Annotated in this window: 55 protein-coding genes (1 of these 55 cut by a window edge); 33 read left to right on the forward strand and 22 right to left on the reverse strand. The window is 71.9% G+C overall.

The window, feature by feature from the left end:
• The 5 genes from ACYVMZ_RS17255 to ACYVMZ_RS17275 form a co-directional block, all read right to left on the reverse strand.
• A protein-coding gene (locus ACYVMZ_RS17255) for a DUF4235 domain-containing protein (protein WP_461080444.1) crosses the window boundary here: on the reverse strand, positions 1 to 89 show its 5' portion. 178 nt of this gene lie to the left of the window's left edge; only the first 89 of its 267 coding nucleotides appear in the window; the start codon lies at positions 87 to 89; its stop codon lies off the left edge, out of view.
• The gene (locus ACYVMZ_RS17260) at positions 86 to 556 is read right to left on the reverse strand and encodes a DUF3618 domain-containing protein (RefSeq protein WP_461080446.1); all 471 of its coding nucleotides are present in this window, start codon (positions 554 to 556) and stop codon (positions 86 to 88) included. The genes ACYVMZ_RS17255 and ACYVMZ_RS17260 overlap by 4 nt, the downstream gene beginning before the upstream one ends.
• Positions 553 to 972, reverse strand: a complete 420-nt coding sequence (locus ACYVMZ_RS17265) for a phage holin family protein (protein WP_461080448.1) — start codon at positions 970 to 972, stop codon at positions 553 to 555. The genes ACYVMZ_RS17260 and ACYVMZ_RS17265 overlap by 4 nt, the downstream gene beginning before the upstream one ends.
• A gap of 101 nt (positions 973 to 1,073) precedes the next feature.
• A complete protein-coding gene (locus ACYVMZ_RS17270; protein ID WP_461080450.1) occupies positions 1,074 to 1,622 on the reverse strand; it encodes a phosphatase PAP2 family protein in 549 nt (182 codons plus the stop codon).
• A gap of 62 nt (positions 1,623 to 1,684) precedes the next feature.
• Positions 1,685 to 2,767: a YihY/virulence factor BrkB family protein gene (locus ACYVMZ_RS17275; protein ID WP_461080452.1), complete on the reverse strand. Its 1,083-nt coding sequence runs from the start codon at positions 2,765 to 2,767 to the stop codon at positions 1,685 to 1,687.
• A gap of 95 nt (positions 2,768 to 2,862) precedes the next feature.
• On the opposite strand from ACYVMZ_RS17275, the gene ACYVMZ_RS17280 reads away from it, so the two are divergent.
• On the forward strand, positions 2,863 to 4,578 hold the full coding sequence (locus tag ACYVMZ_RS17280) for a SpoIIE family protein phosphatase (RefSeq protein WP_461080454.1): 1,716 nt from the start codon (positions 2,863 to 2,865) through the stop codon (positions 4,576 to 4,578).
• A gap of 15 nt (positions 4,579 to 4,593) precedes the next feature.
• Here ACYVMZ_RS17280 and ACYVMZ_RS17285 read toward each other — a convergent pair whose 3' ends face one another.
• A complete protein-coding gene (locus ACYVMZ_RS17285) occupies positions 4,594 to 5,346 on the reverse strand; it encodes a hypothetical protein (RefSeq protein ID WP_461080456.1) in 753 nt (250 codons plus the stop codon).
• Positions 5,347 to 5,569: 223 nt separating this feature from the next.
• On the opposite strand from ACYVMZ_RS17285, the gene ACYVMZ_RS17290 reads away from it, so the two are divergent.
• The 7 genes from ACYVMZ_RS17290 to ACYVMZ_RS17320 all read left to right on the forward strand — a co-directional run bounded on the left by ACYVMZ_RS17290 (position 5,570) and on the right by ACYVMZ_RS17320 (position 10,883).
• Positions 5,570 to 5,920, forward strand: a complete 351-nt coding sequence (locus tag ACYVMZ_RS17290) for a hypothetical protein (RefSeq protein WP_461080458.1) — start codon at positions 5,570 to 5,572, stop codon at positions 5,918 to 5,920.
• Positions 5,921 to 6,292: 372 nt separating this feature from the next.
• Complete coding sequence (locus tag ACYVMZ_RS17295) at positions 6,293 to 7,303, forward strand: acyl-CoA desaturase (protein WP_461080460.1); 1,011 nt, start codon at positions 6,293 to 6,295, stop codon at positions 7,301 to 7,303.
• A 43-nt stretch (positions 7,304 to 7,346) separates the two neighbouring features.
• On the forward strand, positions 7,347 to 7,745 hold the full coding sequence (locus ACYVMZ_RS17300) for a DUF5994 family protein (RefSeq protein WP_461080462.1): 399 nt from the start codon (positions 7,347 to 7,349) through the stop codon (positions 7,743 to 7,745).
• Between the two features lie 84 nt (positions 7,746 to 7,829).
• Entirely contained in the window at positions 7,830 to 8,315 is a 486-nt protein-coding gene (locus ACYVMZ_RS17305) for a DUF5994 family protein (protein WP_461080464.1), read from the forward strand.
• A 206-nt stretch (positions 8,316 to 8,521) separates the two neighbouring features.
• Positions 8,522 to 8,725 carry a cold-shock protein gene (locus tag ACYVMZ_RS17310; protein ID WP_461080466.1) on the forward strand — a complete coding sequence of 68 codons (204 nt, stop codon included), beginning with the start codon at positions 8,522 to 8,524 and terminating at the stop codon, positions 8,723 to 8,725.
• A gap of 256 nt (positions 8,726 to 8,981) precedes the next feature.
• A complete protein-coding gene (locus ACYVMZ_RS17315) occupies positions 8,982 to 10,496 on the forward strand; it encodes a DEAD/DEAH box helicase (RefSeq protein WP_461080468.1) in 1,515 nt (504 codons plus the stop codon).
• A gap of 69 nt (positions 10,497 to 10,565) precedes the next feature.
• Positions 10,566 to 10,883 (forward strand): SCO5918 family protein, encoded by a 318-nt coding sequence (locus ACYVMZ_RS17320; protein WP_461080470.1) that lies wholly within the window; start codon positions 10,566 to 10,568, stop codon positions 10,881 to 10,883.
• A gap of 207 nt (positions 10,884 to 11,090) precedes the next feature.
• On the opposite strand, the gene ACYVMZ_RS17325 is transcribed toward ACYVMZ_RS17320, so the two are convergent.
• Complete coding sequence (locus tag ACYVMZ_RS17325; RefSeq protein ID WP_461080472.1) at positions 11,091 to 13,169, reverse strand: glycoside hydrolase; 2,079 nt, start codon at positions 13,167 to 13,169, stop codon at positions 11,091 to 11,093.
• A 344-nt stretch (positions 13,170 to 13,513) separates the two neighbouring features.
• On the opposite strand from ACYVMZ_RS17325, the gene ACYVMZ_RS17330 reads away from it, so the two are divergent.
• From ACYVMZ_RS17330 to ACYVMZ_RS17345, 4 genes are all read left to right on the forward strand, one after another.
• Complete coding sequence (locus tag ACYVMZ_RS17330; RefSeq protein WP_461080474.1) at positions 13,514 to 14,539, forward strand: LacI family DNA-binding transcriptional regulator; 1,026 nt, start codon at positions 13,514 to 13,516, stop codon at positions 14,537 to 14,539.
• 184 nt (positions 14,540 to 14,723) lie between these two features.
• Complete coding sequence (locus ACYVMZ_RS17335) at positions 14,724 to 14,927, forward strand: cold-shock protein (RefSeq protein ID WP_007383480.1); 204 nt, start codon at positions 14,724 to 14,726, stop codon at positions 14,925 to 14,927.
• A 283-nt stretch (positions 14,928 to 15,210) separates the two neighbouring features.
• Positions 15,211 to 15,546, forward strand: a complete 336-nt coding sequence (locus ACYVMZ_RS17340; protein ID WP_461080556.1) for a CBS domain-containing protein — start codon at positions 15,211 to 15,213, stop codon at positions 15,544 to 15,546.
• Positions 15,547 to 15,605: 59 nt separating this feature from the next.
• Entirely contained in the window at positions 15,606 to 15,983 is a 378-nt protein-coding gene (locus tag ACYVMZ_RS17345) for a hypothetical protein (RefSeq protein ID WP_461080476.1), read from the forward strand.
• A gap of 148 nt (positions 15,984 to 16,131) precedes the next feature.
• Here ACYVMZ_RS17345 and ACYVMZ_RS17350 read toward each other — a convergent pair whose 3' ends face one another.
• Positions 16,132 to 17,811: a lysyl oxidase family protein gene (locus ACYVMZ_RS17350; RefSeq protein ID WP_461080478.1), complete on the reverse strand. Its 1,680-nt coding sequence runs from the start codon at positions 17,809 to 17,811 to the stop codon at positions 16,132 to 16,134.
• 433 nt (positions 17,812 to 18,244) lie between these two features.
• Here ACYVMZ_RS17350 and ACYVMZ_RS17355 point away from each other — a divergent pair, with 433 nt between their 5' ends.
• The 4 genes from ACYVMZ_RS17355 to ACYVMZ_RS17370 all read left to right on the forward strand — a co-directional run bounded on the left by ACYVMZ_RS17355 (position 18,245) and on the right by ACYVMZ_RS17370 (position 21,937).
• Entirely contained in the window at positions 18,245 to 18,733 is a 489-nt protein-coding gene (locus tag ACYVMZ_RS17355) for a DUF4396 domain-containing protein (RefSeq protein ID WP_461080558.1), read from the forward strand.
• Positions 18,734 to 18,791: 58 nt separating this feature from the next.
• Entirely contained in the window at positions 18,792 to 19,058 is a 267-nt protein-coding gene (locus ACYVMZ_RS17360) for a DUF1326 domain-containing protein (protein WP_461080480.1), read from the forward strand.
• 251 nt (positions 19,059 to 19,309) lie between these two features.
• Positions 19,310 to 20,800, forward strand: a complete 1,491-nt coding sequence (locus ACYVMZ_RS17365) for an FG-GAP and VCBS repeat-containing protein (RefSeq protein ID WP_461080482.1) — start codon at positions 19,310 to 19,312, stop codon at positions 20,798 to 20,800.
• A 261-nt stretch (positions 20,801 to 21,061) separates the two neighbouring features.
• Positions 21,062 to 21,937, forward strand: coding sequence for an SCO2400 family protein (locus ACYVMZ_RS17370; RefSeq protein WP_461080484.1), 876 nt, complete (start codon positions 21,062 to 21,064; stop codon positions 21,935 to 21,937).
• Positions 21,938 to 21,974: 37 nt separating this feature from the next.
• Here the strand turns inward: ACYVMZ_RS17370 and ACYVMZ_RS17375 are convergent, their stop codons facing one another.
• The 3 genes from ACYVMZ_RS17375 to ACYVMZ_RS17385 form a co-directional block, all read right to left on the reverse strand.
• Positions 21,975 to 22,604 (reverse strand): hypothetical protein, encoded by a 630-nt coding sequence (locus ACYVMZ_RS17375; protein WP_461080486.1) that lies wholly within the window; start codon positions 22,602 to 22,604, stop codon positions 21,975 to 21,977.
• Positions 22,605 to 22,623: 19 nt separating this feature from the next.
• Positions 22,624 to 23,622 carry an inorganic phosphate transporter gene (locus tag ACYVMZ_RS17380; protein ID WP_461080488.1) on the reverse strand — a complete coding sequence of 333 codons (999 nt, stop codon included), beginning with the start codon at positions 23,620 to 23,622 and terminating at the stop codon, positions 22,624 to 22,626.
• 251 nt (positions 23,623 to 23,873) lie between these two features.
• Positions 23,874 to 25,535 carry an FAD-dependent oxidoreductase gene (locus ACYVMZ_RS17385; RefSeq protein ID WP_461080490.1) on the reverse strand — a complete coding sequence of 554 codons (1,662 nt, stop codon included), beginning with the start codon at positions 25,533 to 25,535 and terminating at the stop codon, positions 23,874 to 23,876.
• A 234-nt stretch (positions 25,536 to 25,769) separates the two neighbouring features.
• Between ACYVMZ_RS17385 and ACYVMZ_RS17390 the strand changes: the two genes are divergently transcribed.
• From ACYVMZ_RS17390 to ACYVMZ_RS17420, 7 genes are all read left to right on the forward strand, one after another.
• Positions 25,770 to 26,933, forward strand: a complete 1,164-nt coding sequence (locus ACYVMZ_RS17390; protein WP_461080492.1) for a SchA/CurD-like domain-containing protein — start codon at positions 25,770 to 25,772, stop codon at positions 26,931 to 26,933.
• A 48-nt stretch (positions 26,934 to 26,981) separates the two neighbouring features.
• Positions 26,982 to 27,407 (forward strand): cupin domain-containing protein, encoded by a 426-nt coding sequence (locus ACYVMZ_RS17395; RefSeq protein WP_461080494.1) that lies wholly within the window; start codon positions 26,982 to 26,984, stop codon positions 27,405 to 27,407.
• Positions 27,404 to 28,672, forward strand: coding sequence for a beta-ketoacyl-[acyl-carrier-protein] synthase family protein (locus ACYVMZ_RS17400; RefSeq protein WP_461080496.1), 1,269 nt, complete (start codon positions 27,404 to 27,406; stop codon positions 28,670 to 28,672). Before ACYVMZ_RS17395 ends, ACYVMZ_RS17400 begins: the two co-directional genes overlap by 4 nt.
• Complete coding sequence (locus ACYVMZ_RS17405; RefSeq protein WP_461080498.1) at positions 28,669 to 29,913, forward strand: ketosynthase chain-length factor; 1,245 nt, start codon at positions 28,669 to 28,671, stop codon at positions 29,911 to 29,913. The genes ACYVMZ_RS17400 and ACYVMZ_RS17405 overlap by 4 nt, the downstream gene beginning before the upstream one ends.
• Positions 29,914 to 30,003: 90 nt before the next feature.
• The gene (locus ACYVMZ_RS17410; RefSeq protein ID WP_461080500.1) at positions 30,004 to 30,303 is read left to right on the forward strand and encodes an acyl carrier protein; all 300 of its coding nucleotides are present in this window, start codon (positions 30,004 to 30,006) and stop codon (positions 30,301 to 30,303) included.
• Between the two features lie 5 nt (positions 30,304 to 30,308).
• A complete protein-coding gene (locus ACYVMZ_RS17415) occupies positions 30,309 to 30,788 on the forward strand; it encodes an SRPBCC family protein (RefSeq protein ID WP_461080502.1) in 480 nt (159 codons plus the stop codon).
• A gap of 61 nt (positions 30,789 to 30,849) precedes the next feature.
• Positions 30,850 to 31,182 (forward strand): TcmI family type II polyketide cyclase, encoded by a 333-nt coding sequence (locus ACYVMZ_RS17420; protein ID WP_461080504.1) that lies wholly within the window; start codon positions 30,850 to 30,852, stop codon positions 31,180 to 31,182.
• Positions 31,183 to 31,254: 72 nt separating this feature from the next.
• On the opposite strand, the gene ACYVMZ_RS17425 is transcribed toward ACYVMZ_RS17420, so the two are convergent.
• Both ACYVMZ_RS17425 and ACYVMZ_RS17430 read right to left on the reverse strand, forming a co-directional pair.
• The gene (locus tag ACYVMZ_RS17425) at positions 31,255 to 31,617 is read right to left on the reverse strand and encodes a DUF952 domain-containing protein (protein ID WP_461080506.1); all 363 of its coding nucleotides are present in this window, start codon (positions 31,615 to 31,617) and stop codon (positions 31,255 to 31,257) included.
• Between the two features lie 48 nt (positions 31,618 to 31,665).
• Entirely contained in the window at positions 31,666 to 32,070 is a 405-nt protein-coding gene (locus ACYVMZ_RS17430) for a winged helix-turn-helix transcriptional regulator (RefSeq protein ID WP_461080508.1), read from the reverse strand.
• Positions 32,071 to 32,191: 121 nt separating this feature from the next.
• Between ACYVMZ_RS17430 and ACYVMZ_RS17435 the strand changes: the two genes are divergently transcribed.
• The 4 genes from ACYVMZ_RS17435 to ACYVMZ_RS17450 all read left to right on the forward strand — a co-directional run bounded on the left by ACYVMZ_RS17435 (position 32,192) and on the right by ACYVMZ_RS17450 (position 34,560).
• The gene (locus tag ACYVMZ_RS17435; protein WP_461080510.1) at positions 32,192 to 32,314 is read left to right on the forward strand and encodes a hypothetical protein; all 123 of its coding nucleotides are present in this window, start codon (positions 32,192 to 32,194) and stop codon (positions 32,312 to 32,314) included.
• A 59-nt stretch (positions 32,315 to 32,373) separates the two neighbouring features.
• Positions 32,374 to 32,595, forward strand: a complete 222-nt coding sequence (locus ACYVMZ_RS17440) for a hypothetical protein (protein ID WP_461080512.1) — start codon at positions 32,374 to 32,376, stop codon at positions 32,593 to 32,595.
• Between the two features lie 601 nt (positions 32,596 to 33,196).
• Positions 33,197 to 33,793, forward strand: coding sequence for a sugar O-acetyltransferase (locus ACYVMZ_RS17445; RefSeq protein ID WP_461080514.1), 597 nt, complete (start codon positions 33,197 to 33,199; stop codon positions 33,791 to 33,793).
• Positions 33,794 to 33,915: 122 nt separating this feature from the next.
• Positions 33,916 to 34,560, forward strand: a complete 645-nt coding sequence (locus ACYVMZ_RS17450) for a dihydrofolate reductase family protein (RefSeq protein ID WP_461080516.1) — start codon at positions 33,916 to 33,918, stop codon at positions 34,558 to 34,560.
• Between the two features lie 150 nt (positions 34,561 to 34,710).
• Here the strand turns inward: ACYVMZ_RS17450 and ACYVMZ_RS17455 are convergent, their stop codons facing one another.
• Positions 34,711 to 35,163 (reverse strand): DUF4383 domain-containing protein, encoded by a 453-nt coding sequence (locus tag ACYVMZ_RS17455; protein ID WP_461080518.1) that lies wholly within the window; start codon positions 35,161 to 35,163, stop codon positions 34,711 to 34,713.
• Between the two features lie 263 nt (positions 35,164 to 35,426).
• On the opposite strand from ACYVMZ_RS17455, the gene ACYVMZ_RS17460 reads away from it, so the two are divergent.
• The gene (locus ACYVMZ_RS17460) at positions 35,427 to 35,702 is read left to right on the forward strand and encodes a hypothetical protein (RefSeq protein ID WP_461080520.1); all 276 of its coding nucleotides are present in this window, start codon (positions 35,427 to 35,429) and stop codon (positions 35,700 to 35,702) included.
• 27 nt (positions 35,703 to 35,729) lie between these two features.
• Positions 35,730 to 36,404, forward strand: a complete 675-nt coding sequence (locus ACYVMZ_RS17465) for an ankyrin repeat domain-containing protein (RefSeq protein ID WP_461080522.1) — start codon at positions 35,730 to 35,732, stop codon at positions 36,402 to 36,404.
• 45 nt (positions 36,405 to 36,449) lie between these two features.
• Here the strand turns inward: ACYVMZ_RS17465 and ACYVMZ_RS17470 are convergent, their stop codons facing one another.
• The 3 genes from ACYVMZ_RS17470 to ACYVMZ_RS17480 form a co-directional block, all read right to left on the reverse strand.
• The gene (locus ACYVMZ_RS17470) at positions 36,450 to 37,544 is read right to left on the reverse strand and encodes a TRM11 family SAM-dependent methyltransferase (protein WP_461080524.1); all 1,095 of its coding nucleotides are present in this window, start codon (positions 37,542 to 37,544) and stop codon (positions 36,450 to 36,452) included.
• Between the two features lie 198 nt (positions 37,545 to 37,742).
• Positions 37,743 to 38,699, reverse strand: coding sequence for a class A beta-lactamase (gene bla / locus ACYVMZ_RS17475; RefSeq protein ID WP_461080526.1), 957 nt, complete (start codon positions 38,697 to 38,699; stop codon positions 37,743 to 37,745).
• Positions 38,700 to 38,715: 16 nt separating this feature from the next.
• Positions 38,716 to 40,365, reverse strand: coding sequence for a penicillin-binding transpeptidase domain-containing protein (locus ACYVMZ_RS17480; RefSeq protein ID WP_461080528.1), 1,650 nt, complete (start codon positions 40,363 to 40,365; stop codon positions 38,716 to 38,718).
• Between the two features lie 115 nt (positions 40,366 to 40,480).
• Between ACYVMZ_RS17480 and ACYVMZ_RS17485 the strand changes: the two genes are divergently transcribed.
• The gene (locus tag ACYVMZ_RS17485) at positions 40,481 to 41,440 is read left to right on the forward strand and encodes a LysR family transcriptional regulator (protein ID WP_461080530.1); all 960 of its coding nucleotides are present in this window, start codon (positions 40,481 to 40,483) and stop codon (positions 41,438 to 41,440) included.
• Positions 41,437 to 42,309, forward strand: a complete 873-nt coding sequence (locus ACYVMZ_RS17490; protein WP_461080532.1) for a serine hydrolase — start codon at positions 41,437 to 41,439, stop codon at positions 42,307 to 42,309. Before ACYVMZ_RS17485 ends, ACYVMZ_RS17490 begins: the two co-directional genes overlap by 4 nt.
• Before the next feature lie 432 nt (positions 42,310 to 42,741).
• Here the strand turns inward: ACYVMZ_RS17490 and ACYVMZ_RS17495 are convergent, their stop codons facing one another.
• Both ACYVMZ_RS17495 and ACYVMZ_RS17500 read right to left on the reverse strand, forming a co-directional pair.
• On the reverse strand, positions 42,742 to 43,155 hold the full coding sequence (locus ACYVMZ_RS17495) for a DUF5994 family protein (RefSeq protein ID WP_461080534.1): 414 nt from the start codon (positions 43,153 to 43,155) through the stop codon (positions 42,742 to 42,744).
• A 233-nt stretch (positions 43,156 to 43,388) separates the two neighbouring features.
• The gene (locus ACYVMZ_RS17500) at positions 43,389 to 44,240 is read right to left on the reverse strand and encodes a hypothetical protein (RefSeq protein WP_461080536.1); all 852 of its coding nucleotides are present in this window, start codon (positions 44,238 to 44,240) and stop codon (positions 43,389 to 43,391) included.
• A gap of 114 nt (positions 44,241 to 44,354) precedes the next feature.
• On the opposite strand from ACYVMZ_RS17500, the gene ACYVMZ_RS17505 reads away from it, so the two are divergent.
• The gene (locus ACYVMZ_RS17505) at positions 44,355 to 44,735 is read left to right on the forward strand and encodes a DUF6479 family protein (protein WP_461080538.1); all 381 of its coding nucleotides are present in this window, start codon (positions 44,355 to 44,357) and stop codon (positions 44,733 to 44,735) included.
• 13 nt (positions 44,736 to 44,748) lie between these two features.
• Here ACYVMZ_RS17505 and grpE read toward each other — a convergent pair whose 3' ends face one another.
• Genes grpE through ACYVMZ_RS17520 form a run of 3 tightly spaced genes read right to left on the reverse strand, consistent with a single transcriptional unit; the run spans position 44,749 to position 47,599 of the window.
• A complete protein-coding gene (gene grpE / locus ACYVMZ_RS17510; RefSeq protein WP_461080540.1) occupies positions 44,749 to 45,231 on the reverse strand; it encodes a nucleotide exchange factor GrpE in 483 nt (160 codons plus the stop codon).
• Positions 45,232 to 45,233: 2 nt separating this feature from the next.
• The gene (gene dnaK, locus ACYVMZ_RS17515) at positions 45,234 to 47,108 is read right to left on the reverse strand and encodes a molecular chaperone DnaK (RefSeq protein ID WP_461080542.1); all 1,875 of its coding nucleotides are present in this window, start codon (positions 47,106 to 47,108) and stop codon (positions 45,234 to 45,236) included.
• A 53-nt stretch (positions 47,109 to 47,161) separates the two neighbouring features.
• Positions 47,162 to 47,599 carry a J domain-containing protein gene (locus tag ACYVMZ_RS17520; RefSeq protein ID WP_461080544.1) on the reverse strand — a complete coding sequence of 146 codons (438 nt, stop codon included), beginning with the start codon at positions 47,597 to 47,599 and terminating at the stop codon, positions 47,162 to 47,164.
• 178 nt (positions 47,600 to 47,777) lie between these two features.
• On the opposite strand from ACYVMZ_RS17520, the gene ACYVMZ_RS17525 reads away from it, so the two are divergent.
• Complete coding sequence (locus tag ACYVMZ_RS17525) at positions 47,778 to 48,137, forward strand: hypothetical protein (RefSeq protein ID WP_461080546.1); 360 nt, start codon at positions 47,778 to 47,780, stop codon at positions 48,135 to 48,137.
• Positions 48,138 to 48,416: the final 279 nt, after the last annotated feature.

Raw genomic sequence — 48,416 nt, forward strand, 5'->3', positions numbered from 1 at the left:
ACCTGCTTGAACACCGCCCCGGCCACGACACCGCTGACGGCCCCCATGGCCATGCCGACGGGCTTGTAGGCGACCTTCGAGGCTTTCATCGACGCCTCTGGAAACGGCGGAAGACCAGCAGCGCGAACAGCGCGCCGGCCGCGGCGACCAGCGGAGTGCGGTTGGCCCGGGCCACCTCCAGGCCCTGGCCGGCCTTCTCACGTACCGGCTCGGGCGCCTTCTCCCGGGCGAGCTGCCCGGCCTGGGCCGCCTTGTCGCGGACCTGCTCGGCGGCCGCGGCGGCCTTGGTGCGCACCGGTTCCGGGGTCCTTTCCTGCACCACGTGGGCCGCGTGCGTCGCCTTCTCCCGCAGCTGGGTCCTGACCTGTGTGGTCTTCTCGGCGACCTGCTGGCGGACGGTCTCCGTCTTCTCCTGGGCGCGGGCCTTCACGTCGGCCTTCGCCGCGAGCGCCTCGGCGGTCCCGCCGAGCTCCTCACGGGTCGCCTCGACCCGCTCGCGCAGCTCCTCGGGGGTGGGGGTCGCCTCGTCGCGCGTGTGCGGCTTGTTTCGGGTCATCGTTGTGCCTTCTCCTTGATCTCGGCCACGTCGGCCTTGACGCTGTCGATGGTCTGTTCGGGCGTCGGCGGGGTCGCCTTGCTGATCTGCTGCTTGCCGAGCGCCGCCATCAGCGCGGTGACGGCCGCGAGGACGCCGGTGACGATCAGCGCCGCCACCCACACGTCCATCGCGAGCGACAGCGCGGCGATCACGGTGACCACCAGGGCCTGCAGGGTGAGGACACCCACCAGGCCGGCGCCGCCGAACAGGCCGCCGCCCTTGCCGAACCGCTTGCCCTTCTGGGTCATCTCGGCCTGCGCGAGGCGCATTTCGTCGCGGACCAGCTGCGACAGCTGCTGCGAGGCACGCTGGACCAGCTCACTGACCGGTTCCTGTGCTCCGCCGCCGGTGCGGGGGGAGCCGTCTGCTGTCATCGGTGCTCACCTGTCCTTCGTCGGCGTGTGCTACATGGGCCGGCCGGGTGCCCGGGTGCCCCCGCGACGGCACATCACCGCCCGTCTAAGCGCACCGCCCGTCAGAGCGCATGGCGCCGCACCAGACGCGGCACGGCCCGTACGAGAGCGGCGGCGGCCAGCCCGATCGCGCCGCCGGCGACCACGTCGGAGGGGTAGTGCGCACCGCTGTGTACCCGCTCGGCGGCCACCATCACCGCCGGCACCCCGCAAGCGGCTCCGGCGGCCGGCCACACCGACGCGACGGCTCCGGCGAACGCGAAGGCGGCGGCCGTGTGCCCGGAGGGGAAGGAGGAGCTGTCGGGGCGCTCCCGCAGCACCTCCGGCGGGACCCACTCGCGGGGCGGGCGGCGCCGCCGGTAGAGCTGCTTGGCGACCGCGTTGGACAGCACCTGGGCCGTCGTCATGGCGCCCACCCCGGCAGCGGCGGCGGTACGCCCGCGCCAGCCGCCGGCGGCGGCCATCACCCCGGCCGCCGCCCACCACAGCTTGGTGTGCTCGGCCGCCTCCTCCACCGCGGGCGCGATCCCCCGCACCCAGGCCGGCCCCCGCCCGATCACCCGCCTGGCCAGCCGGTGATCTCCGTCGCGCAGATCCGTCGTCACTCCCATGACCAGCCGACTTCCCGTCCAGGGCGCTGTCACACCGGGCCCGGCCGCGGTGATCCACCGCCTCAGGATTCAAGACGGCGGCGGTCCTCCTCGTCCCACTTGCGGGTGTCGCGCGGCTCGACGTACGGCTCCTCACCGGCCGGATGACCGCCCGCGATGGCACGCTGGCGGGCCATCTCCGCGTCGAACTCCAGGCCGAGCAGGATGGCGATGTTGGTGATCCACAGCCACACCAGGAAGATGATCACGCCGGCGAAGGTGCCGTAGGTCTTGTTGTACGAGGCGAAGTTCGCCACGTAGAACGCGAAACCGGCCGAGGCGATCATCCAGATCACCAGCGCCAGGAAGCTGCCCGGCGAGATCCAGCGGAAGCCGCGGACCTTGGCGTTGGGGGTCGCCCAGTACAGGATCGCGATCATGATCGTGACCAGGACCACCAGCGCCGGCCACTTCGCGATCGACCACACCGTCAGGAAGGTGTCGCCGAGGCCCAGCGCCGTGCCGACCTGGCGTGCGAGGTCGCCGGTGAAGACGACGATCAGCGCACTGGCCACAGCCATGATCATCAGCACCACGGTCACCCCGACACGGACCGGCAGCACCTTCCACACCGGACGGCCCTCGGGGACGTCGTAGACCGCGTTGGCGCTCCTGATGAACGCGGCGACATAGCCGGACGCCGACCACACCGCGACCGCCAGACCCACGATCGCCATGATCGAGCCGATGCCGGCGTTGCCCTGCAACTGCCGCACCGCGTTGGTGAGGACGTCCCGCACCGCGCCCGGGGCGATGTTCTGGATGTTGTCCAGCACCCGCTGCGTCGTCGACCGTCCGGAGATCCCGATCAGCGAGATCAGCGCCAGCAGGGCCGGGAACAGCGCCAGGATCCCGTAGTAGGTCAGCGCCGCCGCCCGGTCGGCCAGCTCGTCCTTCTTGAACTCCTTCAGGGTGCCTTTAAGCACCGCTCCCCAGGAGCGTTTGGGCAGGTCCGTCGGAGTGTCCGGCGCCTGCCGCTCCACCTGTTCGTCCGGCCCGGCCTGAGGTGCCTGCGCAGCCTCAGGTGCGCGCTCGGTCTCGGCCTTCTGGCCGGCCGTGCCGTGCTCGCCGTGCCGTCCATGCCGTTTCCTCAACGTCCGTACCATTTCAGCCGAGTATCCGACTGAGCATCGCCCATACTCGAATGCGCGGCAGAACAGGAAAAATCCGAGCGCTGGTTCAGCGGAGGGTGTGGTGACCGGTGCGCGGTGCGGGAGACGAGGAGCGGTCGGGGCCCGCGGCCGGGCCGGGTTTCTGGCGGCAGGTCGTCGAGCAGCTGGGCACGGCCCTGATCGTGACGGACCCGGCCGGACGGATCCTCGCGGCCAACCCGGCGGCCGAGCGGCTGCTGGGCCGCACCGCCGCGGCGATGCGCGGCCGGGACGCGCACGATCTGCTGCACCGGGCCGCGGACGGCGGCCGGATCCCACGGGAACGGTGCCCGCTGCTCAGGGCGCTGGCCGAGGGGACCACCGCGCGCGGGGAGGGCGACAGCTGTCTGCACGGTGACGGCCGCCTGGTCGGGATCTCCTGGTCCGCTTCTCCCCTGACGGACGGCGGCTCCGTCCGGGGCATGGCCGTGCTGTTCACCGACGCCACCGGCGACCGCAGCGCGCGCCGGGAACGCGCGGCCTACACGAGTGCTCTGGAGGACCTCGCCGAGCGGCTGACGCTGGTCGCGGAGATCACCGACGTACTGGGGCAGACCCTGGAGACCGACGAGGCCCTCGCCCGGCTGGGCCGCCTGCTGGTGCCCCGCCTCGCCGACTGGGCGGCGGTGGACCTGCGGGTCGGCTCCGGGCAGGTGCACCGGGTGGCGGTCACCGGTCCCAAGGGCCGGAACGCCGTACACGAGGACTGGCACGAGCGTCTTCCCGAGGCGGGGGAGGCGGCCCGCTCACCGCTGGTCCGGGCCCTGCTCGGCGGTGATCCCGTCCTGCAGGAGCGGGCGGAGACGGCCCCACCGACCGGCTCCGCCCTGGCCGTCCTGCACAGCGGTTTCCTGCGGGCGGTGGGCGCCACGTCCGCCGTCACGGTGCCGCTGGGTGACAGGCGGCGGATCGCCGGCGCCCTGACGCTGGTGCGCACCGACCCGGCGCACCCGTTCGGCCCCGCCGACCTGGAGGTGGTGAGCGACATCGGCCGACGGGTCGGCCGGGTCATCGACAACGCCCGCCGGTTCGGCCGCCAGCGCGCCGTCGCCGAGGCCATGCAGCGCAACCTGCTCGCCCCGCTGCCCCAGCCCGGCGGGATGCGGCTGGCCGCCCGTTACCAGCCCGCCCCGGCCGGCTCCCAGGTCGGCGGCGACTGGTACGACGCGTTCGAGCTGAAGGACGGCACGCTCGCGCTGGTCATCGGCGACGTGGTGGGCCACGACCTGACCGCGGCGGCCGGCATGGCGCAACTGCACGGCATCCTGCGCTCCCTGGCCTGGGACCACACCGGGCCGCCCGGCGCGGTCGTCGACCGGCTCGACGACGCCATGACCGTCATCACCACCGTCCCCATGGCCACGCTCGTCCTCGCCCGGATCGAAGGCCGCCCGCACACCGGCCCGTGGACGCTGCACTGGACCAGCGCCGGACATCCGCCGCCCCTCCTGCTGACCCGGGACGGACAGGCCCAGTACCTCGAAGCCGGGCAGGGACTCCTGCTCGGCGCCGGCCCCGGAACCGGCGGGAACCGGCCCAACGCCACCCACCCCCTGCCCCCGGGCTCCACCCTGCTGCTCTACACCGACGGACTGATCGAGATCCCCGGCAGCGACCTCGGCGCCGGCCTCGGCCGCCTGCGCCACCACGCCCTCGCGCTCGCCCACGAACCGCTGGACACGCTGTGCGACCAGCTGCTCGCCCGCATGCCGCCCGGCGGCACCGACGACGTGGCCCTGCTCGCCCTGCGCCTGCCGACGCCGTGACAGGGGCCGGCGTGCTCAGGTCCCCAGGACCAGCACCCGGAACGGGCCGTGCGGGGACGTCCGGGGCGTGTCGCCGTCGAGGTACCGCCATCCCCAGGACCGCAGCGCCTCGACGGTCTCGGTGTCGGAGCGGTTCACCAACGTGACGCCGAGCGCGGCACCGTGGTCGGTGAGCAGCCGCTTCTGCAGGCGCCGGGCGAGGTTCCAGGCACGGTCCTGGTTCTGCCACCGCACCCGGGGCGGGACCAGGATCCCGGAGACCACGAAGAGACGTCCGCCGGCGGCGAGCCGCAGCAGCCTGCCCGGCAGATATCCGTCGAAGCCCTCCCACCCGGGCCCGTCGCCGCGCAGGGGGAAACCGAAGGCGCATCCGGTCAGGCCCGTGCTCTCCGCGATCAGCAGCTCGAATCCCGGTCGCCGTACGTCGGCCGCCAGCCGGCGCAGGAAGGCGCCGCGGGCCTGGTTCCACGCCCAGGGGCCGCCGCCGGAGGTCTCCGCGTACAGATCGCCCAACTCCTGGAGATGGTCCTCGATCTGACGACGGCTCAGCGGACGGACGCGTACTCCCTCACGGGGCGAGGAGCCTCGTTCCGGCCGCGGTGGGCGCTGCCTGCGCGCCTCTGGCGGCGGCCCGGGGAGGTCGGTGGTCGTCGGCCGAGCCGGCGCGTTCACGGTCATGAGGCAAGCCCTGCCCCGGGCGCGGGCGGATCCGGCCCGGCGTCGTCCGTCGCCGAGAGCGGCACCGGTGTCGGAGCCGGTGCGCGACATGCCCTCGGTCCTTCCACCGTATCGTTCCTGAAGACTGAGCAGGAGTGAGCCCACTTACCGGCGAGCAGCTTCAACCCCCCGGCCCCGCGCACACCGGTGCCGTCCGCGCCCCGCCGGGCTCGGGCCGCGCGGGAGTACGGTGGACCTACCCCGGGCGTTGAGGCCGAGCAGCCCGACGCATGGACGCCGACACCCCACCAGCCACAGGACAGAGGTGAGCTCCATGCACGCGCCGACCCCTCGCGACCACGGCAGCGCCGACCGCACCCGACCGCCGCGCGAAGACCCACCCGCGTACGAGACCGCGGACGGCGATCCCCCCGGGGGCGACCTCGCCGAGGTCCGCATCATCGCCGCCAGCCCCGACATAGCGCAGCGGGTGGCACAGCTGTTGCGCCGGAACTTCCACTGCGACGAGCCGCGCAGTTACCCCGCGGGCGCCGACGGCAGCGGCACCCTGCTCCATCTCACGGTCGACACCGCGCACGTCACCGCGGAGGCCTCCGCGGTGACGCCCTGGCTGACCACCAGCCACACCCAGGCCCGCCGCGCCCACACCGACGAACCGGGCTGAACCCGGCCGTCGGCAACTGTTACGGTCCGTAACCCCCTTTTCGCCTTCAGCGAGGTAGGGTGAACAGACCGAGGGCACGGCGCATACCGGTGACCGGGCCGGTTTCGCTCCCGGCGCACGACGACACCGGGCGGCTCGTCGCCCGGGACAGGTTCCGCATCATGACCGCCCTCGCCGCCCGCCCTCGATCCGGTCGTAGCAACACGGCGTTCACCCTTACCTGCGCCGCGGGTAAAGCCGCCCTCGTCTGAGGGCCGCCGCCCGCGCCCGCCCCCGCACGACACAGCAGCAGCCGAGCACCCGGCCGCGCCTCCCCCGGCCTACGTCTCGGCCGGCGGGAGGACCCCTTCACCGAGGCCGAGGAGCCCCGTCATGCCGTTCGATTCCCCCGCGACCGTTCCCTCACCGGCGGCGTCCCCGCCGGACGCCGCCCGCCCCTCGCAGGCGTACGACGGAGCGGCGCCCTTCCCGTCCGGTGGGCCGGCGCCCGCCCGCGGCGGCTCCGACCGCGTGTACGTGGCGGTGACGGCGGCGATCGTCGTGCTGCCGTTCCTGGCGCTCGGCGCGGCGGGCTGGTGGCTGTGGGGCAGCTTCATCCGTCCCACCGACATCGTCCTCGCGCTCGTCCTGTACACGATCACGGGCCTCGGCGTCACCGTCGGCTTCCACCGCGGCCTCACGCACGGCGGCTACCGTGCCGTCCGTCCCGTGCGCATCGCGCTGGCGGTGGCCGGGTCGATGAGCTTCCAGGGCGACGTCATCGGCTGGGTGGCCACGCACCGCCGCCACCACGCCTTCACGGACCGGCCCGGCGACCCCCACTCCCCGTACCGCTACGGCACCCATCTGCGCGGCCAGTTGCGCGGACTGCTGGACGCCCACGTCGGCTGGCTGTTCCGCAACGACCCCACGCCCGCCGAGCGGTACGCCCCCGACCTGCTGGCCGACCGCGACATCCGGGCCGTCTCCCGGGCCTTCCCGGCGCTGTGCCTCCTCACGCTCGCGCTGCCCTTCGGCATCGGCTGGGCCATCGGCGGCACCTGGGTCCACGCGCTGACCGCCATGCTGTGGGCGGGGCTCGTACGCATCGCCCTGCTGCACCACGTGACCTGGAGCGTCAACTCGCTGTGCCACGTGCTGGGCAAGCGGCCCTTCCGCACCCGGCGCCACGACCGGGCCACCAACCTGTGGCCGCTGGCGCTGCTCTCCTTCGGGGAGAGCTGGCACAACCTCCACCACGCCGACCCCACCAGCGCCCGGCACGGCGTCGACCGGGGTCAGATCGACCCGTCGGCCGCCGTCATCCGCCTCTTCGAGCGCCTCGGCTGGGTGTCCGACGTGCGCTGGCCCACCTCGGACCGCCTGGCCGCCCGCCGTGCCTGACCCGGACCGCCGCTCTCCGCACAGCCAGCCGAAGGAAACCATCATGATCACCGAAGCACCGCCCGAACCGCCCACCGGCGCCCTCCTGCGCCTGCGCCTCGCGCCCCACAGCACGCTGCCGCGCCGCCTCGACGGTGCCTGGTGGCCCCGCTCGTACGACCTCCTGACGGAGCTTCCGCAACTGCTCGCCGCGCTGCCGCGCGCCTGGGGGCACATCACCAGCGTCACGGTGAACGGAGCGGCCTGGTCCGCGGCCCCGGGCCGGATGCTCGTCGCCAACCAGGTCGTACGCCTGTGCAAGGCGACCGCGCTGCACGCCCCGAACACCGTGGTCCTGCTCGCCCCCGGCCACGGCCGCCGGGACCTGCTGGTCGTGCCGCCCGACACCGCCGAGGAGGCGGCCGAGCCGCTCATCACGGCCGCGCTGCGGGACCACACCTGACCCTGGTCCCCCGCGGCCCGACCCCCGGTCCCCCGCGGCCGGGAGTAGCGTGGACGCCAGGAGAGCGACAGGCAGGTGAGGGTGATGTCCGACACCGATCCCGCGCCTCGGGCAGGACTCCTGGCGGACGGCGTGCACGCGTCCGTGCGCCGCGGCACGGCCCTGCTGCGGCTCAGCACGACCCACGACCGCCGGGGCATCCTCGACGGTGCGTGGTGGCCCCGCTCCAGGGACCTCGCCGCCGAACTTCCCGGCCTGATCAGGGCGTTGACCGAGCACATCGGGTCCGTTATCCGGATCGGCCTGGACCGCGCGGCCTGGGACGAACTGCCGACACGGATGACCGTCGACGACCGTGTGGTGCACATCGACGCCTTCTCCGTGGGGGACGGCACCGCGCTCGTGACCCGCGGCGAACAGGACCTGTTCTCCCTGCTCGTGGTCCCGCCGGACGCCTCCCCGGAGGCGGCGCGGGCCGCGATGGCCGAAGCGGTCCGCACCGACAACCCCAAGCGGGCGGAGCAGATCCTCATCGACACCGGCACGGACCAGCGAAATTCGTCGTCGTAAGCGGGAATTTTCCGCGGTGTCCGCGAATATTCCCCGGCCGGCTGACGGCGTGAAATTGTTTCCCGCGCATGGACGATCAGGCCGTGGTACTGTCGATGTCAGTTGCAGTTGTGGTTGCCAGAAGGTTTTTTTCCGACGGGGTGATCATCACGGCGACCGGAGTCCGCACAGTGCAGACTCCCAACACCGTACCGAAGGAGAAAAAAATGGCATCTGGCACCGTGAAGTGGTTCAACGCGGAAAAGGGCTTCGGCTTCATCGAGCAGGACGGCGGCGGCGCCGACGTCTTCGCCCACTACTCGAACATCGCCACCCAGGGCTTCCGCGAGCTTCAGGAGGGCCAGAAGGTGACGTTCGACGTCGCGCAGGGCCAGAAGGGCCCGACCGCCGAGAACATCGTTCCCGCCTGACACGCGCACTGACGTTCACTTCGCAGCTGGGGCCCGCACCTTGGGGTGCGGGCCCCAGCTCGCTCCATTCCCGGGCGCCTCACGAGGATTCCCCACCGGACGACGGTGACATATCCCTCACCGATTCCGTCGCATCGACGGAATCGATCCGGCACGCCCCCATCATCTCCGGCTCGTTCTCGCGATTCTTCGCGCCGCTCCCCAGCAGCGCGATTTCCTTGATACGTGCCGCATCAAGGAAATGTGAAGGTTTCGCATGAGCCGTGCACGTACGACGCGCACCTATGACCGCTTCGGCGGCCCCTCCGGCAACCGCTCCGCCGGCAACCGCTCCTCCGCCCCGCGCCGCTCCAAGAGCAGCTACGGACGCCGACCGGCCGCCCCGCAGGGCGAGTTCGCCCTGCCGGTGACGACGACGCCCGCGCTGCCCGCCGTCGAGGCGTTCGCCGATCTCGACCTGCCGGCGCCGATCCTGGCCGCGCTCGGCCAGGAAGGCGTGACCGTACCGTTCCCCATCCAGGCGGCGACCTTGCCGAACTCCCTGGCCGGCCGTGACGTACTCGGCCGTGGCCGCACCGGTTCGGGCAAGACGCTCGCCTTCGGCCTGGCGATGCTGGCCCGTACCGCCGGCCGGCGCGCCGAGCCCCGGCAGCCGCTGGCCCTCGTCCTCGTCCCCACCCGTGAGCTCGCCCAGCAGGTCACCGACGCGCTCACCCCGTACGCCCGTGCCGTGCGGCTGCGGCTGGCCACCGTGGTCGGCGGGATGTCGATCGGCAAGCAGGCCGGTGCGCTGCGGGGCGGGGCCGAGGTCGTCGTCGCGACACCGGGACGGCTGAAGGACCTCATCGACCGGGGCGACTGCCGACTGGACGACGTCACCATCACCGTCCTCGACGAGGCCGACCAGATGGCCGACATGGGCTTCATGCCCCAGGTCACCGCGCTGCTCGACCAGGTGCGTCCCCAGGGGCAGCGGATGCTGTTCTCGGCCACCCTGGACCGCAACGTCGACCTGCTCGTCCGCCGCTACCTGACCGACCCGGTCGTCCACTCCGTCGATCCGTCGGCGGGCGCCGTCACCACGATGGAGCACCACGTGCTCCACGTGCACGACACGGACAAGCAGCGCACCACCACCGAGATCGCGGCCCGCGACGGCCGGGTGATCATGTTCCTGGACACCAAGCACGCGGTGGACCGGCTGACCAAGCACCTGCTGAAGAGCGGTGTGCGCGCCGCGGCCCTGCACGGCGGCAAGTCCCAGCCGCAGCGCACCCGCACCCTGGAGCAGTTCAAGAGCGGGCACGTGACCGTGCTGGTGGCGACCAATGTCGCGGCGCGCGGGATCCACGTCGACAACCTCGACCTGGTCGTCAACGTCGACCCGCCCACCGACCCCAAGGACTACCTGCACCGCGGCGGACGCACCGCCCGCGCGGGCGAGTCCGGCAGCGTCGTCACCCTGGTGACCCCCGACCAGCGCCGGGACATGAGCCGGCTGATGGCCTCGGCCGGCGTCACCCCGAAGGTCACCCCGGTACGTTCGGGCGAGGCGGAGCTGACCCGCATCACCGGGGCCCAGACGCCGTCCGGTGTCCCCGTCGTCATCACCGTGCCGGTCGTGGAACGCCCCCGCCGCGCCGCGTCCGCCACGTCTTCGTCCCGTGGGCGTCGTGGCCGCCGCGGTCGCCCCGCCCAGGGCGGCACCACCGGTGAAGCGCCGCGCCGCACGGCACGGCGGCAGTCCTCCGCGCTCGGCCCGGCGGCCTAGCCTTCAGATGCAGCACACCCCTGATTCCCTCCCCTGGTCAGTCCGCTCCCCATCCCCCTGTGAGGCATCATGCGCTGTGTCATCGCCCGGTACCCGTTCGACCTGACCAAGAACGACGTGCTGGCCGCCATGAAGGGCGTCACGCCCGAGCTCGTCACGGCTGAGTCCGTGACCATCGGCCGCCGCCGCTACCCCGTCAAGCAGGTCGGCGAGGTCATCACCCGGCAGGACCGCCGCGACTTCAGCAGCGGTGAGGTCATCCGGGCCATGACCCGCCTCGGCTTCACCTGCCACGAGCACCCCGACGCCACACCCGTGCGGGCCGCCGCCACTCCGCTCCAGACCGCGTCGGAGCTGCTCGGCAGCCCCGCCCCGCAGGACGTCTGAGGAGCGGCGGAAACCGCCGACGGATCCGGAGAGGGCCCTGCCGACACGCGTCGGCCAGGCCCTCTTCGTGTTCGTACTGCCCTGCGGCTCCTCGGTTACGCGAAACACTTTCGCAAGCCGTGGCAGGTGCGTGCCGGCGACGCGACGCCCCCGGCCCGGCCACCGGAATACGGCGGCCGGGCCGGGGGCGTCATCCGCAGCTGCGCGCTACTCCGCCGGTGAAGCGGCGCCGGCCGTCACGTCGGTCACCTTCCAGCGCTGGTTGGGGCCGGAGTTCGGCCACCACACGCCGACCTTGGCTCCGTCACCGGTGGCCTGGCCGAAGACGTCCGGGAGCTGGCCGGTGGCGGCGTTGACGAGGGTCCAGGTGCCGTCGCCGGTCGTGGACATGATCCACTGGGCGGCGCTGTCGGGGCGGCCCTCGGCGGGCTCGGCCACCAGGGCGCCGTCGCGGATGGCCAGGCGCTTTCCCGCCTCCGCCGCGGCGAAGACGTACCGCTTCCGGTTGTCGGTGCCGCTGATCTGCTCCACCCGCCACTGCTGACCGCTCGGGTCGGCCGCGTCGGCGCTCTTGATCACCAGGCCGGTGCCGTCGGCGGCGACGGTGAGGTCCTTGCCGCTCTGGACGCCAGTCAGCCGGTAGGTGTGGCCCTTCTTCAGCTCGGCCGCGTCCTCGGCGACGCCGGAGACGCCCTTGACGAGGAAGGACGTCACGGACTGGGCGGGCACGGTGACGGTGGCCTGCTCGCCGGAGACCCGGACGGGCTGCTGCCGCTCCAGCTTGCCGTCGGCGCTGGTCACCACCGGGGTGACGGTGGCACGGGAGGAGACGCGGCCGAACTTCGACAGGTCGAGCGTGACCTCGCGGGCCTCGGTGGTGCTGTTGACGTGGACGACGGTCGCCGCGTCGCCCTTGCGGGAGACCGCCGCGGCGCTGGAGGTGTCGTTCGTCTTGATCAGCCGGTCGCCGGGCTTGATGTAGTGGGTGAAGTTGCGGGCGGTGTCGAACTTGGTGTTGGTGTAGATCGGGCAGGTCTCCAGGGTGTCCTTCTTGGTGCAGCTGAAGGGGATCTGGATCTCGCCCCAGTTGCCGCCCTTCGCGGACTCGCCGCCGGGCTTCATGTTGTCGTAGTCCTCGACCGGCTGCCAGAACACCCAGGCGCGGGGCTCCAGTTCACGCAGGTCGTCGACGATGCGCTGGGCCAGGCCCAGGCCGGGCCGCATGTCCGTGAAGCTCTGGCCGTCGCCCCAGTCGCCCTCGACCTCGCTCATCCACAGCGGCTTGTCGGCGGCCTTGGCCAGGTCGCGGACGGTGGTGCGCTGGCCGGTGCCGTAGGTGTGGACGTTCATCTGGCCGACGAGGTCGCGCACGTCCTGGGGGTAGGAGTTCCAGTTCGTGGCGAAGATGCCCGGGTTGGTCTCGTCCATTGCGGAGATCTCCGCGTTGGTCCTGGACTTCTCCAGGGTCGGGGCCAGCGCGCGGAGCACCTTCTGCTGGAGTTCGGGGCCCATGTGGGCGCCCTCCTGGCGGCCGCCGACCGGCTCGCCGTCCGGGCCGAGCCGCGTGCCCCAGTAGCCGGTGTTCGGCTCGTTGAACGGGTCCAGGGTGTCGACCTTGATGCCGTGCGCCTTCTCCAGCCGTTCGGTGGCGCCGACCAGGTACTTGGCGAAGTCGTCCACGGACTCGGTCTTGAGCTGGTCGGCGTTCGCGTCGAAACCGCCCGAGACATAGCCGCTGACCGTCATGAACCACGGCGGCGAGTTGCTGAACGTCTCCCAGTGGGTGATGTCCTTCTTGATGCGGTCTACCCACCAGCGCTGCGTGGCGTCGGCGTTCTCGTTCCAGTCGGCGGGGTCGTCGGCGTCCCACCAGTCGACGTCCTCGCGGGTGGTGCCCGCCGGGGCCTTCCACCAGCCCTCGACCGCGCCTCCCGGGCGGAGGTAGTCCTTCACGTCCGGGGCGTTGCCGCCGCCGATGTTGTAGCGGGCGATGTTCAGGGCGAGGCCGTCGTCCCCGAAGAGGAGCCGGGCCAGCTTCTCCCGTATCTGCGGGGGATAGTCGCCGGTGGCGTTGGCGAACCAGACCAGGCTGGTGCCCCAGCCCTCGAACCGCTCCTGCCGGTAGGAGGGGTCGGGCCGGACGGTCACCGCGGCGGTGGCGGCCGTGCCGGTCGTCGTCTCGGCGTGCGCGGCCGGCAGCGCGGTGGTGGCCAGAACGGTCCCGGTCGCGAGGGCGGTGATGCCGATGGCCCCCAGGAGCCGTCTCGTACGGGTGCGGTGTGCCATCTCGAGTACTCCAACTCTTCTGTGTGCCGCGCGTCCCGGCGGGACACAGAGATCGGGGCCTACGTGGTGCGACTTGTTCCTTTTGATGCCTTCTCGTACGGTTTCTGCGGGCGATGTTTACGTAAACATGCACTGGCGCGATGTCTACACTGTCCGAATCTCGACGGTCAAGGAGTCGTTCCGGACCGAAAGTTGCGCAACCAGGGGACGTGGGGGACAGGGTGGACACAGCCGACGCCGACAGCACACCGGCACCGGTGGGAGCACGCCGGGCGGGAAGCCGTACGGGCCAGACAGGCGTGCGTACGGGAAAACGCGCCGCCCGCCCCCGGCAGGGGGCCTCCATGGCCGACGTCGCCCGCCTGGCCGGTGTCTCCTCCCAGACGGTCTCCCGCGTCTCCAACGGCTTCCCCGGGGTGACCGAGGAGACCCGGCGGCAGGTCCTGGCCGCGATGCGGGAGCTGGGCTACCGGCCCAACAGCGCCGCACGGGCGCTCAGACGCGGCGAGTTCCGCACCCTCGGTGTGATCACCTTCTCCCTCTCCACCATGGGCAACATCCGCACCCTGGAGGCGATCGCCACCTCCGCCGCCCGGCGCGGCTACGCCGTCACCCTCCTGCCCGTCGCCGTGCCCACCCAGGACGAGGTGAACGGCGCCTTCTCACGCCTCGGCGAACTCGCCGTGGACGCCGTCATCGTCATCATGGAGATCCATCTGCTCGACGCGGCGACCGTCGCGCTGCCGCCCGGCGTGCAGGTCGTCGTGGCCGACTCCGACGCCGGCGACCGCTACACCGTCGTCGACACCGACCAGGCGGGCGGCGCCCGGGACGCCGTACGGCATCTGCTGGACCTCGGCCACGACACGGTGTGGCACCTGGCCGGACCCGAGGGCTCCTTCGCCGCCCAGCGCCGTGCGGGCGCCTGGCGCACCACCCTCACCGAGGCGGGCCGCGTCCCGCCGCCCCTGGTGCGCGGGGACTGGTCGGCCGAATCCGGGTACCGGGCCGGCCTCCGGCTGGCCGACGAGCCGGACTGCACGGCCGTGTTCGCCGCCAACGACCAGATGGCCCTGGGCCTGCTGCGCGCCCTGCACGAACGCGGCCGGAAAGTCCCCGACGACGTCAGCGTCGTCGGCTTCGACGACATCCCCGAGGCGGCGTCCTTCCTGCCTCCCCTCACCACCGTCCACCAGGACTTCGCCGAGGTGGGACGGCTCTGCGTCGAGGGCGTCCTCGGCAAGATCCGCCAGGGCGCACGGGAGGACGCGCGGGACGGGACGGAACACGGCACCACGCTCGTCCCGACGCGCCTTGTGACGCGCACCAGCACAAGTCCTCCTCGTAAAACAGTGCGCTCGGGCTCGTGAGGTGCTACCGTGATAACAGTTGCAGTTTTGGTTACCAGAGACTTCGAGCGCTCTTTCGACCTTCCGTCGACGAGCGCTCTTGTTGTTTCCGGAGTGTTCCGGATTTTCCGGAGGGGTGATCATCGCGGCGACTCCGGCTTCCGCACAGTGCGGATTCCGGGCACTGCCCCGAAGGAGATTTGATATGGCATCTGGCACCGTGAAGTGGTTCAACGCGGAAAAGGGTTTTGGCTTCATCGAGCAGGACGGCGGCGGCGCTGACGTCTTCGCCCACTACTCGAACATCGCCACCTCCGGCTTCCGTGAGCTTCAGGAAGGCCAGAAGGTGACCTTCGACGTCACGCAGGGTCAGAAGGGCCCGCAGGCCGAGAACATCGTTCCCGCCTGACGTCGACGCGTTCTGCGCGAGTCGGGGCCCGCACTTCTAGGGGTGCGGGCCCCGACCCATTGCTGCTCCCTTTTTTTGTGCCGACCGAGCTTGTGTGCCGACCGAGCTTGTGCGCCCACCGTGCTTTTTCGCCGACCGAGTCTTCGCGTCAGCCGAGTCTTCGCGGCGGCCGGGCCTTCGCGTCGGCCGAGGACCTGCCCCCATCGAAGAGGAGAAGCCTTTGACGACCCTGCAGACGTGGGCCTGGCCGGGCAACGGCACCGGCCTGACGGCTCGTGACGCCATGAACGCTCCCGGACCCCAGGTCGACGACCACATGGCGGTCGACGTGGCCCTGTCCGTGCTCATCGGTGCCCGCGTCACCCACCTGGTCCTCCGGGACGAGGACGGCCGGTGCGCCGGTCTGGTCACCCGGGCCCAGCTCGACGCCCACCGTGGTGGCTCGTGGTTCAGCGACCGGACACGACTGCGGGACATCCCGCTCGACCGCGGGCCGTTCACGTCGTCCGCGGCGGAGCTCACCGACGCGGAGGACGCCATGCGGGTACGGACCCTCGACATGTCCCCCGTCGTCGACGAGCACGGCTACACCCTGGGCGTCCTCGCCCTCACCCCCTGACCTCCTCAAGCGGGGCTCCTCCCCTGCGCGGCGCCCCCACTGGACTAGGCTCCTCGCCCATGGCGCACCCAGATGAACTGCTCGTCCGCATCGCCACGTTGGTGGAGTCGGAGCGAAGCAGCCGGATGTCCCTGACCGTGGTGGTCCCCGGGGCCGTGATCACGGGACGGCTGGCCCCCGAGGCCATGTGGAACGAGCGCGTGGCCGAGGTGCTGCGGGATTCCGAGCAGCTGAGGCCCTTCGCCGCCGCGTTCACCACGACCGACCCGGGCGGCGAGCCGCCACGGAGCGACACCCGGCCCACCCACCTCCACTTCCACCTCGCCCGGATCCTCCAGGGCAGCTTCGGCATCCCCGACACGGGCGGCATGTACCGCGTCGCGCTGGCGGACGTCAGCGCCTGGACCGTGGGGGACATCGGCTACTCGGACCAGTGAGCCGGAGCCGTCAGTTCCGGCTTCCGCGGGACACGGTGGCCCTGGAACCCGCGCCGATGCGCAGGGCCCAGGGCCACACGGTCTCCGCCGTCCCCGGCGTCTCCGGCGTCTCCGGCGGAGACCGTTGCGGGGTCTCTGACGAAATCCCTTACGGAGCGTCGATCAGGTCGTGCGGCGGCACGCTCACCGTGCGGGCGCCCGGCTCACCGCCCAGGATCACCTTGCGCAGGGCGACGTTGTTGTCCAGGTTCGTCTCCTGCAGCCGCTTCTCCGGGTTGGCGATCACCTGGATGTAGTACGTGCCGTTCGGCAGGTCGGTGATGTCGAAGGACTGGCCGGGGCGGTACTGGGTGTAGGTGTCGCCGGAGCCGACGTCGAGGACCTCGCGGACCGAGATCGAGTTTTGCTGGCCGCAGGCGGTGGACAGGTCGGTGTTCCTCGGCTTCCAGTTGGCGTTCTTCACCGTGTAGTCGATGGCGTCGGTGTTGGCCAGGCAGAACGCCTCCTTGCCGCTGCGCACCTCCTTGGTCTGGTCCGCGCTCAGCAGCCGGTAGCTGGCGAAGTCCGTGAAGTGCCAGTGCTCATGGCCCTCGCGCGGGTCCCACTCCATGGTGCCGGTGGGCGTGTAGCCGACCTGCTTGCCGTTCGCGTCGTAGAAGTACTGGTAGGCGTCCATCAGGTCCTTGCCGGGGCTGCGGAAGCCGTCCACGACCAGGGGTGCGGGGCCCGCGTTCCAGACGTTGGCGCTGAAGGCGAGGTAGTCCTTGCCGGGCAGGTCCCCGTCCTCGCCGTCGGTGATGGCGATGTCCCACGCGGGCAGCGACCGCAGGTCCGGCTTGGGCACGTTCGCCGGGGCGCCCGCCTTGCCGGTGGGCCGCTTCGCGGCCGGCTTCAGCGCGGGTGCGATGCGCGAGCCGTCGGTGTGTCCCGGTCCGTCGCCCAGGTGGTGTGCCGTGCCGCGGTCCTCGAGCGCGTGCGACAGGGCGGGCGGGGTGGGCGCGTCGGCGCCGCGGGGGCCGTAGTGGTGGGCGGCGGAGTGCCCGGTGGGGTGCGCGTCGTGCCCGGCGCCGTGGTGGGCGGAGGACTTCGCCGAGGCCAGCCCCTGTCCGCCCTCGTCACTGTGCTGACGTACCGTCACCTTGATGGTCGGCCGGTCGTCGGGGATGCCGAACAGGTCGCGGTACTTCTTGGCGACCGCGACCTGGGCCGTGTACTCACCGGCCGGCAGGTCGACCGGCTTGTCGTAGTCGAAGGTGCTGGAGTTGGCGGCCCAGCCCTTCTCGACGCCCCACACCGAGCCCAGCGTGAACGGGTTGGTGGAGCAGCTCTCCGGATACTTCGAGGTGGCCGGGGCGTCCGGACGGATCCGCCCGGAGGCGTTGTTCGGGCAGAAGGAGCCCTGGGTCGTCGACACCTCCTCGCCGGCCGCGTTCCTGATCGACACCTCGAGGAAGCCGGGCAGACCCGAGAAGTCCTTGACCAGGTCGGCGGGCAGGGTCCTGGTCTGCGTCTTCGATCCGTTGCGGATGATCTGCCGGGCGACGACGGGGTCCTTGTACGACTTCCGTGTCACCTGGAACTCCAGTGGCACGTCGTCGACCGTGACGTACGTCCCCAGGTCCAGGTAGACGCCGGGTTCCCCCTCCCAGCGGTCGAGCGTCACGGAGTTCGACGCGGCGATCAGCTTGAGCTTCGGCTTGCCGGCCGTACTCGCCGGGGCCGCTCCCGCGCCGGGAGCGGCCCCCGCCCCGGCGACGGCGACGGTGAGCGCGGCGCCTGCGGCCAACGCCGAACGCTTCAGGCGCTTGCGGTTGTGCTGACTGGTCATCGGTTCCTCGTCTGCGAGTGCCATGGTCAGGTGGCATCGGACTGGACAGCCCACGACCGGCCGACGCTGCGGACGCACCCCACGCGCCCCGGAGTCGGGGCGGGTCTGTGAGCAACCTGTGAGACCGGTGAGACAGGTGTGCGGGTTGCCTGTCGAGGATGGAATTGCTGAATATTCGGTCCTGTCGCCGCGGGACGCGCCCCACACCTCGCGCAGGAGCTGCTGCTGCGCGGCGCCGGGACACCGGCCAGGCGTCCACAGAGCTCCACGCTGCTCCGGCCCTCGCAGGGCGACGGCCACGACCAGGCCGACGACGTTCTCGGCGGTCCCAGCTTCGCCACCCCTATTCCATTGATACCCCCGGGGGGTATACGATTGGTGTCTGTCGAACCCGGGGACCGGATCACATGAGACGGAAATGGGGACGAACGTCATGGACCACATCGCTCATCACACCGACAGCACGCACCACCACCACGGCGCGCCCGCGCGAGCGTCCTGGAGTACGGCCGCGAAGGCGACGCTGCACTGCCTGATCGGCTGCGCCATCGGCGAGATCCTCGGCATGGTCATCGGCACCGCACTGCTGTGGGACAACGTGCCGACCATGGTTCTGGCGATCAGCCTGGCGTTCCTCTTCGGCTACTCGTTCACCCTGTTCGCGGTGCGCCGGGCCGGGCTGGACCTCAAGTCCGCGATCAAGGTCGCGCTGGCCGCCGACACCGTTTCGATCGCGGTGATGGAGTTCGTCGACAACGCCATCATCGCCCTCACCGGCGCGATGGACGCCCACCTGTCCGACGGGCTGTTCTGGTCGGCCCTGCTCGGCGGATTCGCCGTCGCCTTCCTGGTCACCACCCCGATCAACAAGTGGATGATCGGCCGCGGCAAGGGGCACGCCGTCGTGCACGCCTACCACTGACACGGACGATCAACATGACCTCCGGCAACTGGAAGGTCGGGCTGGTGGTGGACAGCGAGTGAGCGACGAGCAGGCGGACGCGCTGGAACGCATCCTGTCCGGCCGGGAAGGCGGACCGTTCGGCCAGCTCACCCAGTTCTACGGCGAGTACCTGGGCATGGAGCGATCCCCCATGTCCCGGCCTGCCCGATGGTCAGCGCCCAGGCAGGCACGGCGATCAACGCGACGAGGAACCAGGCGGCCGCGAGATCTCGGCAGCAACCCGCCACCGGCTCCGGTCGGCGCGGGCGACCGGGTGGGGTTGGAAACGGACGTCCGGGTGTGACGCATAGGTGTCCTCCCGCGGATACCTCCAGGAGACCATGGGCCCACCTGCGACGCGACCTCGGTCCGGCACGTCCTGGCGCGGGGCCCTGATCGCGCCGATCCCGGGGGTCTCGCGATCTCGTCGATCCCGGGGGTCTCGCGCGGCCTCGCCGATTTCCTTCTCTCCCCCATACAACCCTCGCCCCACCTCGAGTGTCGTGCTGGTGGCCCCCCACGCCTGATCTGCTGTCCTCCGAGACTGGAGCGATTTTGCGCGTACGCACCCTGGCCGTCGCCGTGGCCGCGGCATCCGCCGGCCTGTCCCTGACCCTCGTCCCCACGGCGAGTGCGGTCACCACCGCGGCCGACGACTTCAACGGCGACGGCGTCGCCGACCTCGTCGTGGCCACCCCCGCAGCCACCGTCGGCACCACCGCCACGGCCGGCTCGGTCACCGTCCTGTACGGCTCCGCCGACGGCGTGTCCCCCGCCCGCTCGGCCACCCTCACCCAGAACTCCCCCGGTGTCCCGGGCACCGCCGAGTACGGCGACCGTTTCGGCAGCACGTACGCCACCGGCGACCTGGACGCCGACGGCTACACCGACCTCGTCGTCGGCTCCCCCGGCGAGCGCATGGACTACAACAGCGGTTCGTACGGCAGCCTCACCGTCCTGTGGGGCGGCGCGAACGGCCTGGTGAACGGCGGCATCGAGATCGACAGCCCGCTCGCCACCAGCCCCTACGAACAGGAGAAGGACTTCGCCAAGAAGGTCGCCGTGGGCGACTTCGACGGCGACGGCACCGTGCAGCTCGCCGCGCTCAGCCGCAACAAGCTGTGGGTGTACGACGACCTCGCGGGCCGCACGGTCCCGGCCGGCCCGAAGTACTCCCACTACTTCTGGGCGTTCGTCGAGCCCCGCACCCTGACCGTGGGCGACTTCACCGGAGCCGGGCGGGCCCAGCTCGTCGTCACGGGCCCCCAGAACTGTGAAGGCACCGCGGACTGTCAGCACACCGCCGTCTACACCTGGGGCGCCGACCGGCTGGACTGGGCCTCCGTCACGGACCCGGGCGTCGGCGCCGCCGGCGAGAACGAGGCGCCCACGGTCGCGGCCGCCGCCGGGGACGTGGACCACGACGGCTACACCGACCTCGTCACCGGCCACGTCCCCGCCTCGGCGACCACCACGGGCGAGTACGCCGACGCCGCGGGCTTCGTGCACGTCCGCTACGGCAGCCCGGAGGGCCTCGGCGCCCACCGCACCGCCACCCTCGACCAGGACACCGCGGGCGTCCCGGGCGCGAACGAGTCCGGCGACAACTTCGGCGCGTCCCTCGCGGTCGGCGACGTCACCGGCGACGGCTACGCGGACGTGGCGGTCGGCGTGCCGGGCGAGGCGGTCGGCACGGTGCCGCAGACCGGCGGAACGGTCCTGCTCAAGGGCACGGCCACCGGCCTCACCGGCACCGGCGCCCAGGCGTTCTACCAGACCACCCGGGGTGTGCCGGGCGCCGCGGAGGCGGACGACTGGTTCGGCTCCGCCGTACGGATCGCCGACGTCGACGGCGACGGCGCGGCGGACGTGGCGATCGCGGCGAAGGGCGAGGACGTCTTCTCCGGGTCGGCCCGCGACGGTGCCGACTGGGTGCTGCGCGGCTCGGCGGCCGGGCTGACGACGAGCGGCGCGGTCTCGTTCAGCGAGCGGGCCTTCGGCTTCACCTACCCGAACGCCGAGTTCGGCTCGGTCCTGGGCGGCTGATCCCCGGCTCACCGGACACCGGCACACCGGTTCACCTGCACACCTGCCCACCGGTTACCGGGCAGGCCCTCCTGCCCGGCCGCGACCACCACCCCGGCGGTCGCGGCCGGGCTTCCAAGGAATCTGCGCAGCAGCGTCACACAGGAGGCACACGGTCTTTCGAAAGCACCGCTAGCGTGACTGGGCAGTCGCTTCCCCATGCGAACGCCACCGGGTGCCCCGGCCCGGCGGGTCGTCGGCTGCAACCCAGGAAGACCCCAGATGGACTACTGCTCCACATGTCGTCGGCACCTCAACGGCGCCCTGGTGTGCCCCGGGTGCGGCGCCTACGCGCCGGACATCGCTCCGGGTCTCGCCGACGGCCACACCATTCCGGGCCGGGCCACCGCCACGCCGGCGGTCGGCACGGCGGCATGGGAGTTCCCGGCCTCCGACGCGTCGGGCGCCCCGGACGCGTCCTACGCGACCCGACCCGAGACGAAGGCCGGGGCCGACACGGGGGCCGCCCCGGCCGCACCGGCCCCGCAGGACGAGCCGTACGGCGGTCCCGAGGGCGCGATACCCGTGCCGCAGGGGCGCGCGGCGCGGCGGCGGCAGCTGGCCCGCTGGAAGAAGAACCAGCGCCGGGCCGTGGTCGCGACGGCCGTCGCACTGGTCGGCGGCGGTCTGACCGTCGCCTCGCTGGACCGCCCCTCCGGCGACCGGGCCCAGGCGGCCACGGCCCCGGACCCCAAGGGCATGGGCTCCGTGGAGGAACCGGCGGAGCAGTACACCCGCCCGACACCGACCCGGCCCGCCACCCAGCCCGTCTCCCGCACCCGCCCCGAGCGGGCACCCGAGGCCACCACCCCGCTCCGGCTGTCCACCGCCGCCCCGACCCCCGCCGCCACGCCGCCGAGCCCCCGGCCGGACGCCGCTGACGCCCCCCACAAGGCGGTGACGTCACCGCAGCAGCCGCGGACCACACCCCCGGCCCCCGCACCGACGGCCCCCGACCGCGGCGATACGGCACCCCAGCAGACGCCTCCGCCCCCGGCGGCCAACGACAGCACGGACTCGGGAGCTGCACAGTCGAGCCCCGCACCCGCGGCCACCCAGCCGGAGCAGCTCTGCCTGCTCGTGGTCTGCCTCGGCTGACCAACCGGCCCGGCGGCTGCAAACACAGGGCCGGGATTCACCCGCGCTGCGCAGAGGTCTCCACGCGGGTCGACGCCTCTCCCGTCGTGCCCCGGTTCCCGGTCCGGGCCTCGGTCACGGCCTGCCGGAGGAGCCGGGACAGGCGCTGGTCGGCGTCGGGAGCGGTGAGAAGGACGCGCAGGGCGTGTTCGAGGTGGTGGTGGCCGGGGCCGTGCCACCACAGCAGGTCGGCGACGCGGGCCGGTGTCGTCGGCGTACGGGTGTGAGCGAGCCGGCGGGCCCGGGCGTGGCAGGCCGCGCTGCGCCGTTTCAGGCGCAGGGACGCGGGCCGCACCCGGCGGGCGGCGTCCACGGCCATGCCGACCAGCAGCGGACCGTAGGCGCGGTCGGCGGGGTCCGCGTCGGCGAGGTCGGCGGCCAGCGGCCACAGGGTGCGCCGGGTGGGGTCGTCGACGGCGTCGTTGACCGCCCGGGCGAGCGCGGCGAGGACCGGGTGGGTGCCCGGCGGACTGTCGGTGAAGCGGCCGGTCGCCAGCAGCGAGGCCGTCTCCATCAGGCAGGCGCCGTCGTCGGGGTGCAGATGGCTGAAGCGGCCGGGCGCGGGGAGGCCGTCGGGAACTCCGGCGCGTGCGGGCCTGCCCGGCTGGGGATTGGGCGGGGTGGGCATGGTGGGCCTCCGGCTGAGGTCACAGGCCGGTGATGGCGTGCAGGATCAGGTAGAGGGCGGCGGCGGGCAGCCCGGCTCCGGGGAAGGTGAGGATCCACGCGGTGAAGATGGAGCGGGCCACCTGCCAGCGCACGGCCGAGATGCGCCGGGTCGCACCGGCGCCGAGGATCGCGGCGGTGATGGTCTGGGTGGTGGAGATGGGGGCCTTGAAGACGAACGCGGTGGTGTAGAGGACGGCCGTCGCGGCGGTCTCGGCGGCGAAGCCGCGCGGCGGGTCGAGGTGGACGATGCGCCGGCCGAGGGTGGTGATGATGCGGCGGCCGCCGCTGTAGGTGCCCGCGGCCATCGCCGCGGCCACGGCCGCGACCACCCAGATCGGCACGGAGAAGTCGTCCTGCCAGCCCGCCGTGACCAGCGCCAGCACGATCACGCCCATGGTCTTCTGCGCGTCCTGCAGCCCGTGCCCCAGCCCCATGGCGGCGGCGGAGACGGTCTGCGCCATGCGGAAGCGGCGGGTGGTGGGCCGCGGGGCGGTGTGGCGGAACGTCCACAGGATGATCGTGTGCAGGGTGTAGCCGAGGGCCACGCCGACCAGCGGGGACAGCAGCATCGGCAGCAGGACCTTCTCCACGATGCCGGACCAGTGCACGGTGGCGGAGGCGGCGAGGGCGGCACCGACCAGTCCGCCGATCAGGGCGTGCGAGGAGGACGTCGGCAGGCCCCGCCACCAGGTGAAGACGTTCCAGCCGATCGCGCCGATGAGCGCGCACATCACCAGTAGCAGGCCGGAGAGCTCCTCGGGCGCGCCGATGATGCCGCTGCCGACGGTCTTGGCGACCTCGGTGCCCAGGAACGCGCCGACGAAGTTCATGACGGCGGCCATGGCCAGCGCGATCCGGGGCGTGAGGGCCCGGGTGGAGATGGAGGTGGCGATCGCGTTCGCGGCGTCGTGGAAGCCGTTGGTGAAGTCGAACGTCAGGCCCACGACGATGATCAGCACCACCAGAGTGAGCTCCATGGCCGGATCACCTTTCGCCACGCACACGGTCACGGCACCGGACGACCGCGCGCCCACGCCCTGTTCCCATCCTGCCGTGAAACCCCCGCCGCAGCCGCGCACGGGCACGCACGACACCCACTCGGCCGACCCCGGGTGCATCCCGTGCGCCCCGCCGCCGCCCCGCCCCGCGGCTGCGGCGGCGGCCGGGGCACGGCGGCGCGCTCAATCCCCGACTCGGCGACGGCGAGGCCGCGATCACCTGCCCACGGTCAGTTCAGCGACAGCACCGTCGTCAGGACGTGCCGCAGCGTCGGTTCGGTCTCCTCCGGCGGGACCGGTTCCGTGGTGCGCCAGGCGACGAAGCCGTCGGGGCGGACGAGGACCGCGCCGCCGGGGGGCGTGCCGTGGCGGGCCGCCCAGTTCGTGTCGTCCTCGGGGATGAGGTCGGCGTCGGGGGACGTGCCCACCCGGTAGGAGGTGAGGGGCACGGACAGCTGCTCGACGAGGCGGACGGCGGCCTCGTGCCAGGGGTTCGGGGTGTCGGCGTCGCTGAGCAGGACCAGGGAACGCTCGTACAGGTCGAGGGTGGAGACGCGTTCTCCGCCGCGGTCGACCCACAGGTGGGGTGCCCTGCTGCCGGGGTCACCGGTGAGGGTCAGGGCCTCCGGGACGACGGGGGTCGCCGGGTCGGCGCCCAGCACGGCGCCGTGCGGGTAGCGGTAGCCGAGGGCCACGTTGAGGATGCCGCCCTGCCGGCCGCCGCCCGCGCCGGGCGCCGGGGCGTAACCGGGGTGGCTGTGCTCGACGGAGCGGGCGGCGGCGCGGGCGCTGGTCGCCTCGGCCACCGGGCGGCGCTCGGCGTCGTAGGTGTCCAGCAGCCCGTCACCCGCCCAGCCGCCGAGCACGGCGGCCAGTTTCCACGCGAGGTTGTGGGCGTCCTGGATGCCGGTGTTGGAGCCGAACGCGCCGGTGGGGGACATCTCGTGCGCCGAGTCGCCGGCCAGGAAGACCCGCCCGGCGCGGTACTGGCGGGCGACGCGCTGCGCGGCGTGCCAGGGGGCCCGGCCGGTGATCTCCACGTCCAGGTCCGGTACGCCGACCGCGCGGCGGATGTGGTCGGCGCACCGCTCGTCGGTGAACTCCTCCAGCGTCTCGCCCTGTTCGGGGTGCCAGGGGGCGTGGAAGACCCAGTGCTCGCGGTTGTCCACCGGCAGCAGCGCGCCGTCGGCGCCGGGGCTGGTCAGGTAGCACACGATGAAGCGCCGGTCGCCCACCACATCGGCCAGGCCGTGGGAGCGGAAGGTGACGCTGATGTTGCTGAACAGGTCGCCGGGGCCGCTCTGCTCGATGCCGAGCTGCTCCCTGACGGGGCTGCGGGGGCCGTCGGCGGCGACGAGGTAGTCCGCGCGGATCGTCGTGTGCTTGCCCGTCTCCCGGCTCTTGACGATCGCGGTGACACCGGTGGAGTCGGTCTCGAACGACATCATCTCGGTGGCGAACCGCAGATCGCCGCCGAGGTCCGTGGCGTGGTCGAGCAGGACGGGCTCCAGGTCGTTCTGGCTGCACAGGCACCAGGAGCTCGGGCTGAAGCGGGCCAGTCCGCCGCCCGGGTCGATCTCCTTGAACAGCCACTCGCCCGCGTCACCGACCAGGGTGGGCGTCTGCAGGATGCCGTGGTTGCCGGCCAGGGTCGCCGCGGCCGCACGGATCCCGGGCTCCACGCCGGCCACCCGGTACAGCTCCATCGTGCGGACGTTGTTGCCGCGCCCGCGGGGGTGGATCGAGGTTCCGGCGTGGCGCTCCACCAGCGTGTGCGGTACGCCGAGCCGGCCCAGGAACACGGACGTCGACAGGCCGACCAGCGAACCCCCGACGATGAGGACCGGGACCCGGTGGACGGTTTCGTCGGTGTGATCGGCTCGTTCGTTCATCTCTCTCTTTCCCTCCAGCGCGTCGTGTCCGCCGACTCGGCCGCGTACGGCCGCGATCGTCATGCATGCCCCACCAGGCCGGAGCACGGCGCACCACACCCCACACTTCACCCGCTTAACCCGTTGCGTTCGCGAGGTGGCGCGGCACGGCGGACGATCGTGCTCACGGGGCCGACACGCCCCGTCACCTGACGCGACGTCCGGCTTTCGCTCCCCGAAGAAGAGGTGTGCCGCATGACGGTCTCCCCCGCTGTGTCGACGGTCCCGCGCCCCGACACCCTCGTCCCGCTCTCCGCGTTCGACGGGTCCCGGCTGCGGGTCGTGCTGATGCTGGACATCCACGACGGGATGCAGCAGGAGTTCCTGGACGCCTACGAGCACATGCGCGACCGGGTCGCCGGCGTGCCGGGCCACATCAGCGACCAGCTCTGCCAGTGCCTGGAGAACCCCACCCAGTGGCTCATCACCAGCGAGTGGGAGAGCGCGCCGCCGTTCCTCGCCTGGGTGAACAGCGAGGAGCACCTGGAGACGGTCAAGGCCATGGAGGCCTGCGTCCGCGACACCCGCTCGATGCGCTACTCGGTGCTGCGCGAGACGTTCGGCGAGCGCGCCGGGGCCGACACGGCGGCCGGCGGCGGGCTGCAGCCGGCGCCCCGCGTCGGCGACAACGTGGTCCGGCACGCCATCACCTTCACCGTCCGGCCCGGCAGCGAGCCGGACGTCGCGAAGATCCTGTCGAACTACGCCTCGCCCGACGCCCGCGTGGACGACACCACACGGCTGCTGCGCACCTCCCTGTTCCTGCACGGCAACCGGGTCGTGCGGGCGGTCGAGGTGCAGGGCGACCTGCAGGCCGCGCTGCGGCACGTCGCCCGGCAGCCCGAGGTCCGGGCCGTCGAGGAGGCCATCAACCCGTACCTGGAGCAGGAGCGGGACCTCACCGACCCGCAGTCGGCCCGCCGGTTCTTCACCCGGGCCGCGCTGCCCGCCGTCCACCACGTGACGTCCGGGCGCCCCGCGGACGCCGTACCGGACGGCGTACAGCGGTGCGCGCTGTACTACCCGGCCCGCCCGGGTGACGGCCAGGCGCTCGCCCGGCTGCTGGCCCGGCAGGACGAGGCCGCCGTGGGCGCCCCGGACAGCCCGGTGCTGGCCTGCACCGTCTTCCACCGCGACGACCTCGTCGTCCGCCTCGTCGACACGGCGGGCGCACCGGAGCGCGCGCCGGGGCTCGTCCTGGCCCTGCCCGACCCGGACGCCCTCGCCGAGGCCGCGCGGCTGCTGGACACCGCCGCTCTCGGCCTCGACGAGCCCCTGACGGACGAGCGGGCCCTGCCGGGGCTCCTCGCGCAGGCCCGGATGCGGCCCCTCACCGACCGCCGGGCGCAGATCTCCTGACCACCCGCACCTTGGCACCTCATCCCCCCACCTCAGGGAGTGACCGACATGGCACAACAGCAGGCACGCATCGTCGACTTCGACGACATCGCGCCCAACCGACGGCGCGGCGGAGACGTCCGGGCCCTGCTCACGCCCACGACCGCCGGATCGACCAGCGGGTTCATGGGCATGGCCGTCGTACGGCCCGGGGAGCGCATCGGCGAGCATTACCACCCGTACTCCGAGGAGTTCGTGTTCGTCACCCACGGCGCCTTCGAGGTGGACCTGGACGGCGCACCGCAGCCCCTGCGCACCGGCCAGGGGCTGTTCATCCCGAAGAACGTCCGGCACCGCTTCCGCAACGCCGGCGACGTCGAGGCACGCCTCGTCTTCCACCTGGGCCCGCTGGCACCCCGCCCCGAACTCGGGCACGTCGACACCGAGGACACCCAGGACGCCGAGGACACCGCACCGGCCGGGGCGGTGTCATGACCCGGCGGGTCGCCGTCACCGGCATAGGCGTAGTCGCCCCGGGCGGCATCGGCGCGGCACGGTTCTGGGACCTGCTGGCCGCCGGGCGTACGGCCACCCGCCGGATCTCCCTCTTCGACCCGGTGGGGCTGCGCTCCCAGATCGCCGCCGAGTGCGACTTCGACCCGGCGGCGCACGGCCTGGACGCGGAGACCGTCGAACGCTGCGACCGGTACGTGCAGTTCGCGCTGGTCGCCGCCGCCGAGGCGGTCCGCGACGCGGGCCTGGACCCCGCGGCCGAGGACCCCTGGCGGATGGGTGCCGTGCTGGGCACCGCGGTCGGCGGCACCACCCGCCTGGAGCACGACTACGTCCTGGTCAGCGAGCGCGGCTCCCGCTGGGACGTCGACGACCGGCGGGCCGGTCCGCATCTGCACCGCGCCTTCGCGCCCAGCACGCTCGCCTCCACGGTCGCCGAGGAGTTCGGCGTGCGCGGCCCCGTGCAGACCGTCTCCACCGGCTGCACCTCCGGGCTGGACGCGGTCGGCTACGCCTACCACGCGATCGCCGAGGGACGCGCCGACGTCTGCGTAGCGGGCGCCTCGGATTCGCCGATCTCCCCGATCACCATGGCGTGCTTCGACGCCATCAAGGCGACCTCCCCGAACAACGACGACCCGGAACACGCCTCCCGCCCCTTCGACGCGCACCGCAACGGGTTCGTGATGGGCGAGGGCGGCGCGGTGCTCGTCCTGGAGGAACTCGAGCACGCCCGGGCCCGCGGCGCGGACGTCTACTGCGAACTCGCCGGCTACGCCACCTTCGGCAACGCCCACCACATGACCGGGCTCACCCGGGACGGCCTGGAGATGGCACGGGCCATCGACATCTCCCTGGACATGGCCCGCCTGAACGGCACGGACATCGACTACGTCAACGCGCACGGCTCCGGCACCCAGCAGAACGACCGCCACGAGACCGCCGCCGTCAAACGGTCGCTGGGCGACCACGCGTACCGCACCCCGATGAGCTCGATCAAGTCCATGGTGGGCCACTCGCTCGGCGCCATCGGCTCCATCGAGGTCGTCGCGTGCGTCCTCGCCCTGGCGCACCAGGTGGTGCCGCCGACGGCCAACTACGAGACACCGGACCCCGAGTGCGACCTGGACTACGTGCCGCGCGTGGCACGCGAGCGGGAGCTGCGCAGCGTGCTGTCGGTGGGCAGCGGCTTCGGCGGCTTCCAGTCCGCGGTCGTCCTGACAGGACCGGAAAGGAGGCTGCAATGAGCGAGCCCCGACGAGCTGTCGTCACCGGCCTCGGCGTGGTGGCACCCCACGGCACCGACGCGGAGACCTTCTGGAAGACCACCGCGGACGGCACCAGCAGTCTGGCCCGCATCGACCGGGACGGCTGCGACCACCTGCCGCTGCGCATCGCGGGCCTGGTACGCGACTTCGACGCCTCGGCCCTGATCGAGGACACGTACCTCGTCCAGACCGACCGCTTCACGCACTTCGCCCTGGCGGCGGCCCAACTGGCCTTGGACGACGCCCGGCTGGCCAAGGCGGACATCGAATCCCCGTTCTCCGTGGGCGTGGTGACCGCCGCGGGCTCCGGTGGCGGCGAGTTCGGCCAGCGCGAGCTGCAGAAGCTGTGGGGCCAGGGCTCGAAGTACGTCGGCCCCTACCAGTCGATCGCCTGGTTCTACGCGGCCAGCACCGGCCAGATCTCCATCCGCGGCGGCTTCAAGGGCCCCTGCGGTGTGGTGGCCGCCGACGAGGCGGGCGGCCTCGACGCCCTCGCGCACGCCGCGGGGGCCGTACGACGCGGCACGGACGCGATCGTCGTCGGCGCGACCGAGGCCCCGCTGGCGCCCTACTCGATGGTCTGCCAGCTGGGCTACCCGGAACTGAGCCGCAGCGACGACCCGGAGCGGGCCTACCGCCCCTTCACCTCCGCCGCCTGCGGGTTCGTACCCGCCGAGGGCGGTGCGATGTTCGTCCTGGAGGAGGAGCGGGCGGCCCGCGACCGCGGGGCCGACGTACGGGCGACGATCGCGGGCCACGCGGCGACGTTCACCGGCGCCTCCCGCTGGGAGGAGTCCCGGGCCGGCCTGGCGCACGCGATCGGCACGGCCCTGGCCGAGGCCGGCTGCCGTCCCGAGGACGTGGACGTCGTGTTCGCGGACGCCCTCGGCGTACCCGAGGCCGACCGCGCCGAGGCCCTCGCCCTCGCCGACGCCCTCGGCCCGCACGCGCGCCGCGTCCCCGTCACCGCCCCCAAGACGGGCATCGGCCGGGCGTTCTGCGCGGCGGCGGTCCTGGACGTGGCGACCGCGCTGCTCGCCATGGAGCACGACCTGATCCCGCCGACCCCGCACGTGTTCGACGTCTGCCACGACCTCGACCTGGTGGTCGGCCGTCCCCGCCCCGCCGAGCCGCGCACGGCCCTGGTGCTCAGCCGCGGCCTCATGGGCTGCAACGCGGCGCTGGTCCTGCGCAAGGGCGGGGGACCGTTCCCCGAGTAGGCCCCTGGCCTCCTGGGCCTTCTCCGCCTGCTCGGCCTTCCGCACCAACGACCCGAGACGCAACAACCCGAGCGTGAAGGAGCGCACCTCATGACCGACATCACCGAACGCGTGGAACTCCAGACCGAACGAGCGGACCGCCAGGTGACCTTCGAGGACCTGGCCGCCCTGATGAAGCGCACCGCGGGTGTGTACGTCGACCCCCTCGACCTGGAGAAGCGGGCCGACGAGGGCTTCGACACCTTCGGCCTGGACTCCCTGGGCCTGCTGGGCATCGTGGCCGAGCTGGAGAAGCGCCACGGCATCGGCCTGCCGGAGCAGGTGGAGCGCTGCAAGACGCCGGCGGCGTTCCTCGCCACGGTCAACGACGCCCTGGCGACGGGAGTGTGAGCACCATGGCCGGACACACCGAGAACGAGATCACCATCGCCGCACCGATGGACCTGGTCTGGGACATGACCAACGACGTCGAGAACTGGCCGCGCCTGTTCAGCGAGTACGCCTCCGCCGAGATCCTCGAACGCGACGGCGACCGCACGCGGTTCCGCCTCACCATGCACCCGGACGAGGAGGGCCGGGTGTGGAGCTGGGTCTCCGAGCGCGTGGCCGACCGCACCACACGCACGGTCCGGGCCCACCGCGTCGAGACCGGCCCCTTCGAGTACATGAAGATCAACTGGTCCTACGACGAGACGCCGGACGGCGTCCGCATGCGCTGGGTCCAGGACTTCGCGATGAAGCCGGACGCCCCCGTCGACGACGCCGGGATGACGGACATCATCAACCGCAACTCCCGCACCCAGCTGGAGCTGATCCGCGACCGGATCGAGCAGGCGGCGGGCGAACGGCCCACGGCCGCGGCACTGGCCGACTGAGGCCGAGGCCGTCTGAGGCCGACGACGAAACCGGCTGAGACCGACTGAAGGGCACACCCTGATGCACCACACCCTGATCGTGGCCCGCATGAAGCCCGGCGCGGCCCCGGACATCGCGAGAATCTTCACGGAGTCCGACCGCGGCGAACTCCCCCACCTCGTGGGGGTCACCCGGCGCCGCCTCTTCGAGTTCGGTGACGTGTACCTCCACCTCATCGAGAGCGACCAGGACCCCGGCCCCGCGATCGCCGGCCTGACGGACCACCCCGAGTTCCGCGACGTCAGCGATCGCCTCTCCGCGTACGTCTCCGCGTACGACCCGGCGACCTGGCGCAGTCCGAAGGACGCGATGGCGCACTGCTTCTACGGCTGGGACCGGGACACGGCACGCTGACCGCCGCCACTCCCAGAAACCCCCGGGTCTTCGGCCCGGGGGTTCGGCGTGGGGATTCGGCGTGGGGTCGGCTCATTCCGGTTCCTTCAGCCCCGTGGCCCGCCCGTCCGCATCCCACTCGACTTCGTGGACCCGCACGACGGCCGCACGGTCGATCGGCCCGAAGACATGCGGAAACAGAGTGCCTTCGGCGACTCCGGGCGGCGGAGCGGGAGCCGCGGCCTCCCAGACACACGCGGCGCCCAACCGCTCCTCGTCGAGCAGCAGCACGAGCAAGGGCCTCGGCGCGCTCCGGTAGAAGGCGTTGACGACGGCGAGCGTGGTCTCCTCGTCGGGAGAGCAGTGCACGAACCCCTCGTCCTCGAGGGAGGCGGGTGCGTAGCGCTGGTCGGGGTCGGCGGTCCAGGTGTCGCGGGGCACGACGTGATAGATCATGCCGCGATTAAACAGGCGGGAGGCAGGAGCGTGCGGCTCGGTCACGCCTCAGCCGCGTCTGGCCGCGTCGTACTCCTCGCGCGCCGTCTGCACCGCCGCCATCCGCCGATCCACCCACTGCGCGAGGCCACGCACCTGTTCGGCGGCCTCCCGTCCGAGATCCGTGAGGGAGTAGTCCACGCGGGGCGGGATCACCGGCTTGGCATCCCGGTGCACCAGCCCGTCGCGCTCCAGCGTCTGCAACGTCTGGGTCAGCATCTTCTCGCTGACCTTGCCGATGGCCCGCCGCAGCTCGCTGAACCGGTACGAGCGCTCCAGCAACGCGATCAGCACCAGGGCACCCCAGCGGCTGGTGACGTGCTCCAGGACGAGGCGCTGGGGGCACATGGTGTCGCCGTCGGCGTTGCGGACGCGCTCCACGAGCGTCGTATCACCCATCTCGCTTACTCCCATGCCCGATACCCTACTCCCAGGTGGGCACTTTCGCTGAGTTAGTACACCGCTTCATCGCTGGGCGGGGGCTTGGGCTGGAAGATCGCTTCCTCTGACTCCGCGGGCAGGATGATTCATCGGAGTGGTTGCGGAGGGGCTGGGCCATCCGCTGATCATCGGCATCGTGGTCCTCGTGGCCGCGCTGGGCCTCATGGCCGTGCACTGGTCCCAGCGCTCCTGCGGTCGTCGCCGTCCCTGCCTGTGACGAAACAGCGGACGCGGACGGCTGCCGCAAGCGGTACGCGCTGGCGCATACTGGTGGCAATGACAAAGCCAGCTGCACCGAAGCGTTATTTGCCTACCAGCCCCTTCAAGGCGCCGGTCATGCCGTCTCCCAAGCAGTTCTGCGTGGGCGACCAGGTCACACACGACATGTACGGCCTCGGCCGGGTGATCGGCATCGAGGAGGGAATCGCGGCGCTCGTGGATTTCGGTTCCACGCAAGAGCGGATCTTGAGTCCCTACGCCAAGATGAGCAAGCTGTAGCACCGCCGTGCCCGGTCACGGCACGCCAGGGCCCTTCAAGGCCCTGTAACGAACGGGAGACCTCTCATCGACCTGACCTCGCTGTTCTCCGCTCCGGAAGGGGCGCCCCGCTATGCCACCACGGCATCGCCGCCTCCGACGACCGACCCCTTCCAGGCCCCGGACTTCGGGGAGAACGAGGCCTTCCTGTTCGAGGATGCGGAAGCATCCCCCTCAGGCACAGATGCGGCTCGACGCAAGGCAGGCCGCTCCGACCAGTGACAGTGGCCGCGGCGGCCGGCCACGGGCCGTCTCGGTTGCCGGCGCCTTCGGGCCAGGCTGTAGCAGCGGTCCTTCGCCTACCGGCCGCGGGCGCAGCCCAGGTCAGACGGCCCGGTGCAGGCCCGCGCAGCCCTTCCAGGACCGTGCGGGCCTTCCGTTCTCGGTGACGCGGTGTTCCCCTCAACTCTGCCCTCCGGCAGATCAGTTGCTGAGACGACGACCTGAGGTCGGAAAAGGCCTCATGGTGTCTTCGGGGTGCCCGTAGGCTCGATGCGCGCGGTCGATGGGGAGCGCGTCGCGCCTGTGGTTGAAGGGGATTTGACGAACGGGGTGTTCTGCTGTGTCCCAAGCTCATGAGGAAGAAGTCCTGGCCAGGATCGGTAAGGGACTTGTCTATACCGAGTCGGAAGCAGCCTTCCTCGCCCCTCGACGCCGCACCGAGCAGATCTTCGAGTACAACCACACCCCACCGAGCGAAACGGAAAAGCGTCGATCGCTGCTCGTTGCGATCTTCGGATCGGTCGGGGAACGCACGGTGCTGCTGCCGCCGTTTCACGCCGGGTTCGGAAGCAACGTCCACATCGGTGACGACTTCTTCGGAAACGTGAACCTGACGTTTGTCGATGACGTGGACATCCGGATAGGCAACGGTGTCATGATCGCACCCAGTGTGACACTGACCACGACGGGACACCCGGTGCATCCGTCACGGCGCGTGGACTACGGGCGGTTCTCGGAACCGATCGTGATCGAGGACAAGGTGTGGATCGGCAGCAATGTGGTCGTCCTCCCAGGCGTCCGGATCGGATACGGATCGGTCATCGGCGCCGGCAGCGTCGTCAGCCGCAGCATTCCCCCCATGACCGTCGCGGTCGGAAGCCCTTGCCGGGTGCTCCGCCCCATTACCGACGAAGACCTGACGACACGTACTCCGTAGGCCGGCCGCGTCGCCGAGCACGGCAGAAGAGGCAGGCCCGTATCGCGGCGATGAGTTTGGGCGGCCCGGGCAGTCTCACCGTTGTCGGCAACACAGATGGTCGGCGACATAGGAGGAAACACGTGGCTCAGCTGCTGAGAGTCCAGAACTTCACCGTCTCGCTCGACGGCTTCGGTGCCGGGGAGCACCAGAGCCTGGAGAGACCGTTCGGCCACGCCGATCCCGGGGACATGTTCGCCTGGGCCGGAGCCACGGCGAGCTGGCCCAATCGGACCGCCCCCGGCGGGAGCCGGGGACTCGACGACTACTTCACGCGAGACTTCGCGCACAACATCGGTGCCGAGATCATGGGCCGCAACAAGTTCGGGCCCCAGCGCGGGCCCTGGCAGGATCATGACTGGCGGGGCTGGTGGGGTGACGAGCCCCCGTTCCACACGCCGGTGTTCGTGATGACCCACTACAAGCGTCCTTCGTTCACGCTCTCCGACACCACGTTCCACTTCGTCGACGGCGACCCGGCCACGGTGCTCGACATGGCCCGGGAAGCGGCGCAGGGCAAGGACGTCCGGCTCGGCGGCGGGGCCACCACCATCCGGCAGTTCCTTGACGCCGACCTCGTCGACACCATGCATGTGGCGGTCTCGCAGGTGCGGCTCGGATCCGGGGTACGGCTCTGGGAGTCACCCGCAGAGCTGCTCGACCGGTTCCACCTGGAGGTCGTGCCCAGCCCGAGCGGCGTGACCCACCACCTGTTCTGGCGAAGGTGACACCAGAGCACCCGGCGGTTCCCCGGCGTCCGCCAGCAACGCCTGGTCACGTATCGGCGCCCCGGGGCGGAACGCGAGCAGGTCGGTGACGGGTGTGGCCGCGCAGCTGTCCTGAGGGCCGGCTCATCACGCCACACCCGGCAGTGGCCCTTACAGCCCGATGCGGGAACGGCGTCGGCCGAGGAGAAGGGCGAGACCGATCATGGCGATGCCCAGGACGAAATGGAGCCAGTCGTCGGCGGTGTTGAGGGGGATGAAGTTCGCTTCACTCCTGTGGCTGACCAGCAGACCGTAGATCCACAGCACCAGGTAGATGGCCCCGCCGACGAGCAGGTAGGAATACGCGCCGGAAGCCGTGCGGGCGAGTACGAGACCGGCGATACCGAAAGCCACGTGCACGAGATTGTGCAGGATGGACACCTGGAAGATTCCCAGCAGCTTGGCGCCCGACTCGTGGGTGGCGAATTCCATCGCGCTGTAACTGGTGGTGACGCCGGGGATGAAGCCCAGTACACCCACCAGGAGGAATACGGCTCCCACCAGCATGGCGGCCTGCTGGAGGGGGGTATAGGCGGCCGGAGTGCGGCGTGAAAACGCGTTCATGGCTGTGGATCCCTCACTGTCGTACCGATGAAGAGTCAGCAATGGAGACCGGCTCAGGTAGGCGAGTACCACGCCCGGCGCGAAACACCACAGCATCCGGTCGACCAACAGACCGGCCAGAATGTTGTACGCGCAAAGGAAAAAGTTGAAATGGGCAAACGAAAAAACGGAGGGAAATCCGCCGGGACATGGGTGTCGTCCGGAGAAAGGGGCACTCCTCAGGAAACCACCGGTACTACCGTCTCCATGACCGGGAGAACATCGTGATCGTCAAAAGAATGCACGAGATGGGCGTCCGCAGCGAGCACGCCTACATGGCCGCCTTCACCTCCATCGGCCTCACCGTCGCCACGTGGGTGACCAGCCTCAAAGCCGAACCCGGCACCGGGCTCGCCCGCGCCGACCGGTGGGGCATCTTCGTGGGCGAATGGGCTCCCACCTTCTTCGGTCTCGGACTCGCCCTGTCCCACTACGAGCAGCACGACGGCACCCTCACTGCCACCGTCCATGAACTCCGGCAGCACCAGGCGGCCGGCTGAGAAAGAGGCATCCCTACACTCGGCGACGTGGTTGAAAAGCGCGTCGCCCACTGGGACGGGGTCACCCGTCGGTCATCGCTCAAAGAGCGGTACGCGGTACTGCGGGACCGGCTCGCCGATGCCGCACGGGACGGGGACTGGCGGACGGTCTTCCAGATCCTCGACGAGAACCCCGACTGGGCCAACTCCGCGCGTCTGGAAGGCAGGAGCGGCTACGCCCCGCTGCACCAGGCCGCGTGGCACGGCGTCCCCGCCGGGACGGTCGAGCGTCTTGTGGAGTACGGCGCCTGGCGCACACTGAGGGCCAGTGACGGGGGCCGTGCCGTGGACATCGCCGAGCGGCGGGGGCACCGTCACCTCGTCGGCGTTCTGCGTCCGGACATCAGACACTCCCTGCCGCAGGACGCCCTCGCCCGCCTGCAACAGAACCTCCAGCGCCTGATCCGGTACCGCGCGGGCCTTGAGGACGGCTCGGACCTGGCCACCCAGCAGGGGCTGCGCCTGCCGGAGGTCGAGGTGCTGACCGAGCTGGAGCATCCCGTGTGCTGGTTCCCCGTTCCCGGCATGTACGGCGGGTTCAAGATCCAGATGCGGGGGCGCGAGCTGATCGTGGACAGCTGGATCCGTGTCGTCGGGGGCTCCGAGCGGACGGACCGGGTCACGGTCGACGGGGTGGAGTTGCAGGAGGGCAGGCGGCTGTGACGGCGCTGCCCTCCTCGACCGCCGGCTCAACCGCCGGCGCAGAACTCATGGGCTGATCGAAGCGGAGCGTGCGCGAGAACTCGCCAGCGGGACGCGTGCCAGCTGGACGACGTACGGCTGTGATCCGAAGAGGCGGACGCGGCGTAGGTGGACGGGGATGAGGTCGTGCCGTAGGGCGGATGTCAGCGCCGCCGGGTCCGGGAGGAGGAGTACGGCCGTGCCGTCCGGGGTGAGGACGCGGCGCAGTTCCGACCACCAGCGGTCGGGGGCCGTGGCGAGCAGGCCGCGCGGGTGGGCCTGGGTGCCCCAGGGCGGATTGCACAGGATCCGGTCGACGGAGCCGTCGGGGAGGGGGAGGCGGCCCGCGTCGGCGCGGCGGATTGTGAGGGGCACAGCGCCGGTTCCGGTGTTCGCGCGGGCCGCCGCCACCGCCTCCGGTGAGAGGTCGAAGCCCTGGCAGCGGGCGCCCGGGTGGGCGAGTGCCGCCTCGATGAGCAGGGTGCCGGCACCGCAGCACGGGTCCAGGACGTGGTGGCCCGGGCGGATGTCGGCCAGGGCCGCCATGGCGGCGGCCAGGGGTGGGTGGAGGGTGCCCGGGATCGTGTGGCGCTTGTAGGTGCGGCGGTGCAGCGGGCGGTCGTCGACGCGCAGCATGAGGGTGGCCCGGGTGCCGTCCAGGGTCAGGCGCCAGCTCCAGTGGCCCGGTGGGGCCGGGGTGCCCGTACGGCGCGCGTGGTACGGCACGCCGAGCCGCCGGGACAGGGCCCGGCCCACGGCGTCCTCGACGTCGTACCGGTTGAAGGCGCGGCGGCCGAGGAAGGAGGCCGAGACGTCGACGCCGGTGGGGTCTTCGGCGTTCGTGAGGGTGCGGCGGAGGGAGAGCAGGTGGTCGGTGTCGGTGTGGTCGGCGAGGGTGGCCAGGGCCGGGAGTCGGTGCTTCGACGGTCCGATGTCCTCCTGCTCGGCGGCGAGCAGGAAGACGTCGTCCGCGATGCGCGGCCGTGGCACCGGCCCGGCCGTACGGAAGTGGACTTCGCGGTGGCGCAGGCCGGTGACGGTGCCGGGTCCGGTGGTCAGGATCTCGGCGGCGACCAGGGTCTCCAGGCCGCGGAGGCAGCGCGCCACGAGGGGCGTGTGCATGGTGTCGGTTCTTCTCCACGTCGGCACTCGGGGCAGCGCTGCGCTGCCCCGCCTCGTCGGCGACGGGGGTTCCTCGTTTCGCCGACGGCGCCTAACGCAGGGGGAAGAAGAACGTCATGGGCGGGAGTCTAGAGCTCCCGAAGGGCCAGGGCAGCCCAATAAATCGGCAGGTGCGGGGGGCGGCCGGAGGTGAGCGGGTCAGGTCAGTACGGCGACGACCTCCCGCGCGGCCGCGGCGAGCAGGGCGTCCCTGGGCTCACTCTCGTAACCGGGCCGCTCGGACAGGACGGCCACCACCAGCGGCGCGGCTCGGCGCGGCCACACGACGGCGACGTGGTTCGCCCTGCCCCAGTTGCCGGTTCCCGTCTTGTCGGCCACCCTCCAGCGCTTCGGCAGCCCGGCCCGGATGCGGGTCGCGGCGACGGCCGTGCGGTTGCGTTCCAGCCAGTCGGTCAGCAGGGCCCGTTCGCGTGCGGGCAGCGCGTCGCCGAGCACCAGCTCGCGGAAGTCGGCGGCGATCGCGCGGGGCGTGGTCGTGTCACGCGGATCGCCCGGGGGGACGTCGTGCAGCTCCGGCTCGTAGTCGTCCATGCGGCTGACCCTGTCGCCGAGTTCGCGGAGATACGCCGTCAGCCGCGCCGGGCCGCCGAGGTCACGCATCAGCAGGTTGGCGGCCGTGCCGTCGCTGTAGCGGATCGCGGCGTCGCACAGCTGCCTGAGGGTCATGCCGGTGCCGACGTGGTCCTTGGTGATCGGTGCGGTGGAGTCGAGGTCGGCCTGGGTGTAGGTGATGCGTCTGTCCAGGTGCGTGACGGGGGTGCGGTGGAGGACCGCCGCCGCGGCCAGCGCCTTGAACGTGGAGCAGAACGCGAAGCGTTCGTCCGGGCGGTGGGTCACCGTGGCACCCGTGTCCGTCGCCAGGGCGTAGATGCCCAGACGGGCACCGTACGCGCGCTCCAGCGCCGCGAACCTCGCGGTGGGCGGGGGCGAGTTGGACGGCGCGGACGAGCTGGACGGCGGGGACGAGCCGGGCGCCCCGGACCCCGCCGAGGCGGGGCGACGGTCCGCCGTGTCGCAGCCCGCCAGGGGCAGGAGAGCCGCCGTCAGCAGAAGGGCCCGGCGGGACGCTCCGGCGGAGTGGTGCGGTAGGGGCATCGGTGCAAGCTCCTGTTCACGAAGGGTCGTCGGGGACCGCGGACAGCAGGTCTCGGACGACGGGGCCCGCCGAGCCGCCGCCCGTCACCCCTTCCTCCACGACGCACGCCACCGCCACATTGCCGCGGTGCGCCACGAACCAGCCGTTGTTGTCCTGCTCCTCGGACACCTCGGCGGTGCCCGTCTTCGCGCCGATGTCACCGGGCAGGTCGGCCAGGACGCTCGCCGTGCCCTCGGTGACGGTGGCGCGCAGCAGGGCCCGGAGCTGGGTGACGACCTGCCGCGGGAGCGGCGCGGTGGTGGTCTTGTCGTCGTTGCCGGCGGTGATCGAGGGCTGGTGGAACCTGCCGGAGACGGCGGTCGCGGTGACCGACGCCATGATGAGCGGGTTGGCCTGGATCCGGCCCTGGCCGATCATCGACGCGGCCTTCTCCGTCTCGTCGCGCGGAGTCGGCACCGAGCCGTCGTACGAGGGGATGCCCACGTGCCACTCCTGACCGACGCCGAAGTACCTGCTCGCGACCTCCCCCAGTTCCCCCTCGCCGAGCCTGCCGCGCAGGCTGATGAACGCCGTGTTGCAGGACTCGGTGAAGTCCTTGCGGAAGGTCGCGCCCCGGTGCTCGGAGGTCTCCACGTTCTGGAAACGCTTCCCCACCGTCAGGTACTTGGGGCAGTCCACGACGTCGTCGGGGGCGACGGCGTCCTTCAGCAGCAGGGCGGTGCTGGTGACGATCTTCCAGGTGGAACCGGGCGCGTAGGTGCCGGAGACGGCGCGGTTGAAGCCGGCGGACGGGGAGTTCGCCATGGCCAGGATCTCGCCGTCGTCGATCCGCAGGGCGACGAGCGCGGCGTTCTTGCCGTCGGCGCCGGAGGCGAGGGCCTTCTCGGCGGCGGACTGCCAGGTGGCGTCGACAGTGGTGCGGATGGGGCGGTCGGAGGAGGTGACGCGTCGGTGGCCGAACCTCGCCTCCGTGCGTTCGACCTCGCCGGTGGCCCGGTCGACGAGCTGGATCGCGCCGCGCGCGCCGGTGTCGGTGCCGGTGCCGAGCCGGTTCAGGACGGGCGCCAGGGACGGGAACTCGTCGCCCGTCAGCGCCGTACCGTTCCGGTCGGTGACGTCCGGGGCCGCCGCCTCCTCGCGCTCCAGGCGGAACTTCTCCGTCTCACTCAGGCGCGGATGGACGAGGGACAGTCTCCAGTCCACCTTCCAGGCGCCGTCGCCCTGTTCGCGCAGCGGCAGTTCGGACTCGTACGTCCAGATGCCCAGGCCGGTGACGGGCATCCGGGCCGTGAAGGGGACGGTGACCGTGCCGTCCTCGGCCCGCTCCGGCTCGGCCGCCGTGAGTTTCGGTCCGCTGATGTCCAGGCCGGCGGTGAAGCTGTTCAGTACCTGCTGGGCCGTGTCGGGTCGCGTCGTACGGCCGGCCGCGGCGGGCAGGCGGTCGGCCGCCCAGTCGGCGAGGAACGCGCGGGCCTGGGCCAGGGCGGCGGGGTCGGGGCCGGCGGCGTCCCGGTCGAAGGGGCCGAGGCCGGCCGCGTACGCCCCACCCGCCGCGACCGCGGCCACCACCGCCACGGCGACGACGGTCCGGGTCGCCGGGCGTCGTCTGCGGCGGACCTGGCTGGTCATGGGGATGTCGGTGTGGGAGTTCGTGCCTTGGTTCATGCACCGAGGAGACCAGCGGGCCGGGCGATCCGTCCAAGTCCGCTATCGCTTTAGGATCAATTAACCGAGCATATGATTGCTGGTTGTGGACCTGGTGCGGCACCTGGAGTGCTTCGTGGCTGTTGCAGAAGAGTCACACTTCGGCCGTGCCGCGGCGCGTCTGGGCATGGCACAGCCGCCGCTGTCGCAGCGCGTCCAGCGTCTGGAGCGGGAGCTGGGCGTGCGCCTCTTCGAGCGCACCAGCCGGCAGGTGACGATCACGGAGGCCGGGCGGCTGCTGCTGCCCGAGGCCCGTGAACTGCTCGCCCGTTCCGAGGCGTTGCTGGCCACCGCGCGCCGCATCCGCGACGGCGAGACCGGCCTGCTGCGCGCCGCGCTGCCGCCCGACCTCTCCGGTGAGACCGTCGCCGCGCTGCTGGCGGAGTTCCGGCGGCACCACGCCGGCCTGGAACTGGAGCTGCACGAGCTGTCCACCGCCCAGCAGCTGGAGCGGTTCGCCGCGCACGAGCTCGATGTCGGGCTCATCCACCACCCCTGCGACATCACCGGCCTGGAGCTCGGTCCGGTGCTGCGCCGTGAGCTGGGCGTGCTGCTGCCGGGCGGTGCGGTGGCGGCCGAGCCGGCCGAGGTGCCGCTCGCCTCCCTCGTGGGGTACGACCTGATCCTCTTCCCCCGCGGCAGCGCCCCGGCGCTGTACGACGACCTGCTGACCACGTGCGCCCGCAACGGCTACACCCCGGCCGCCGTACGGCATGCGCAGGGCGCCAGCTTCGTCCGCGGGCTGGTGCTGTCCGCCGGGGCCGTCGCGCTGTGTCCGCGCGATGCCCAGGTTCCTCCGCCGACCGGTGAACGGGCCCTCGGGGACGGCCAGGGCCCGGACGTCGTATGGCGCCCCCTCGCCGGTGCCCCGCTGGCCTGGCGGCACTCCGCCGCCTGGCCGAAGGGGCGTGGGGAGGCCGCCGTCGGTGCCTTCGCCGAGGCGGCCACGCACGCGCTGCGGACGACGGCCGGTGCGACCCCCGACCTGCCCTCCCGCCCGCTCCACCTGCGCCCGGCATCGGAGTACTGGCTGTGAACGACCCGCTCGCCCGTATCCACGCGGCCTTCGCCGAGGCCGGTGTCACCGGTCGGCTGCACGCCCTCGACATCGACTCCGGCGCGCAGCTCGACGCCGGAGCGGACCAGCCGGTGTGCACGGCCAGCGTCCACAAGCTGTGCCTGCTCGTCACGCTGTACGCACAGGCCGCGGCGGGTCGCCTGGACCTCACCGAACAGGTCGAGTCCGCCCCGGGCGGCCGTACGACCGGCCCCACCGGAGTGGCGGCCATGCTGGACCCCGTCCGCATGTCCCTGCGCGACCTCGCGTACCTGATGATGGCCGTCAGCGACAACGCCGCCGCCGACCTGCTGCTGTCACGCGTCGGCCTGGACGCCGTCAACCGCACCACGGCCCGCCTCGGCCTGACCCGCACCCGAGCCGTCCATTCCTTCGGCGAGATGCTGGCCACCATCAAGGAGGACGCCGGCCCCGGGGGCGCGCAGGCGCTGGCCGACCCGCACGTCATCGCCCGGCTGCGGGCCCTCGATCCGGCGCGCACCAACCGCAGCACGCCGCGCGACATGACCCGCCTGCTCGCCGCCGTGTGGCGTGACGAGGCCTGCGTGCCCGAGCACGGCGCCGCCATCCGCCGCGTCCTCGGCCTGCAGGTCTGGCCGCACCGGCTGGCCTCCGGTTTCCCCTTCGACGACGTCCATGTCGCGGGCAAGACCGGCAGCCTGCCGACCGTACGGAACGAGGTCGGCGTCGTCGAGTACCCCGACGGGGGCCGCTACGCCGTCGCCGTCTTCACCCGCACCGCGCACACCGCCGCCACACTTCCCGCGGCCGACGCCGTCATCGGCACGGCCGCCCGTATCGCGGTCGACGCCCTGCGTGCTCCATGAAAGAGCCGGCAGCCCGTGAAGCCCTCCGTCGGCGTGCACGCCTTCCCGGCGAGCGCCGCGCTCCCGGCGGCCGTCGCGGTCGGCGCACCCACCAGCACGCTCCCGCCCCCGAGCGCGACGAGGGTCAGTGCGACGGCGCCCCGCCGCAGTCTGTCGCCACGGCGCGGCACAGAGGAATCCAGTGGGGAAGGAGACGCCGGTCAGACGCGCCCATGGGGGTGCATGGGCCCTCGCCCCCTGACGCCCCCGGCGGGGAAGGCCGGGCCGGGCTCCCGAGCTGCACACGTGGGGACGCGACGGCCCGTCCCGGCCTTCCCCTGGCCGCACTCTCGCACGGGGCGTGCCCGGCCGCCGCTCCTGCACGCCCGAACAGGCGGGTCTGTGTCCTCTGGGCCCTCTGGGCGGCCGGGCGGCCGAGCCCGGCCGTCGTGCCTACGCGCCGTGCGTCACGGCCCGTTCCATGAGCTGACCGGCCTCCGCCTCCGGTGTGGCGGGCGGCACCACCAGCAGGTCCCAGCGGCCGCGGCCGGGGGCGAGCAGGCAGACGGTGTGCGGTGCCTTCGGCGAGTCCGTCCGCCGCACCCGGACCGGCTGCCCGGCGACCGTCATCCGTTCCGGGCACTCGGGCCACCCGTCCCCGTTGACGCGGACGCTGCTGATCCGCCCCCAGGCCAGCGGCAGCACGCCCAGTAACCCGGGCAGTTCGGCGGCCAGGTCGTACGACCACGGCCACCAGGCCCCGTCGATACGGCGGGCCGTGGGGCCGAAGTGCGACTGGGCGGCGAGCCGCAGCCGGACCTCGGGCGGGGCGGGCAGCGGCGGCGGGGGCGTCGAGGCGGACGTCATCGTGGCTCCTGCGGAGATGTGAACGAAGAGAACACAGCCGTGGGGTGGCGGAGCCGCGAGCCCGGTGCGGTGGGGGTGTCCTGGTGCGCGGAGGGCCGTCGTGCACGAGGGCGAGACCGGTTCGGCCACCGGTTGCGAGATACCCGCGGGCGTACCGGCGAACCCCGGCGGGCCCGGGCGGGCGGCACGGGATTGCCACGGCGGGAGACCGCGGCCCGGGCCGCCCGCGTCGGTCAGTAGCCGTACCTGCTCTTCAGGTGACGCCAGAAGTCACGGAGCATCCATGTGTCGAACTCGGTGATCCGGGTGGCACTACCCGCCTTCATCAGGAAGCAGCACTGGCCGGTCGGCGTCCAGTCGTAGAAGTCGTCCAGTCCGAAGGTGTGGCCGACCTCGTGCAGGTAGATGTGGATGTCCTCCTGGTTCAGGGCGCCGGTGAAGTACTCCTGGCCCATGCGCTGGCCCCAGTCGCCGCCGGCGCCGCCCTGGAAGCCCTTGGTCAGCCACAGGGACTGGTCGTAGTGGCGGGCCGCGCCGCCGGGGCACCTGGAGTAATCGCCGTCCTGGTGGAAGAAGCGGCCGCAGTCGGGGGCGCACTGCGGGGCGCCGCCGCCGTCGAGGATGCCGGTGTAGATGTCGACGGAGTTGTCGGTCCACTGCAGGGTCGAGCGGTTCTTCACCGCCCAGCCGACGATGTTGACGGGGACGGTGGTGTACGGCCAGGCGTTGTGCCCCTTGCCGTTCTCCACCATCGCGGCCATCCACTTGCCGAACTGCTTCTTCAGCGACGCGTGGATCCGGTCCCGCAGGGCGGCGCTGACCGGGGTGTCGGACTCCCAGCGGACGCAGTAGTTGATGCTGCCCTTGTTGGCGATGACCTGGTCCCAGCCGTAGTTGCGGAAGCCGTAGAGGTCCGGATAGGTCGACTCGACATGCCGCCACACCTCGTTCAGCGGCTGGACGAGATGCGCGGGCGGGTTCCACTGGTCGGCGGCCTGGGCGCGGGGGGCGTTCAGGCCGGGTGCGGCGAGCAGGGTGGCTAACGCGGCGAACACGGCGAGCAGCCGCGCCAGGTGTCTGCGCATGGCGATCTCCTCGTGTGGGGGGAGGGGGTCTCCCCCTGGGGTCGCCGTCGGGGCCGCCAAGGTTGCCCGGGCAAACCAGGCGCTTATTCGCATTCCGGGAGCGATAATCGGACCATGAGTACGGCAACGTATGAGCTTGAGCTGCTGGCCGCGTCGACGGATCACGCGTTCGCCGTGGCCGCGGCCTTCATCGGCGGGCTGGTCATCGCCGGCGCGCTGATCTGGGCCGTACGCGTCGGCATGCAGGTCATGGACAAGGACACGCACCATCCGAGCCCCGAGGAACAGCCGCACCTCCCGGACGGCGGCCCGGTTTTCGAAACCCTTGAGGTGCGGGAGCCGGACGAGGTGCCGGTCGTGCTGAACGACAACGAACGTCTCCTGCCCCATGAGCTCCACCGGGCACGGACCCGGACAGGGAAGGACCAGCACCGGCCGCGCTGGTCGCCCGGGTCCAGCGGCTCCTTCGGCAGCGGAGGCCTGGGCCACGTGTGATGCCGTGGATTTGTCATCGACCACCCGTCGGCCGGTCCGCGGGCGGGCCCGTGACCTCCACGTGGGCCGGGCGCAGCAGGCGGTCGCCCAGCCGGTAGCCGGGGCGCAGGATCGCCGTGCAGACGAGCCGGTCGGCGTCCGGGGAGACGTGGTGGGTCAGCGCGTCGTGGCAGGTCGGGTCGAAGGCGTCCCCGACCTCGCCGAACTCCACCAGCCCCAGCGCACCGGCCTGGCTCGCCAGCGTGTCGGCGATGTCCTTCAGCCCCGGTGTCATGGGCTCGTGCGCGCAGGCACGGTCCACGGCGTCCAGCACCGGCAGGAGGGCCGTCAGCACGTTGGCGACCGCGATCTGTCGCACGGCCAGGCGGTCGCGCCGCACCCGCTTGCGGTAGTTGTCGTACTCGGCCTTCACCCGCTGCAGGTCGGCGGTGCGCTCCTCCAGCAGGCGGCGCAGTTCCTCCGTGCCCCGCGGGTTCGGCTGCCGGCCGCGGTTCATGGTCAGCCTGCCCGCGAGCTGTTGTCGTCGTCGACGATCTCGGCGTCCACCACGCCCTCGTCGTCGGAGGTGGCCTGTTGCGCGCCGGAGCCGCCGGAGGCGCCCGAGGCGCCGGAGGCGGACGGCTGGGCCTGGGCGTACATCGCCTGGCCCATCTTCTGGCTGACCGAGGCGACCTTCTCCACGGCCGTGCGCAGGGCCGCGGTGTCGGCCTGCTCCTTCAGCCTCTCCTTCAGCTCGCCGAGGGCCGACTCGACCTCGGACCTGGTGTCCGCCGGGACCTTGTCACCGTTGTCCTCGAGGAACTTCTCCGTCTGGTAGACGAGTTGCTCGGCCTGGTTCCTCGTCTCCGCCGCCTCGCGCCGCCTGCGGTCCTCTTCCGCGTGCTGCTCGGCCTCGCGGACCATGCGGTCGATGTCGTCCTTGGGCAGGGCCGAGCCACCGGTGACGGTCATCTTCTGCTCGCGGCCGGTCGCGAGGTCCTTCGCGGAGACGTGCATGATGCCGTTGGCGTCGATGTCGAAGGCGACCTCGATCTGCGGCACGCCGCGCGGGGCCGGTGGCAGACCGGTCAGTTCGAACATGCCGAGCTTCTTGTTGTAGGCCGCGATCTCCCGTTCGCCCTGGTAGACCTGGATGGTCACGGACGGCTGGTTGTCCTCGGCGGTCGTGAAGATCTCCGAACGGCGCGTCGGGATCGTGGTGTTGCGCTCGATGAGCTTGGTCATGATGCCGCCCTTGGTCTCGATGCCGAGGGACAGCGGGGTGACGTCCAGCAGCAGGACGTCCTTGACCTCGCCCTTGAGGACACCGGCCTGCAGCGAGGCACCGATCGAGACGACCTCGTCCGGGTTGACGCCCTTGTGCGGGTCCTTGCCGGTGAGCTCCTTCACCAGCTCCGTCACGGCGGGCATCCGGGTCGAGCCGCCCACCAGGACCACGTGGTCGATGTCGGACACCTTGATCCCGGCGTCCTTGATCGCGTTGTGGAACGGGCCCTTGCAGCGCTCCAGCAGATCCGCCGTCAGCTGCTGGAACTGGGCGCGGGTCAGCTTCTCGTCGAGGTGCAGCGGGCCCTCGGCGGAGGCCGTGATGTACGGCAGGTTGATCGTCGTCTCCGACGAGCTCGACAGCTCGATCTTGGCCTTCTCGGCGGCCTCCCGCAGCCGCTGCACGGCCATCTTGTCCTTGGACAGGTCCACGCCGTAGCTGTTCTTGAACTGCTTGACGAGGTGGTCGACGATCCGCTGGTCCCAGTCGTCACCGCCGAGGTGCGTGTCCCCGTTGGTGGCCTTCACCTCGATGACGCCCTCGCCCATCTCCAGCAGGGAGACGTCGAAGGTGCCGCCGCCCAGGTCGAAGACGAGGACCGTCTGGTCGTTCTCCTTGTCCAGGCCGTACGCCAGTGCTGCGGCCGTCGGCTCGTTGATGATCCGCAGGACGTTCAGGCCCGCGATCTCACCGGCCTCCTTGGTCGCCTGCCGCTGGGCGTCGTCGAAGTAGGCGGGCACGGTGATCACGGCGTCCTTGACGTCCTCGCCGAGGTAGGCCTCCGCGTCCCGCTTCAGCTTCTGCAGCACACGCGCGGAGATCTCCTGCGCGGTGTACCGCTTGCCGTCGATGTCGCCCTGCTCGGGGAAGCGCCAGGCGTGGTCGCCCATGTGCCGCTTGACGGAGCGCGCGGTGCGCTCGACGTTCGTCACGGCCTGCCGCTTGGCCACCTCGCCGACCAGCACCTCGCCGTTCTTGGCGAACGCCACGACCGAGGGAGTGGTCCGCTGGCCCTCCGTGTTGGTGATGACGGTGGGCTCACCGCCCTCGAGGACCGAGACCACCGAGTTCGTCGTGCCTAGGTCAATGCCGACCGAGCGCGCCATCTGGGTTCTCCCTCCTCGTACCTGTGCTGTTCATGGCCTGTGTCAGGGCCGTGTCAGGGCCTGCGCTCCCACCGGACCGGTCCGGCCCGCAGCGGCGGCTCGGGCGCCGGAGCCCCGAAGAGGCCCGGAGCCGCGAAGAGGCCCGGGGCCCGGAACAGCCCGGGGGTCCGGAACAGCCCGGCCGCCGTGCCTCGGTGGGGCGGGGCGGGGGCCGGACGCGGCGCGCGGGCCGGGCGCGGTGCGGGGGCGGTGCGCGTACGGTCGTACGCCGCCCGCAGCGCGGGGTCGCGGAGGGTGTCGTACGCCGTCCGCAGCTGTCCGAACCGCTCGGCGGTGACGGCGTCGACGCGGGTGTCGGGCCGCAGTTCCCGCACCAGGCGGCGGAAGGCGGAGGTGATCACCTCGGCGGACGCCGAGGGGTCCACCCCGAGCACGGCGTACGGATCGCGCACGGCCTGCGGATCACCGGCTCTGGCATCGGCCGTCGGCATCTGCGTGAGTCACCTCCCGACCCTTGCGACCTGCGGTTCGGCGCCACTTTGCCTTATTAGTTTGAATAAAACTTGAGCGCCCTATTGTCAAGTCTGAGGCGGCGCGGTAAGTGAAGTAGCGAGGCCGGATGCATCGGGGCAAGGTGGGATAAGCAGGTCGGATCGGAGGTGTGCCGCAGTGATCACCGAACTTGCCGTCGAACGAGTCGAGTTCACCTGTGGGTCGTGCTGGCACCGCTGGAGCGTCGACTACGACGTCCAGCGCTACCTGGACGACCACGGAGACGAGTGGGAGTACTTCTACCGGGACAACACCGCCGTCCCGTCCCCGTACACCCCCGGAGGGGCACCGTCCTGCGAGCACTGCGGACGCCGCTGGGTCGGCCGCCTCGTGGCCCGGCGCCCGGTCCCGCTGCCCGGCGGCGCCGACACCCCGCGCAGCCGTATCCCGGCGGAGGGCGTGCACCGGCCCGAGCGCCACGCGGCTCCGCTGCTGGAGGCCGGGGGCCATCCCCAGCCGACGCCCGAGACACGGTGACGGCGGCCAGGCCGGGTGCGCGGTCGGCCCCCCGACGGGGGCCGACCGCCGCTTGGGGGCCGACCGCCGCTTGGGGGGGCGACCGCCGCTTGGGGGACGACGGCTAGTGTCCCGGTCCGGAGATCCTGTCGCAGTAGCGGCAGATGCGGTCGATGATCTGGTCTGCGGTTTTGGTCCACTTGAAGGGTCTGGCCTGCTCGTTCCAGGTCTTGATCCAGTCCTCGAGCGCGGTCTTCAGTTCGTCGAGTGAGCAGAACACGCCGCGTTCAAGGCAACGCC

It is taken from the genome of Streptomyces deserti (genome assembly GCF_054782695.1).

Coding starts and splice junctions, on each gene's coding strand:
- ACYVMZ_RS17260 (WP_461080446.1), bottom strand. CDS start 556: ATGACCCGAAACAAGCCGCACACGCGCGACGAGGCGACCCCCACCCCC.
- ACYVMZ_RS17265 (WP_461080448.1), bottom strand. CDS start 972: ATGACAGCAGACGGCTCCCCCCGCACCGGCGGCGGAGCACAGGAACCG.
- ACYVMZ_RS17270 (WP_461080450.1), bottom strand. CDS start 1,622: ATGGGAGTGACGACGGATCTGCGCGACGGAGATCACCGGCTGGCCAGG.
- ACYVMZ_RS17275 (WP_461080452.1), bottom strand. CDS start 2,767: ATGGTACGGACGTTGAGGAAACGGCATGGACGGCACGGCGAGCACGGC.
- ACYVMZ_RS17285 (WP_461080456.1), bottom strand. CDS start 5,346: ATGTCGCGCACCGGCTCCGACACCGGTGCCGCTCTCGGCGACGGACGA.
- ACYVMZ_RS17290 (WP_461080458.1), top strand. CDS start 5,570: ATGCACGCGCCGACCCCTCGCGACCACGGCAGCGCCGACCGCACCCGA.
- ACYVMZ_RS17295 (WP_461080460.1), top strand. CDS start 6,293: ATGCCGTTCGATTCCCCCGCGACCGTTCCCTCACCGGCGGCGTCCCCG.
- ACYVMZ_RS17300 (WP_461080462.1), top strand. CDS start 7,347: ATGATCACCGAAGCACCGCCCGAACCGCCCACCGGCGCCCTCCTGCGC.
- ACYVMZ_RS17305 (WP_461080464.1), top strand. CDS start 7,830: ATGTCCGACACCGATCCCGCGCCTCGGGCAGGACTCCTGGCGGACGGC.
- ACYVMZ_RS17310 (WP_461080466.1), top strand. CDS start 8,522: ATGGCATCTGGCACCGTGAAGTGGTTCAACGCGGAAAAGGGCTTCGGC.
- ACYVMZ_RS17315 (WP_461080468.1), top strand. CDS start 8,982: ATGAGCCGTGCACGTACGACGCGCACCTATGACCGCTTCGGCGGCCCC.
- ACYVMZ_RS17320 (WP_461080470.1), top strand. CDS start 10,566: ATGCGCTGTGTCATCGCCCGGTACCCGTTCGACCTGACCAAGAACGAC.
- ACYVMZ_RS17325 (WP_461080472.1), bottom strand. CDS start 13,169: ATGGCACACCGCACCCGTACGAGACGGCTCCTGGGGGCCATCGGCATC.
- ACYVMZ_RS17330 (WP_461080474.1), top strand. CDS start 13,514: ATGGCCGACGTCGCCCGCCTGGCCGGTGTCTCCTCCCAGACGGTCTCC.
- ACYVMZ_RS17335 (WP_007383480.1), top strand. CDS start 14,724: ATGGCATCTGGCACCGTGAAGTGGTTCAACGCGGAAAAGGGTTTTGGC.
- ACYVMZ_RS17340 (WP_461080556.1), top strand. CDS start 15,211: ATGAACGCTCCCGGACCCCAGGTCGACGACCACATGGCGGTCGACGTG.
- ACYVMZ_RS17345 (WP_461080476.1), top strand. CDS start 15,606: ATGGCGCACCCAGATGAACTGCTCGTCCGCATCGCCACGTTGGTGGAG.
- ACYVMZ_RS17350 (WP_461080478.1), bottom strand. CDS start 17,811: ATGACCAGTCAGCACAACCGCAAGCGCCTGAAGCGTTCGGCGTTGGCC.
- ACYVMZ_RS17355 (WP_461080558.1), top strand. CDS start 18,245: ATGGACCACATCGCTCATCACACCGACAGCACGCACCACCACCACGGC.
- ACYVMZ_RS17370 (WP_461080484.1), top strand. CDS start 21,062: ATGGACTACTGCTCCACATGTCGTCGGCACCTCAACGGCGCCCTGGTG.
- ACYVMZ_RS17375 (WP_461080486.1), bottom strand. CDS start 22,604: ATGCCCACCCCGCCCAATCCCCAGCCGGGCAGGCCCGCACGCGCCGGA.
- ACYVMZ_RS17380 (WP_461080488.1), bottom strand. CDS start 23,622: ATGGAGCTCACTCTGGTGGTGCTGATCATCGTCGTGGGCCTGACGTTC.
- ACYVMZ_RS17385 (WP_461080490.1), bottom strand. CDS start 25,535: ATGAACGAACGAGCCGATCACACCGACGAAACCGTCCACCGGGTCCCG.
- ACYVMZ_RS17390 (WP_461080492.1), top strand. CDS start 25,770: ATGACGGTCTCCCCCGCTGTGTCGACGGTCCCGCGCCCCGACACCCTC.
- ACYVMZ_RS17395 (WP_461080494.1), top strand. CDS start 26,982: ATGGCACAACAGCAGGCACGCATCGTCGACTTCGACGACATCGCGCCC.
- ACYVMZ_RS17400 (WP_461080496.1), top strand. CDS start 27,404: ATGACCCGGCGGGTCGCCGTCACCGGCATAGGCGTAGTCGCCCCGGGC.
- ACYVMZ_RS17405 (WP_461080498.1), top strand. CDS start 28,669: ATGAGCGAGCCCCGACGAGCTGTCGTCACCGGCCTCGGCGTGGTGGCA.
- ACYVMZ_RS17410 (WP_461080500.1), top strand. CDS start 30,004: ATGACCGACATCACCGAACGCGTGGAACTCCAGACCGAACGAGCGGAC.
- ACYVMZ_RS17415 (WP_461080502.1), top strand. CDS start 30,309: ATGGCCGGACACACCGAGAACGAGATCACCATCGCCGCACCGATGGAC.
- ACYVMZ_RS17420 (WP_461080504.1), top strand. CDS start 30,850: ATGCACCACACCCTGATCGTGGCCCGCATGAAGCCCGGCGCGGCCCCG.
- ACYVMZ_RS17425 (WP_461080506.1), bottom strand. CDS start 31,617: ATGATCTATCACGTCGTGCCCCGCGACACCTGGACCGCCGACCCCGAC.
- ACYVMZ_RS17430 (WP_461080508.1), bottom strand. CDS start 32,070: ATGGGAGTAAGCGAGATGGGTGATACGACGCTCGTGGAGCGCGTCCGC.
- ACYVMZ_RS17440 (WP_461080512.1), top strand. CDS start 32,374: ATGACAAAGCCAGCTGCACCGAAGCGTTATTTGCCTACCAGCCCCTTC.
- ACYVMZ_RS17455 (WP_461080518.1), bottom strand. CDS start 35,163: ATGAACGCGTTTTCACGCCGCACTCCGGCCGCCTATACCCCCCTCCAG.
- ACYVMZ_RS17470 (WP_461080524.1), bottom strand. CDS start 37,544: ATGCACACGCCCCTCGTGGCGCGCTGCCTCCGCGGCCTGGAGACCCTG.
- bla (WP_461080526.1), bottom strand. CDS start 38,699: ATGCCCCTACCGCACCACTCCGCCGGAGCGTCCCGCCGGGCCCTTCTG.
- ACYVMZ_RS17480 (WP_461080528.1), bottom strand. CDS start 40,365: ATGAACCAAGGCACGAACTCCCACACCGACATCCCCATGACCAGCCAG.
- ACYVMZ_RS17495 (WP_461080534.1), bottom strand. CDS start 43,155: ATGACGTCCGCCTCGACGCCCCCGCCGCCGCTGCCCGCCCCGCCCGAG.
- ACYVMZ_RS17500 (WP_461080536.1), bottom strand. CDS start 44,240: ATGCGCAGACACCTGGCGCGGCTGCTCGCCGTGTTCGCCGCGTTAGCC.
- ACYVMZ_RS17505 (WP_461080538.1), top strand. CDS start 44,355: ATGAGTACGGCAACGTATGAGCTTGAGCTGCTGGCCGCGTCGACGGAT.
- grpE (WP_461080540.1), bottom strand. CDS start 45,231: ATGAACCGCGGCCGGCAGCCGAACCCGCGGGGCACGGAGGAACTGCGC.
- dnaK (WP_461080542.1), bottom strand. CDS start 47,108: ATGGCGCGCTCGGTCGGCATTGACCTAGGCACGACGAACTCGGTGGTC.
- ACYVMZ_RS17520 (WP_461080544.1), bottom strand. CDS start 47,599: ATGCCGACGGCCGATGCCAGAGCCGGTGATCCGCAGGCCGTGCGCGAT.